At 71.6% G+C, this 57,671-nt stretch carries 47 protein-coding genes (1 of these 47 running past the window's edge); 17 read left to right on the top strand and 30 right to left on the bottom strand.

All coding sequences use genetic code 11. The annotated features are described in order from the left end of the window. Positions 1 to 526, top strand: partial view of a LacI family DNA-binding transcriptional regulator gene (locus tag JK364_RS24590; protein ID WP_201853364.1) — the 3' portion only. The gene continues 500 nt to the left of window position 1, outside the view; 526 of the gene's 1,026 nt are visible here — the last part of the coding sequence; its start codon lies beyond the left edge, outside the window; the stop codon is at positions 524 to 526. A gap of 129 nt (positions 527 to 655) precedes the next feature. Here the strand turns inward: JK364_RS24590 and JK364_RS24585 are convergent, their stop codons facing one another. From JK364_RS24585 to JK364_RS24570, 4 genes are all read right to left on the bottom strand, one after another. Beyond that, on the bottom strand, positions 656 to 1,423 hold the full coding sequence (locus tag JK364_RS24585; protein WP_307841378.1) for an SLC41A family transporter: 768 nt from the start codon (positions 1,421 to 1,423) through the stop codon (positions 656 to 658). 59 nt (positions 1,424 to 1,482) lie between these two features. Continuing rightward, entirely contained in the window at positions 1,483 to 2,241 is a 759-nt protein-coding gene (locus JK364_RS24580) for an ABC transporter permease (protein WP_201853677.1), read from the bottom strand. Positions 2,242 to 2,532: 291 nt separating this feature from the next. Further along, entirely contained in the window at positions 2,533 to 3,573 is a 1,041-nt protein-coding gene (locus JK364_RS24575; protein WP_201853363.1) for an ABC transporter ATP-binding protein, read from the bottom strand. Positions 3,574 to 4,528: 955 nt separating this feature from the next. After that, positions 4,529 to 5,851: an NYN domain-containing protein gene (locus JK364_RS24570; protein ID WP_201853362.1), complete on the bottom strand. Its 1,323-nt coding sequence runs from the start codon at positions 5,849 to 5,851 to the stop codon at positions 4,529 to 4,531. Positions 5,852 to 6,140: 289 nt separating this feature from the next. On the opposite strand from JK364_RS24570, the gene JK364_RS24565 reads away from it, so the two are divergent. After that, complete coding sequence (locus JK364_RS24565) at positions 6,141 to 6,320, top strand: hypothetical protein (RefSeq protein WP_201853361.1); 180 nt, start codon at positions 6,141 to 6,143, stop codon at positions 6,318 to 6,320. Positions 6,321 to 6,520: 200 nt separating this feature from the next. Here JK364_RS24565 and dnaE read toward each other — a convergent pair whose 3' ends face one another. Then, positions 6,521 to 10,066: a DNA polymerase III subunit alpha gene (dnaE, locus tag JK364_RS24560; RefSeq protein WP_201853360.1), complete on the bottom strand. Its 3,546-nt coding sequence runs from the start codon at positions 10,064 to 10,066 to the stop codon at positions 6,521 to 6,523. A 214-nt stretch (positions 10,067 to 10,280) separates the two neighbouring features. On the opposite strand from dnaE, the gene JK364_RS24555 reads away from it, so the two are divergent. The 5 genes from JK364_RS24555 to JK364_RS24535 all read left to right on the top strand — a co-directional run bounded on the left by JK364_RS24555 (position 10,281) and on the right by JK364_RS24535 (position 16,175). Continuing rightward, positions 10,281 to 11,606, top strand: a complete 1,326-nt coding sequence (locus tag JK364_RS24555; RefSeq protein ID WP_201853359.1) for a DUF2252 domain-containing protein — start codon at positions 10,281 to 10,283, stop codon at positions 11,604 to 11,606. Between the two features lie 91 nt (positions 11,607 to 11,697). After that, entirely contained in the window at positions 11,698 to 12,699 is a 1,002-nt protein-coding gene (locus JK364_RS24550; protein WP_201853358.1) for a thioredoxin domain-containing protein, read from the top strand. An 85-nt stretch (positions 12,700 to 12,784) separates the two neighbouring features. After that, positions 12,785 to 13,462, top strand: coding sequence for a hypothetical protein (locus JK364_RS24545; RefSeq protein WP_201853676.1), 678 nt, complete (start codon positions 12,785 to 12,787; stop codon positions 13,460 to 13,462). Positions 13,463 to 13,547: 85 nt separating this feature from the next. Continuing rightward, positions 13,548 to 14,375: a thioredoxin domain-containing protein gene (locus JK364_RS24540; protein ID WP_201853357.1), complete on the top strand. Its 828-nt coding sequence runs from the start codon at positions 13,548 to 13,550 to the stop codon at positions 14,373 to 14,375. Positions 14,376 to 14,543: 168 nt separating this feature from the next. Further along, positions 14,544 to 16,175, top strand: coding sequence for an alkaline phosphatase D family protein (locus tag JK364_RS24535; RefSeq protein ID WP_201853356.1), 1,632 nt, complete (start codon positions 14,544 to 14,546; stop codon positions 16,173 to 16,175). Between the two features lie 58 nt (positions 16,176 to 16,233). On the opposite strand, the gene JK364_RS24530 is transcribed toward JK364_RS24535, so the two are convergent. Next, a complete protein-coding gene (locus JK364_RS24530; RefSeq protein WP_201853355.1) occupies positions 16,234 to 16,824 on the bottom strand; it encodes a dienelactone hydrolase family protein in 591 nt (196 codons plus the stop codon). 131 nt (positions 16,825 to 16,955) lie between these two features. Here JK364_RS24530 and JK364_RS24525 point away from each other — a divergent pair, with 131 nt between their 5' ends. Beyond that, entirely contained in the window at positions 16,956 to 18,095 is a 1,140-nt protein-coding gene (locus JK364_RS24525; RefSeq protein WP_201853675.1) for a mechanosensitive ion channel family protein, read from the top strand. Positions 18,096 to 18,111: 16 nt separating this feature from the next. On the opposite strand, the gene JK364_RS24520 is transcribed toward JK364_RS24525, so the two are convergent. The 4 genes from JK364_RS24520 to JK364_RS24505 all read right to left on the bottom strand — a co-directional run bounded on the left by JK364_RS24520 (position 18,112) and on the right by JK364_RS24505 (position 21,007). Continuing rightward, positions 18,112 to 18,576, bottom strand: coding sequence for a GNAT family N-acetyltransferase (locus tag JK364_RS24520; RefSeq protein ID WP_201853354.1), 465 nt, complete (start codon positions 18,574 to 18,576; stop codon positions 18,112 to 18,114). Further along, on the bottom strand, positions 18,573 to 19,514 hold the full coding sequence (locus JK364_RS24515; protein WP_201853353.1) for an RluA family pseudouridine synthase: 942 nt from the start codon (positions 19,512 to 19,514) through the stop codon (positions 18,573 to 18,575). Before JK364_RS24515 ends, JK364_RS24520 begins: the two co-directional genes overlap by 4 nt. 94 nt (positions 19,515 to 19,608) lie before the next feature. Next, positions 19,609 to 20,196: a signal peptidase II gene (gene lspA, locus JK364_RS24510; RefSeq protein ID WP_201853352.1), complete on the bottom strand. Its 588-nt coding sequence runs from the start codon at positions 20,194 to 20,196 to the stop codon at positions 19,609 to 19,611. Between the two features lie 70 nt (positions 20,197 to 20,266). Next, positions 20,267 to 21,007 (bottom strand): TraR/DksA family transcriptional regulator, encoded by a 741-nt coding sequence (locus JK364_RS24505; RefSeq protein WP_201853351.1) that lies wholly within the window; start codon positions 21,005 to 21,007, stop codon positions 20,267 to 20,269. Between the two features lie 641 nt (positions 21,008 to 21,648). Between JK364_RS24505 and ileS the strand changes: the two genes are divergently transcribed. Beyond that, a complete protein-coding gene (gene ileS, locus JK364_RS24500) occupies positions 21,649 to 24,786 on the top strand; it encodes an isoleucine--tRNA ligase (protein ID WP_201853350.1) in 3,138 nt (1,045 codons plus the stop codon). A gap of 345 nt (positions 24,787 to 25,131) precedes the next feature. On the opposite strand, the gene JK364_RS24495 is transcribed toward ileS, so the two are convergent. The 17 genes from JK364_RS24495 to rsmH all read right to left on the bottom strand — a co-directional run bounded on the left by JK364_RS24495 (position 25,132) and on the right by rsmH (position 43,441). Then, positions 25,132 to 26,325 carry a DivIVA domain-containing protein gene (locus tag JK364_RS24495; RefSeq protein WP_201853349.1) on the bottom strand — a complete coding sequence of 398 codons (1,194 nt, stop codon included), beginning with the start codon at positions 26,323 to 26,325 and terminating at the stop codon, positions 25,132 to 25,134. A 49-nt stretch (positions 26,326 to 26,374) separates the two neighbouring features. Further along, positions 26,375 to 26,671 (bottom strand): YggT family protein, encoded by a 297-nt coding sequence (locus tag JK364_RS24490; protein ID WP_014060001.1) that lies wholly within the window; start codon positions 26,669 to 26,671, stop codon positions 26,375 to 26,377. 82 nt (positions 26,672 to 26,753) lie between these two features. Beyond that, positions 26,754 to 27,368, bottom strand: coding sequence for a cell division protein SepF (locus JK364_RS24485; protein ID WP_020872079.1), 615 nt, complete (start codon positions 27,366 to 27,368; stop codon positions 26,754 to 26,756). A 123-nt stretch (positions 27,369 to 27,491) separates the two neighbouring features. Continuing rightward, on the bottom strand, positions 27,492 to 28,211 hold the full coding sequence (locus JK364_RS24480) for a YggS family pyridoxal phosphate-dependent enzyme (RefSeq protein WP_201853348.1): 720 nt from the start codon (positions 28,209 to 28,211) through the stop codon (positions 27,492 to 27,494). Positions 28,212 to 28,216: 5 nt separating this feature from the next. Further along, a complete protein-coding gene (gene pgeF / locus JK364_RS24475) occupies positions 28,217 to 28,957 on the bottom strand; it encodes a peptidoglycan editing factor PgeF (protein WP_201853347.1) in 741 nt (246 codons plus the stop codon). A 43-nt stretch (positions 28,958 to 29,000) separates the two neighbouring features. Continuing rightward, positions 29,001 to 30,245 (bottom strand): cell division protein FtsZ, encoded by a 1,245-nt coding sequence (gene ftsZ, locus JK364_RS24470; RefSeq protein ID WP_201853346.1) that lies wholly within the window; start codon positions 30,243 to 30,245, stop codon positions 29,001 to 29,003. Between the two features lie 277 nt (positions 30,246 to 30,522). Then, on the bottom strand, positions 30,523 to 31,320 hold the full coding sequence (locus JK364_RS24465; RefSeq protein WP_201853345.1) for a cell division protein FtsQ/DivIB: 798 nt from the start codon (positions 31,318 to 31,320) through the stop codon (positions 30,523 to 30,525). A 13-nt stretch (positions 31,321 to 31,333) separates the two neighbouring features. Next, the gene (murG, locus tag JK364_RS24460; protein WP_201853344.1) at positions 31,334 to 32,428 is read right to left on the bottom strand and encodes an undecaprenyldiphospho-muramoylpentapeptide beta-N-acetylglucosaminyltransferase; all 1,095 of its coding nucleotides are present in this window, start codon (positions 32,426 to 32,428) and stop codon (positions 31,334 to 31,336) included. Between the two features lie 6 nt (positions 32,429 to 32,434). Then, complete coding sequence (ftsW, locus tag JK364_RS24455) at positions 32,435 to 33,886, bottom strand: putative lipid II flippase FtsW (RefSeq protein ID WP_201853343.1); 1,452 nt, start codon at positions 33,884 to 33,886, stop codon at positions 32,435 to 32,437. A 54-nt stretch (positions 33,887 to 33,940) separates the two neighbouring features. Continuing rightward, positions 33,941 to 35,404 carry a UDP-N-acetylmuramoyl-L-alanine--D-glutamate ligase gene (gene murD / locus JK364_RS24450; protein ID WP_307841377.1) on the bottom strand — a complete coding sequence of 488 codons (1,464 nt, stop codon included), beginning with the start codon at positions 35,402 to 35,404 and terminating at the stop codon, positions 33,941 to 33,943. Then, on the bottom strand, positions 35,389 to 36,456 hold the full coding sequence (mraY, locus tag JK364_RS24445) for a phospho-N-acetylmuramoyl-pentapeptide-transferase (protein ID WP_201853342.1): 1,068 nt from the start codon (positions 36,454 to 36,456) through the stop codon (positions 35,389 to 35,391). Before mraY ends, murD begins: the two co-directional genes overlap by 16 nt. Then, positions 36,453 to 37,892: a UDP-N-acetylmuramoyl-tripeptide--D-alanyl-D-alanine ligase gene (locus JK364_RS24440; RefSeq protein ID WP_201853341.1), complete on the bottom strand. Its 1,440-nt coding sequence runs from the start codon at positions 37,890 to 37,892 to the stop codon at positions 36,453 to 36,455. Before JK364_RS24440 ends, mraY begins: the two co-directional genes overlap by 4 nt. Positions 37,893 to 37,954: 62 nt before the next feature. After that, positions 37,955 to 39,715, bottom strand: a complete 1,761-nt coding sequence (locus JK364_RS24435; RefSeq protein WP_372461980.1) for a UDP-N-acetylmuramoyl-L-alanyl-D-glutamate--2,6-diaminopimelate ligase — start codon at positions 39,713 to 39,715, stop codon at positions 37,955 to 37,957. A gap of 12 nt (positions 39,716 to 39,727) precedes the next feature. Next, positions 39,728 to 41,716 carry a peptidoglycan D,D-transpeptidase FtsI family protein gene (locus JK364_RS24430; protein ID WP_201853339.1) on the bottom strand — a complete coding sequence of 663 codons (1,989 nt, stop codon included), beginning with the start codon at positions 41,714 to 41,716 and terminating at the stop codon, positions 39,728 to 39,730. After that, on the bottom strand, positions 41,713 to 41,910 hold the full coding sequence (locus JK364_RS24425) for a hypothetical protein (protein WP_201853338.1): 198 nt from the start codon (positions 41,908 to 41,910) through the stop codon (positions 41,713 to 41,715). Before JK364_RS24425 ends, JK364_RS24430 begins: the two co-directional genes overlap by 4 nt. Positions 41,911 to 41,918: 8 nt before the next feature. Further along, positions 41,919 to 42,482, bottom strand: a complete 564-nt coding sequence (gene ftsL, locus JK364_RS24420) for a cell division protein FtsL (RefSeq protein ID WP_201853337.1) — start codon at positions 42,480 to 42,482, stop codon at positions 41,919 to 41,921. Beyond that, positions 42,479 to 43,441, bottom strand: coding sequence for a 16S rRNA (cytosine(1402)-N(4))-methyltransferase RsmH (rsmH, locus tag JK364_RS24415; RefSeq protein WP_201853336.1), 963 nt, complete (start codon positions 43,439 to 43,441; stop codon positions 42,479 to 42,481). Before rsmH ends, ftsL begins: the two co-directional genes overlap by 4 nt. Positions 43,442 to 43,850: 409 nt before the next feature. Here rsmH and JK364_RS24410 point away from each other — a divergent pair, with 409 nt between their 5' ends. The 4 genes from JK364_RS24410 to JK364_RS24395 all read left to right on the top strand — a co-directional run bounded on the left by JK364_RS24410 (position 43,851) and on the right by JK364_RS24395 (position 49,510). Continuing rightward, a complete protein-coding gene (locus tag JK364_RS24410) occupies positions 43,851 to 44,405 on the top strand; it encodes a beta-class carbonic anhydrase (RefSeq protein WP_201853335.1) in 555 nt (184 codons plus the stop codon). A gap of 235 nt (positions 44,406 to 44,640) precedes the next feature. Next, positions 44,641 to 45,693: an AAA family ATPase gene (locus tag JK364_RS24405; RefSeq protein WP_201853334.1), complete on the top strand. Its 1,053-nt coding sequence runs from the start codon at positions 44,641 to 44,643 to the stop codon at positions 45,691 to 45,693. Beyond that, positions 45,693 to 47,081 (top strand): DUF58 domain-containing protein, encoded by a 1,389-nt coding sequence (locus JK364_RS24400; RefSeq protein ID WP_201853333.1) that lies wholly within the window; start codon positions 45,693 to 45,695, stop codon positions 47,079 to 47,081. The genes JK364_RS24405 and JK364_RS24400 overlap by 1 nt, the downstream gene beginning before the upstream one ends. Then, complete coding sequence (locus tag JK364_RS24395) at positions 47,078 to 49,510, top strand: transglutaminase TgpA family protein (RefSeq protein ID WP_201853332.1); 2,433 nt, start codon at positions 47,078 to 47,080, stop codon at positions 49,508 to 49,510. Before JK364_RS24400 ends, JK364_RS24395 begins: the two co-directional genes overlap by 4 nt. Before the next feature lie 177 nt (positions 49,511 to 49,687). Here the strand turns inward: JK364_RS24395 and JK364_RS24390 are convergent, their stop codons facing one another. The 3 genes from JK364_RS24390 to JK364_RS24380 all read right to left on the bottom strand — a co-directional run bounded on the left by JK364_RS24390 (position 49,688) and on the right by JK364_RS24380 (position 51,996). Further along, complete coding sequence (locus JK364_RS24390) at positions 49,688 to 50,080, bottom strand: SCO2097 family morphological protein (protein ID WP_201853331.1); 393 nt, start codon at positions 50,078 to 50,080, stop codon at positions 49,688 to 49,690. A gap of 271 nt (positions 50,081 to 50,351) precedes the next feature. Next, positions 50,352 to 51,134, bottom strand: a complete 783-nt coding sequence (locus tag JK364_RS24385) for a methyltransferase (RefSeq protein ID WP_201853330.1) — start codon at positions 51,132 to 51,134, stop codon at positions 50,352 to 50,354. Positions 51,135 to 51,465: 331 nt separating this feature from the next. Further along, complete coding sequence (locus JK364_RS24380) at positions 51,466 to 51,996, bottom strand: SAV_6107 family HEPN domain-containing protein (RefSeq protein WP_201853329.1); 531 nt, start codon at positions 51,994 to 51,996, stop codon at positions 51,466 to 51,468. 192 nt (positions 51,997 to 52,188) lie between these two features. Here JK364_RS24380 and JK364_RS24375 point away from each other — a divergent pair, with 192 nt between their 5' ends. From JK364_RS24375 to JK364_RS24360, 4 genes are all read left to right on the top strand, one after another. After that, complete coding sequence (locus JK364_RS24375) at positions 52,189 to 53,034, top strand: ATP-binding cassette domain-containing protein (protein WP_307841376.1); 846 nt, start codon at positions 52,189 to 52,191, stop codon at positions 53,032 to 53,034. After that, positions 53,006 to 55,090, top strand: coding sequence for a YhgE/Pip family protein (locus JK364_RS24370; protein WP_201853327.1), 2,085 nt, complete (start codon positions 53,006 to 53,008; stop codon positions 55,088 to 55,090). The genes JK364_RS24375 and JK364_RS24370 overlap by 29 nt, the downstream gene beginning before the upstream one ends. Before the next feature lie 35 nt (positions 55,091 to 55,125). Further along, positions 55,126 to 55,746 (top strand): TetR/AcrR family transcriptional regulator, encoded by a 621-nt coding sequence (locus JK364_RS24365; RefSeq protein WP_201853326.1) that lies wholly within the window; start codon positions 55,126 to 55,128, stop codon positions 55,744 to 55,746. A gap of 332 nt (positions 55,747 to 56,078) precedes the next feature. Further along, positions 56,079 to 57,635, top strand: a complete 1,557-nt coding sequence (locus JK364_RS24360) for a phytoene desaturase family protein (RefSeq protein WP_201853325.1) — start codon at positions 56,079 to 56,081, stop codon at positions 57,633 to 57,635. Positions 57,636 to 57,671 lie beyond the last annotated feature (36 nt).

Raw genomic sequence — 57,671 nt, 5'->3', positions numbered from 1 at the left:
CTGCGACGACTATCTCGGCGGGCGGCTGGTGGCCGAGCATCTGCTGGAGCTGGGCCACCGCGATGTCGCCGTCGTCGCGGGCGAGCCGTACGCCAGCACCGGTATCGACCGCACCGCGGGCCTGGTGGACCGCTATCGGGAGGCGGGGCTGTCCGTTCCGGCGGACCGCATAGCCCAGTCCCGCTTCGACGTCTCCGGCGGCCACGCCGCGACGGCGCGGCTGCTGGACACCCCGAACCCGCCGACGGCCATCTTCGCGGTCAACGACTTCGCGGCCATCGGCGCGATAGGCGCGCTGCGCCACCAGGGGCTGCGGGCGGGGGATGACGTGGCCGTCGTGGGCTTCAACGACACGCCGCTGGCGGCGGAGTTGCCGGTGCCGCTGACGACGGTGCGGTCACCCATGCTCGACATGGGGCGCGAGGGGCTGCGGACGCTGCTGCGGCTGCTGGAGGGCGAGGCCGCAGAGTCCAAGCGGCTGCGCCCCGAACTCATCGTCCGCGCCTCCAGCGTCCCCTCTCCCTGAGCTGGGAGGGGCGGCCTCCCTGAGCTGGGAGGGGCGGCCTCCCTGAGCTGGGAGTGGCGGCCTCCCTGAGTTGGGAGGGGCGGCGGACCGGGCCCGCGAACACCGGGCCCGGCAGGAGACGCGCTCCGTTCAGCGCGCTCCCGGCGTCGCCGTAGGCGGCAGCGCGGGCTCCGGGTCCCGGGGGCCGAAGAGCCCGGTCAGCGCCAAGTGGATCACCATCGCCGCCACCGACCACGCCAGCAGCGCACCCTTGGCGCCCAGCTTGAGCGGCCCGTCGAAGGTGACGCCCTTACCGGCCGCCTTGGCATGCGCCACGACGTCCGAGGTGGGCCCCAGCCATACGCCCAGCCGCCAGGCGATCACCGAGGCGAGCACCCCGCCGATCGCCAGCCCGACGACCAGCGCGATACCGCCGTGGCGGAAGAGCAGAAAGACGATGATCGCCGAGACGGCCCCGAAGGCGAGCCCGAGCAGCGTGAACATCCCGTCCGCGCCGACCGCGTCCTCCCCTTCCGAGTTCTTCAGATAGACGGCGGAACCGTCCGAGACCAGGGGAACCTTCGGCGCCAACCACAGCCACAGCAGCCCGAGAAGCACCCCGGCGACCGCCACCGCGATGGCGACCAGCGACGCCTGCACCAGTTCGGCACGCAATTCGGGCCCGGGCTCGGAGTGCTCAGCATGCTCGGAGTGCTCAGCGTGCTCGGAGTGCTCAGCGTGCTCATCGGAGTGCTCGGCGTCCTCCGGATGCCCCGAAGCCTGCCCCGGATGCGCGGGATACCCAGTGGGGTACGGCACAGCGGAGTCCCCGGCAGGTTGCTCGTGGGACGGCGGCCGGCCCTCGGCGGGCTCGTCGTGCGGCGAGTGCTGATCATGCGGCGTCAACGGTGCGGTCACCCCGTCATCGTGCCAGGCGGATGGCGTACTTCGGTCGGCGGGACGTTCGCTGCGGCGCGTCACCGCACCGCCGCCCGCCGATAGGCCCAGGTCGCGGCGGCGAGGGACACCACGGCCACCCCGGCGCACACCCCGAGATCGGCGCAGACCACCCACCAGTCGGGCTGCCCGTCGAAGGACCGGGCCAGGGCCTCCACACCGTACGTCGACGGCAGCAGATCGCGCGCGTACGACACCACCTGCGGCATCCGGGCCGCGGGCAGCACACCGAGCAGCAACGCGGCGGACATCCCCAACTGCCCGCACAGCGTGGCAAGTTCCTGGCGCGGGGCGAGCAGCCCCAGTGCGGCGCCGAGTCCGGCGAGGGCGGCGCCGGACAGGGGGATCACGGCGAGGAGGATCCACAGGTTGGTCATGGGCAGTTGGAAAAGCACACTGCCCATCACCGCGGTGACGGCGGTCCCGGGCACGGTGAAGGAGGCGTACGCGGCGGCCGCCCCGAGCACCACGGCCGAGGGCGGCACCGGCAGGGTCGCGTAGTGGTCAAGACCGCCGCTGGCCCGCAGCTGGCCGAAGTACTGCGCGAGCAGGTTGAGCGCCACGAAGGCGACCACCAGCACGCTCGACCCGGCCACCACCGACCGCGCCTCGCTTCCGCCGTCCACCACCCCGCGCATCAGGATCATGATCCCGACGGACTGGAAGGTGGCCACGAAGAGCAGCGGGATCCGGGCCACCCGGGCCCGTGAGAGCTGGGCGCGGTAGACCGCGACGAGCGCGGGGAAGAGCCGCGCACGGGCAGCCAGCGGCGCGGGCATGTCACCGACGTCACCGGCGTCACCGGACGCCCCCGAGGTACCCGAAACACCCGAGGCACCGGGCAGCCCAGCAGACGCACCGGACACACCGGACGCACCGGGCAGCCCAGCAGACGTACCGGACACACCAGGCACACCAGTGGCCCCGGGCACACCGGATACACCGGACACGGCGGGCATGACACTCACGTTGTGCTGCTCCTCTTCGCCTCTTACGGCTCGAATACGGTCACGGTCACCGACACGTTCACCGACGCGTTCACCGACATGTTCACCGGCTCGCCCCGGCGGTCACGCCTTCACCAGCCCCTCCGCACCCTCCGCACGGCCTCCCAGGGCGATGTACACATCCTCCAGGCTCGGCGTGGCAAGGGTGAAATCGTCCAGCGCGGCGAAGGCCGGGCCGCCGGTCACGGTGGCGATGGCGGCGCGCGCGTCGTCCGGCGGCAGCCGGAGCGTCCAGCGCCGCCCGGAGGCGCCGCCGACGGCCCGGGCCGCCTCGGCGGACTTCCACAGGGCGGCGACCTCGGGCACCTCCAGCGGCGGCTCGGTGCGCCACACCAGCTCCAGCCGCACCTCGTCGGCCACCAGCGCCTTGAGTCCGGCGGGCGTATCGCAGGCGATGACCCGGCCGCGGTCCAGCACCGCGACCCGGTCCAGGACCGTCTCCGCCTCGATCACATTGTGAGTGACCAGCACCACCGTCACCCCCCGCTCGGCCCGCCGCCGGTCCACGGCCGCCCATACGGCGCGCCGGGCGACGGGGTCCATCCCGCTGGTGGGCTCGTCCAGCACCAGCAGCGGCCGCTCCCCCACCAGCGCGGCGGCGACGCAGGCCAGCCGCCGCTGGCCCCCGGAAAGCTTCCTCAGCGGGCGCCCGGCGACCTCCCCGAGCCCAAGCTCCTCGATCACCGCGTCGCGCTCGGCGCGGGCCGCCCGGGTCTCCAGGCCGCGCAGCCGCGCGGTGGTCTCGGCGGCGAGGGCGACGGTCAGCTCGTCCAGCGCGGTGGAGTCCTGGCCGAGATAGCCGAGCAGCCGGGCGGCGCGCTCGGGGTGGCGTACGAGATCGTGGCCGAGCACCCGCACCTGGCCCTCGTCGGGCCGCAGCAGGCCGGTGAGCTGCCGTACGAGGGTGGACTTGCCGGCGCCGTTGGGCCCGAGCAGCCCGAAGACCTCACCGCGCACCACATCGAGGTCGATGCCGTCGCTGGCCCGGACGGCGGGCGTGGCGGGCGCCCCGCGTCGGCCGCGCGCCGCGGGATAGGTCTTGACCAGGCCGCGCACGGTGCACACCACATCGCCACTCGTCGCCTGTTTCGCGCCCGTCCTCACGAGCTATGAGGGTACGCGCCCAAACACCCGCTCCCGCCCTCGGGGCCCTAGGGGCCCTCGGGGCGCGGTTCGCGGGGACAGGGCCGGACTGCGGCCTACGGGGCGCCGGGCGGATCTTTCCCCTCCCCGCCCCTTCCCACTACCAGGGGCTCCGCCCCCGGACCCCGGCACCCGGCCCCGGGACGCGCCCCGCCACGCGGCGGAGCGACATATCGATACCGCGGGAAGGGGCGGATCCCCGGTCCGGGGGCCTGGGGCCCTTACCCCGGCCCGAGGTAAGGGGATCCCGGGTCCTGGGCCAGGGGCGGATCCCCAGCCCGGGATCAGGGGCGCAGCCCGGGTCCGGGGCCAGGGGCGAATCCCCGACCCAAGGCCTGAGCCGGAGCCCCGGCCCGAGGTCTGAGGCGAAATCCCGGTCGGGGGTCAGCGGCGGAGCCCCGGTCCGGGGCCAGGCGCGGAGCCCCGGCCCGGAATCAGGGGCACAGCCCGGGGCCGAGGCCGGGCGCGGATCCCCGACCCAAGGCCAGGGCCAGAGCCCGGGTCCGGAGCCAGGCGCGGAGCCCCGACCCCAGGCCAGGGCCGGAGCCCCGGCCCAAGGCCAAGGCCAAGGCCGGAGCCCGGGGCGAAGGCCAGGCGCGGAGCCCCGACCCAAGGCCTGAGCCGAAGCCCCGACCCAAGGCCAGAGGCGGAGCCCCGGCCCGAGGCCAGAGGCGGAGCCCCGGCCCGAGGCCTGAGGCGAAGCCCCAGCTTCGGGGCCAGGGGCGAAGCCCCAGCTTCGGGGTCTGGGGCGGAGCCCCGGTCGGGGTCTGGGGCGGAGCCCCGGTCGGGGTCTGGGGCGGAGCCCCGGTCGGGGTCTGGGGCGGAGCCCCGGTCGGGGTCTGGGGCGGAGCCCCAGTTTCGGGAAGGGGCGGGGAGGGGCAGCCCGCCGCAGGCGGCACGATCCGCCGGATACCGCCTAGCCGCCCGTCTGGGCGTGCTCCGCCGCCGAGCGGAGGTCGATCTCGCGCCAGAAGCCCGCCCGGATCGCATAGCGGTCGTGCTCGTCGATCTGGTCGTCCTTGTGGGCCAGCAGCCCGAAGCGGGCCGCGTAGCGCAGCAGTTCACCGTCGATGCGGTGCGGGATGCGGGGGTACTCCGTGGAGAGTTGCTGGAGAGGGCCCGTATCGGCGAGCCGGTCGGTCCAGCGACGGGCGAAGACCTGGCCGACCTCGAACGGGTCGCCGCTGACCGCGGTGATGTCCTCCTCGCGGTCGGCCCAGCGCTGCTCGGCGCTGGTGAGCTGGGCCAGCATGGGGAGGTTGGCGGTCTCCGGCGGCTCCCCCATCCCGGAGCCGGGGCCCCGGTCGATCCAGCCCTTGTCGGAGGACCAGCGCAGCGTGGCGCCGGCCGGCTGCCGGTCCGCCTGGCCGCCGGGCCCGGCGGGGCCGCGGCCCAGGTCGGCGAGGTCCTTGGGGGTGGGCACGCCCTTGGCCGCGGCCCCTGCCGCGGCGTCCGTGCCCGCCTCGGCGGCCGCGGCGGCGGGACGGCCGGGGGCGGCGGCCGGTCCGGTCACGTCGGTGCCGGGCCGGGCGGCGCCGTTGCGGCCGGGGGCCGCCTCCGCCGCGCCGGGCGCCGCCGCCGCGGCAGCGGCGGCGGCAGCGGCGGCCGTGGCGGTCTCCGGCAGCGGGGCGGAGAGAATGGCCGCGATCTCCGGGCGCGGCTCGGAGACGGGCGCACAGGGCCCGGGAAGCTCCTTGGCGCGTACCGCCCGGGTGATCCAGGCGCGGTCCAGGACGCGCCGCTCATCGGCCTCGGCCACGAGGTCCTCGGACTGGTTGTAGTCGCCGTCGGCGGCCTGCACCGCCCAGAGGTGGACGGCGACTCCGTGCTCCTTGGCCGACATCAGCCCGGGCAGCAGATCCCCGTCGCCCGTGACGAGGACGATGTCGGAGCAGGCCCGGTTGCGGGCGAGCTCGGTGAGCTCGGCGTGCATGGCGGCGTCCACGCCTTTCTGGGCCCAGCGGCCGTCGCTGCGGGTGAGCGCGCCGAGCCGTACGGTCACCCGGGGCATCACGCGCAGCCGCCGGTGCTCGGGCTGGGGTACGCGGTCGGGGGCGCCGTCGAACCAGTAGATCCGCAGCAGCGGGCGTTCGGTATCGGCCTCGGCCCGCTCCCGCAGGCCCTGGATGAGGGTCGCGTGGTCGACGGAAATACGCGATCGGGCGGGCTCCCCGGCCAGCAGGCTCGCGGCGGCGCCCAGCAGGTACCCGGCGTCCACCAGGACGACGCAGCGGTCCACGTTCCACCCTCTTCCCTGACGAATCCAGTCCTCGGTCGCCCCCCGCGCACAGCCGCCCCGGATGTGGTCTTTCCGCTTTCCTTCGAGTCTGCCCGACCGTGCGGGGGTTATCAGTCCGAACTGGATCACCGGCGTGGCGGATACGGCTTACCCGCCAAGACCCCCCTTCTCACTCACCGTAATTGCCCGAAATGCACGGGTCACCTCGGCATGTCACTGTTCTTCCCGAAGGGCTTCTCCCAGCGGGGCCCTTCGCCGGGGGGCTGATCCCAACTGGAGGAACACCACCATGGGCAAGAACAAGAACCGCGATCGCAAGCAGCAGCAGGAGCGGCGTCAGGAGCGCGGCATGGCCGACCGCCCCGCCGACCAGCAGTCCTCGGTGGACGCGCAGTCGCAGGCGATGCGGTCGGAGGGCAGCCCCTCGACGCCGCGCAAGGACCGGCAGAAGAGCTTCGGCCACAACTGACGCACCGCGCACCGGCGCTGGGCCACCGCGGTGGCAGGCCGCGTGAAATGGCCCCAGGGGCGCGCCCGACACGGGCGCGCCCCTTGTGCGTTCCCCGCCACCGCGCCCCGCCGGAACCGCTGCTTTCGTCTTTCGTCAGGGCCGGGCGGTCACTGCTTCGTCAGGGCCGGGCGGTCACTGCTTTCGTCAGGGCCGGGCGGTCACCCGGCCAGGCAGGACGCCCCCAACAGCACCTTGAGATCGCCGAAGAGGGCCGGGTCGGCGGTGACGCGGTGCCGGTCGAGCCGCAGCACAGTGGTCTTCCGCGCCCCCTGGAGCTTGATCCGCACCTCGGTGGAGCCGCGGTGGTGGGTGAGCACCTCGCTCAGCTTCTCGACCAGCGGCGGGGTGACCTTGACCGTGGGAATGGTGATCGTCACGGGCGCGTTGGCGCCCGCCTCGGACAGATCGGGAACCATCAGCTCCATGGCGACCAGCCGGGGCACGTCCTCGCGCTTGTCCAGCCGTCCCTTGACGAAGACGACCACGTCCTCGATCAGCTGGGTGGAGACCAGCTGATAGGTGGCCGGGAAGAACATGCACTCGATGGAGCCGGCCAGGTCCTCCACGGTGGCGATCGCCCAGGCGTTGCCCTGTTTGGTCATCTTGCGCTGGAGACCGGAGATGATGCCGCCGATGGTGACGATCGCGCCGTCCGCGTGCTCACCGCCGGTGAGCGCGGAGATCGCGGCATCCGCCTTCTCGTTCAGCACATGCTCGATGCCGAACAGCGGATGGTCGGAGACATACAGGCCCAGCATCTCCCGCTCCTGGGCCAGCAGATAGCTCTTGTCCCATTCGACGTCCGCGAACTCGACGTCGAGCCCGAAGCCCGGCCCGTCGCCGTCCCCGCTGTCGCCGCCCATGCCGCCGAAGAGGTCGAACTGCCCCTCGGCCTCCTTGCGCTTGACGGCGACCACATTGTCGATCAGGGCCTCGTAGTGCGCCGTGAGCCCCTTACGGGTGTGGCCCATCTCGTCGAAGGCGCCCGCCTTGATCAGCGATTCGGTGGTGCGCTTGTTGCAGACGACCGCCTCGACCTTGTCCAGGTAGTCCGGGAACGAGGCGTACTTCCCCTTGGCCTTACGGCCGCGGATGATCGCCTCCACCACGTTCTGGCCGACGTTCCGGACCGCCGTGAGACCGAAGAGGATCACATCATCACCCTGGGCGGTGAAGTTGGCCTCGGACTCATTGACGTTCGGCGGCAGCACCTTGATGCCCATGCGGCGGCATTCGTTCAGATAGACCGCCGACTTGTCCTTGTCGTCGCGGACCGAGGTGAGCAGCGCCGCCATGTACTCGGCGGGGTAGTTGGCCTTGAGGTACGCGGTCCAGTAGGTGACCAGGCCGTACGCGGAGGAGTGGGCCTTGTTGAACGCGTATCCGGCGAACGGGACCAGGACGTCCCACACCGACTGGATGGCCTCGTCGGAGTAGCCGCGCTCGCGGCAGCCCTTCTGGAAGGGCACGAACTCCTTGTCGAGGACCTCCTGCTTCTTCTTGCCCATCGCGCGGCGCAGCAGGTCGGCCTGTCCGAGCGAGTAGCCCGCGAGCACCTGGGCGGCCTTCTGCACCTGCTCCTGGTACACGATGAGGCCGTAGGTGATGCCCAGGACCTCCTTGAGCGGCTCCTCCAGCTCGGGGTGGATCGGGGTGATCTCCTGCTGGCCGTTCTTCCGCAGCGCGTAGTTGATGTGCGAGTTCATGCCCATCGGGCCCGGCCGGTAGAGGGCCGAGACGGCGGAAATGTCCTCGAAGTGGTCGGGCTTCATCATGCGCAGCAGGGAGCGCATCGGACCACCGTCGAACTGGAAGACACCCAGGGTGTCACCGCGGCAGAGCAGTTCGAAGGTCTTGGGGTCGTCCAGGGACAGATCGAGCATCTTCAGGTCGACGCCCTTGTTGGCGCGCACCATCTTGACGGCGTCGTCCATGATGGTGAGGTTGCGCAGCCCCAGGAAGTCCATCTTCAGCAGGCCGAGCGACTCACAGGTGGGGTAGTCCCACTGGGTCACGACCTGGCCGTCGTTCTTCGGCGAGAAGACGGGCACGTGGTCGGTGACCGTCTCGCTGGACATGATCACGCCGGCCGCGTGCACGCCCATCTGCCGGACCAGGCCCTCGATTCCGCGCGCGGTGTCGATGACCTTCTTCACATCCGGCTCGTTCTCATACATCCCGCGCACCTCGCCCGCCTCGCTGTAGCGGGGGTGCTTCTCGTCGGTGATGCCGGAGAGCGGGATGCCCTTACCGAGGACGTCGGCGGGCATGGCCTTGGTGATGCGGTCGCCCATCGCGTACGGATAGCCGAGCACCCGGGCGGAGTCCTTGATGGCGTTCTTGGCCTTGATGGTGCCGTAGGTGCCGATCTGGGCGACCTTGTCGGCACCGTATTTCTCGGTCACGTACCGGATGACCTCGCCGCGCCTGCGCTCGTCGAAGTCGATGTCGACATCGGGCATGGACACGCGCTCGGGGTTGAGGAACCGCTCGAAGATCAGCCCGTGCTCGACCGGATCGAGGTCGGTGATGCCCAGGGCGTACGAGACGATCGAACCGGCCGCGGAGCCTCGGCCGGGGCCCACCGCGATGCCGTTGTTCTTGGCCCACATGATGAAGTCGGCGACCACGAGGAAGTAGCCCGGGAACCCCATCTGGATGATGACGTCCATCTCGTACTCGGCGAGCTTCTGCCGGTCCTCGGGGACGCCGCCGGGGAAGCGCTGGGCCATCCCCTTGCGGACCTCCTCCTGGAACCAGGTGACCTCGGTGTACCCCTCGGGCACATCGAACCGCGGCATCAGGTCGCGCTTTTCGAACCAGCCGTTGTTGTCGATCTGCTCGGCCACCAGGAGGGTGTTGCGGCACCCCTCCTGCCAGGCGTCCGAGGAGTCGATGGCGTACATCTCGTCGGTCGACTTGAGGTAATAGCCGGTGCCGTCGAAGCGGAAGCGGTCCGGGTCGGACAGGTTCTTGCCGGTCTGGACGCACAGCAGCGCGTCGTGCGCCACGGACTCGCGGGAGTAGGTGTAGTGCGAGTCATTGGTGACCAGCGGCGGGATGTCCAGCTTCTTGCCGATCTCCAGCAGCCCGTCCCGGACCCGGCGCTCGATCTCGATGCCGTGGTCCATCAGCTCCAGGAAGTACCGCTCCTTGCCGAAGATGTCCTGGTACTCGGAGGCGGCCTTGAGGGCCTCGTCGAACTGGCCGAGCCGCAGCCGGGTCTGGAGCTCGCCCGAGGGGCAGCCGGTGGAGGCGATCAGGCCCTCGGACCACTGGGCGATGGTCTCCTTGTCCATCCGCGGCCACTTGACGAAGTAGCCCTCCATATAGGCGTCCGAGGAGAGCCGGAAGAGGTTGTGCAGACCGGTTTTGTTCGACGCCCAGATGGTCTTGTGGGTGTAACCACCGGAACCGGAGACGTCATCGCGCTTCTGGTGCGGCTGGCCCCACTGCACCCGCCGCTTGTAGCGCCGCGACTCGGGGGCCACATACGCCTCGATGCCGATGATCGGGGTGATCCCCGCACCCGTCGCCTGCTGGTAGAAGTCGTACGCGCCGTGGAGGTTGCCATGGTCGGTCATGGCGATGTGGGTCATGCCCATCTCATTGCACGCGTTGAACATGTCCTTGAGCCGCGCCGCACCGTCCAGCAGCGAGTACTGGGTATGGACATGCAGGTGCGTGAAGGGCGGCTTGGTCACGGTGGAAGACCTCCGGCGAACAATCGATGACGGCACGGCGAGACAGCTCCGAAGGTTACCCCTCCGCACTGACAAGAGCCGGGCACTCGCGGGTAGCCTCAGGCGTTGATCCCGACGGGTCATCCGGTCTTCCCGCGCACCCGGCGAGACGGAACATACCCTGTCGTATCTGCCCCACCGATCATCTCTCCCATGCCCCAGGAGGCGTTCCGCGATGTCGACCCAGCAGACCCAGGCGGAACAGCGCGGCGAGCACATCCTCGCCGTATTCGACACCGCCTTCGGCGAGCTGCTCGCCGCCGACCCGGCCGCCTTCCGCGTCAAGTTCCGGAAGATGGCCGCCTCGGCGTTCGCGTTCTACCGCGGCACCGCCTGCCTGTTCTATTCCGATGTGGAGCGGGAGCGCTCCGGCGGACCGTACCTGGACGACCGCACCAGCCGGGTGTGGATCCACGGCGACCTCCACGCCGAGAACTTCGGCACCTACATGGACGCCAACGGCCGGCTGATCTTCAATGTGAACGACTTCGACGAGGCGTACGTCGGCCCCTTCACCTGGGACCTCAAGCGCTTCGCCGCCTCCGTGGCGCTCATCGGCTACACCAAGGCGCTCAGCGACGAGAAGATCACCGAGCTGGTGCGGACGTACGCCGGCGCCTACCGCGAGCGCGTTCACGCCCTGGCCACCGGCGCCAAGAACGACGAGGTGCCGCCCTTCACCCTGGAGACCGCGGAGGGCCCGCTGCTGGACGCGCTGCGTGACGCCCGCTCGCTGACCCGCTTCGGGCTGCTGGACTCGATGACCGAGATCCGCGACTTCGAGCGCCGCTTCGCGGCCGGCGGCGGGGCCATCGAGCTGGACGCGGCCACCCGCTACAAGGTGCTGGCCGCCTTCGACGGCTATCTGGAGACGCTCCCGGAGTCCAGTCTCTCGCGCCCGGACTCCTACCGCGTCAAGGACGTGGTGGGCCGCCGGGGCATCGGCATCGGCAGCGCCGGGCTCCCCTCGTACAACATCCTTCTGGAGGGCAACAGCGACGCCCTGGAGAACGATGTGGTGATCTACATGAAGCAGGCGCAGACCCCGGCGGTCTCCCGGCACATCACCGATGAGCAGGTGCGCGCCTACTTCCACCACGAGGGCCACCGCACGGTGATCTCCCAGCGCGCGCTCCAGGCCCACGCCGACCCGTGGCTGGGCTGGACCGAGCTGGACGGGGCGGGGCAGCTGGTCGCCGAGGTGTCGCCGTACGCGGTGGACCTGGACTGGTCCGACATCGACGACCCCGCCGAGATCGCCGCCGTCGTCGCGGACCTCGGCCGGGCCACGGCCACCATGCACGCGGCCGCGGACGACCAGAGCGGCCACTCGCTGGTGCCGTTCTCCACCGAGCGCGCCATCGACGCGGTGATCGTCGCCGACGAGGACGGCTTCGCCGAGCTCCTGGTGGACTTCGCGCACTCTTACGGTGCCCGCGCCCGCGCCGACCACCAGATCTTCGTGGACCTCTTCCGCAACGGCCGCATCCCCGGCCTCTGATCGCCTCCCTGGGGGACGCCCGTCCCCCGGGACTGTTGATCGTCACCCCGGCCATGGCCGGGGTGCGCTCGCCCCTCTATCGTTGTCGGCCATGTGGCCTGGACAGCAGCCGCCGGGGGGCGAGCGAGACCCGCAGCAGAATCCGTACCAGCAGCCGGGTCATCCGCCGCCCCCGGATCAGCCTCCGGGCTTCCCGCCCGCTCCCCCGCCGCCTCAGGGTCCACCGCCCCAGGGCCCGCCGCCCGGGCCGGGCGGCGGGCCCTGGGGCGGCGCTCCCGCACCGGCGGACCGGCAGCGCAACGCCGGCCTTACGGCCGTCATCGCGGTGGCGGCCGCCGCCGCGGTGATCGCGGGCGTTCTCGTGTTCACGGATGACGACAAGGGCTCCCGGGGCGGCTCGTCGGACGATGTCGTCCAGGGCCCGCCGGGAGGGCCGAGTCCGGGCGGTTCCGGGGACCCGGACGGCTCCGGTGGCTCACAGGGCCCGGGAAATCTCGTCACGCCCGCCCACAGCTCCGGGCCGAGCGGCACCACCGTGGTGATCGGCGAGGCCGGTGCCGGGCACACCCTCGACGTCTACGAGGACCTGCGCTGCCCGCCGTGCGCCTCCTTCGACCAGGCGGTCGGGCCGACCATCGCCAAGGACATCAAGGCCGGCAAGTACAAGGTCTCGTTCCACTTCGCCGCCATCCTCGACAAGAGCATGGGCGGCAGCGGCTCCGCGAACGCCCTGAGCGCCCTCGGGGCGGCGCTGGACGTGAGCACCGACGCCTTCCTCGACTACAAGGCCGCCCTGATGTCGGCGAAGAACCACCCCGAGGAGAGCAAGGACTCCTACGCCGACGACAACCAGCTGCTGACCGTCTCCCAGGAGGTGTACGCGCTCAAGACGAACGCCTCCTTCCGGGAGGCTCTGCGCGTGGGCACCTACGACCCCTGGGCGAAGAAGATGATCGCCGACTTCGACGCCTCCGGGGTGAGCGGCACCCCCACCGTCAAGCTCGACGGCTCCCAGCTGACCGGCAGCGGCGGCTCCGCCCCCGCGACCGCGACGGAGTTCACGGACGCGGTGAACAAGCAGCTCAAGGGGTGAAACATCCAGGTCAAGGGCGGGTAGCCGACCGCCCGGCCGATTCTTCACATGGTCCCTACAGCCGTTCATGGCAGAATTCGAAGTCATGGACGGCACCGGACCGCAGCTGAGGGCAGTGCGCGCGGCGCTCTTCACAGCGCTGTGCGTCACGCTGTCCTCGGCTTCGCATGTCCTGCTGTCGCGGGCCCCGCTGCCGCTGGGCACCGTCGCCGCGCTCGCGGTGGCCGTCTTCGCCGTCGCGTACGCCCTCGCGGGCCGGGAGCGGGGCTTCTGGTCCATAGCGGCCCTGCTGATCCCGCTGGAGCTGGCCGCCGACACGATCTTCACCACCGGCCAGCAGGCGTGTTACGGACAGTCCGGCGGCCCGGTGGCGGGCTCCCTGCGCTCGATGGGGGTCACCGTGCTGTGCGGGGGCGACTTCGGCGGTTCGCTGTCCGGGGTCTCCCAGAACGGCGTCGCCGGCCCGCTGGCGGCCGCCGTGAGCTCCGCCACCCCCTGGCTGCTGCTCGCCGCGCATATCGCGGTGGGTCTGATCGCCTCGGCCTGGCTGCGGCGCGGCGAGGCCGCCCTGAGCCGTCTGCTGGCCTCCCTGGCCGCCTTCGCCTTCCGGCCGCTGCTGCTGGCCGTCGCGGTCCACGCGGCGGCCCCGCTGCCCCACCGCCGGGCCCCGCGGCCCGTACGGCCGGTGCGCCCGGCACCGGCCCTCCCTCTCCTCGTGCACTCCGTGGTGCGTCGTGGACCGCCCTGCTCGGCCGCTGCCTGAGCACAGCTCGGCCGCTGCCTGAGCACAGCGCTCCACACCCCCGTACGCATCACTGACGACGCACACCCACGGAGATCGAACCATCATGAGCAATCGCAACAGCCAGCAGAACAAGCAGGCCGCGCGCGAACGGCTGCGTGTCGAGCGCGAGCGCCAGGCCAAGAAGGACCGGATGCGGCGCCAGCTGTTCGTCGGCGGCGCGGTCGTCGCGGTCCTCGCGATAGCCGGCGGCATCGGCTACGCCGTCACCAACATGAGCTCGGACGACGCCAACCAGAAGTGGCGGGCGGCGGCCGAGAAGAAGGCGTTCACCAAGCCCGCCAACGCCACCGGACCCCAGGGCACGACGGTCGTCATCGGCGACAAGAAGTCCAAGAACACCCTGCACGTCTACGAGGACATGCGCTGCCCGGTCTGTGCCCAGTTCGAGAAGTTCACCGGCCCGACGGTGCTCAAGGACATCAAGGACGGCACCTACAAGGCGCAGTTCACCATGGGCACCTTCCTTGACGACAACAAGCAGCAGCCCGGCGCCGGCTCCAAGAACGCGCTGAGCGCGCTCGGCGCGGCCCTCAACGTCAGCCCGCAGGCGTTCCTGGACTACAAGGAGGCGCTGTACGCGCCGAAGAACCACCCGCAGGAGACCGATGACGCCTTCGCGAACGACCAGAAGCTGATCGACGTCGCCCAGCAGGTCAAGGAGCTGAAGGGCAACACGGCCTTCGAGAAGGCCGTGAAGAACGGCACCTACGACCGGTGGGCGCTGGCCATGTCCAAGTCGTTCAACGACACCAAGGACGTCGACGCCACCCCGACCTTCAAGATGAACGGGAAGAAGCTGATGGTGGGCCAGAACCCGCCGATGACCCCGGACCAGTTCACCCCGCTCGTCAAGCAGAACCTCAAGAAGTAGCGTCCGGCCCTTCTCGGGCCGAGTCGGCGGGCGTGCCCTCGAGGGCGCGCCCGCCGACGGCGTTCCGCCCCGGCGGCCCACGGCCGTGGTGACCTGGCGGCGACGGGTGGGCGAACATCCCCCAAGCCCCCTGTCCTCGGGGGCTACTTGTCAGTAATCTCCTCGGCCGTGACCGACCTCCACATATCGCGCCGAAGCGCCGTCACGGCCGCGGCGGCCGCCGCCGCCCTGCTGCCCCTCGTCCCGGGCCCCACCGCCACCGCCGCCTCCGGGCCCGCCTTCCTGCACGGCGTCGCCTCGGGCGACCCGCTGCCCGACGGGATCCTGCTGTGGACCCGTATCACGCCCGCCCCCGACGCCGTGCCGGGCTCGGGGCTCGGCCCCGCCACCGAGGTGACCTGGGAGGTCGCCGAGGACCGGGACTTCCGCTCGGTCGTCGCCCACGGCACCGTCAAGGCCGCCGCCGACACCGACCACACCGTCAAGGCCGATGTGCGCGGGCTGCGGCCCGCCACCGGCTACTTCTACCGCTTCGGCGCGGACGGCGGCGTCCGCTCCCCCGTGGGCCGCACCCGCACCGCCCCCGCACACGACGCCGCGACCGAGGGGTTGCGCTTCGGCGTGGTCTCCTGCGCCAACTGGGAGGCGGGCTGGTTCTCCCCGTACCGCCATCTGGCCGCCCGCACCGACCTGGACGCGGTGCTCCATCTGGGCGACTACATCTACGAGTACAAGAGCGGCGAGTACCCGGAGACGAAGGACGTCCTCCGCCCGCACGCCCCCACCCACGAGATCGTCACGCTCGCCGACTACCGCGTCCGGCACGGGAACTACAAGACCGACCCCGACGCCCAGGCGCTGCACGCCGCGCTCCCCCTGATCGCGATCTGGGACGACCACGAGTTCGCCAACGACGCCTGGTCCGGCGGGGCGGAGAACCACACGCCCGGCACCGAGGGGGCGTGGGCCCAGCGGGTGGCCGCCGCCAAGCAGGCGTACTTCGAGTGGATGCCGGTGCGCCCCTCCACCCAGGGCACCGCCTACCGGCGGCTGCGCTACGGCAACCTCGCCGATCTCCACCTGCTCGATCTGCGCTCGTTCCGCTCCCAGCAGGCGGCCACCGGCAGCGGGGACGTGGACGACCCGGAGCGCACCCTGACCGGGCGCGCCCAGCTCGACTGGCTGAAGTCGGGCCTGACCGCCTCGGACACCACCTGGCGGCTGGTGGGCAACTCGGTGATGATCTCACCGGTCGCCTTCGGGGCGCTCCCCGCCGAGCTGCTGGGCCCGCTCGCCGAGCTGCTGGGGCTGCCCAAGGGCGGGCTGGCCATCAACACCGACCAGTGGGACGGCTATACGGACGACCGGCGCGAGCTGCTCGCCCACCTCACCGACCACGGAATCGGCAACACGGTCTTCCTCACCGGTGACATCCATATGGCGTGGGCCAACGACGTACCGGTGAAGGCCGCCACCTATCCGCTCTCCCGGTCGGCCGCGACCGAGTTCGTGGTCACCTCGGTGACCTCCGACAACCTCGACGATCTGCTCCATGTGGCACCGCAGACGGTGTCCCTGGCGGCGGCCGCCGCGATCAGGGCCGCCAACCGCCATGTGAAGTGGGTGGACATGGACTCGCACGGCTACGGCGTGCTCGATGTCACCCCGCGGCGGGCCCAGATGGACTACTACATCGTCTCGGACCGGACCGATCCGCACGCCACGAGCGCCTGGACGCGGTCGTACCGCACCCAGGCGGGCAGCCAGAAGGTCGAGCGCGCCGACGCGCCCGTGCGATAGGGCTCGCCCGTACGTTAGGACCCACCCGTACGTTAGGGCCCACCCGTGCGTCGAAGGCTCAGAGGCTCGCCAGGAAGCCGAGCGCCACCCGCCAGGTGGCCTCGGCGGCCTCCTTGTCGTAGTCCGGCAGCTCGGGGTCGGTGAAGATGTGCCCGGCCCCGCCGTAGCGGAAGACCTCCACATCGGCACCGGCCCGCCGCATCCGCAGATACCAGGCGTTGAGCCAGTCGTGCGGCTCGAACGGGTCGGGGTCGGCCACATGCAGCTGCACCGGCAGGTCGTCGGCCGCGGCGTCGTCGGCGATGTCCGAGGTGCCGTGCAGCAGGAGCAGTCCGCGCGCCTTGTCGTCGGCCAGCGCCAGGTTCTGCGCCAGGGAGCCGCCGAGCGAGAAACCGGCGTAGACCAGCCCGCGGTCCGAGTACGGCGCGGCGGCGGTAATGGCCCGTTTCAGCAGCTCGTCCCGGCCGATCCGCTCCTTGATCACCATGCCGTCCTCGACGGTCTCGGCGGTCTCCCCCTCGTACAGGTCCGGCACGACCACCTCATGCCCGGCCGCGCGCAGCCGGTCCGCCGCCTCGTGCACGGCCGGCCGCAGCCCGTACGCGGAGTGGAACAGCACAATCGTCGAGGTATCGGCCACCGCCGTCACTTTCCTTCCCGTTTCACTTTCCGTGGATCGCCCCCTCCTATCGTGCCAGTCACAGTCTGAGGGCGCCCGATCCGGGGAAGGCGGGACAGGACACCCTGGAGTCTCCCCTGGGAAGGATGAGGTAGGTGTCCATGGAGGACGTGCTGCGTCCGCTCATTGTCATCGGCGGCTCACTGGCCATCACGCTGTTCATCGGCTGGGCCGTCGACTGGCTGCTGCGGAGGGTCGATGCCCGGCATCCCGAGACCCCCCTGTGGGGTCATCTGCGCCAATGCCGGCTCCCTCTTCAGGTGACCGTGTGCACGGCGCTGCTGAGCGGTTCGTACGACGAGACGCAGGCGAGGGTCGTCCGGGAGCACGGGTCGGCGATCGGCCAGTTGCTCGCGCTGGTGCTCATCGCGGCCACGGCGTGGCTCATGGTGCGGGTCTCCTCGGCCGTGGTGGAGTCCTCCTACTTCCGCTACGCCTCCTCCAGCGCGCACGACCCCGCGCGGGTGCGCCGGGTGCGCACCCAGGTGACGCTGATCCAGCGGGTGGTGGCCGCGATCGTCGGCGTGGTGGCGGCCTCGGCCATGCTGCTGACCTTCCCGACGATGCGCACGGTCGGCACCTCCATGCTGGCCTCCGCCGGGATCCTCGGGGTGGTCGCCGGTGTGGCCGCCCAGTCCACGCTGGGAAACCTCTTCGCGGGGCTGCAGATCGCCTTCGGCGACATGGTGCGGATCGGCGACACGGTGGTCGTGGACGGCGAGTGGGGCACGGTCGAGGAGATCACGCTGACCTTCCTGTCCGTACGGACCTGGGACGAGCGCCGCATCACCATGCCGGTGTCGTACTTCACCAACAAGCCGTTCGAGAACTGGTCGCGGGGCGGCACCCAGAAGGTGGCCACGGTCTACTTCCACCTGGACCACACCGCGCCCATCGAGGAGATGCGGGAGCACCTGCGCGAGATCGTGCAGAAGTCCCCGGCCTGGGACGGCCGGGACTGGAACCTGGTGGTGACGGACACCACCCCGAGCACCATCATGGTGCGGGCGCTCATCACGGCGCGGGACCCGGACGACGCGTGGACCGTGCGCTGTGAGGTGCGCGAGAAGATGATCACATGGCTGCGGGACACCCATCCGTACGCGCTGCCGCGCATCGCCACCGCCCCGGCCGCGCGGGCCCCGCAAACGCTGCCGGAGAGCGAGCGCCGCCGTGAGCGCCACGACCACTTCGCCCGCTTCGAGGACGGGCTGCGCAAGGACGCCCGGCACTCACCGTGAGCCCGGCCGCCCGCCGCTACAACGACCGTCGCATCGCGCGGTGCGGAATGCCGCCGCCCTCGTCGAACTCGGCGCCGAACGCCTCGTAGCCCAGCCGCTCGTAGAAGCCGAGCGCATGGGTCTGGGACTCCAGATAGACCTCGGCCAGACCGCGCCGGTGGGCCTCCGCCTCGACGGCCCGGACCAGGTCGGCCCCCAGCCCCGTGCCCCGCGCCGCCCGGGTCACCGCGAGGCGGCCGAGCACGGCGGTGGTGGCGCCGTCGACACCGGCGTGGCCGTACTTCTTGTCCGCGGCGGCGCCGTGCAGGAAGCGGACGGTGCCCACCGGGCGGCCCCCGTCGTCGGTGGCCAGGAGGTGGACGGCAGGCGCGTCGTACGCGTCCATCTCCTCCTCCTCGGGGATCCGCTGCTCCACCACGAAGACCTCGCGGCGGACCGCGAAGCAGCCGGACAGGTCCCCGTCGGCCACGACCTCGATCACGCGCTCTCCGCCTTCACGATGTCCAGCGCCCCGCGCAGATCGTCCGGGTAGGAGCTCTCGAACTCGACCCATCCGCCGTGCGCGGGGTGCTCGAAGCCGAGCCGCACGGCGTGCAGCCACTGCCGGGTCAGCTTCAGCCGCTTGGCGAGCGTCGGGTCCGCGCCGTAGGTGAGGTCGCCGACGCAGGGGTGGCGGTGGGCCGCCATATGCACCCGGATCTGGTGGGTGCGGCCGGTCTCCAGCTTGATGTCCAGCAGGCTCGCGGCCCGGAACGCCTCGATGAGGTCGTAGTGGGTGACGCTCGGCTTGCCGTCCGCGGTCACCGCCCACTTGTAGTCGTGCTGGGGATGGCGGCCGATCGGGGCGTCGATGGTGCCGCTCAGCGGGTCCGGGTGGCCCTGGACCAGCGCGTGGTAGCGCTTGTCCACGGTGCGCTCGCGGAATGCCTGCTTGAGCACGGAGTACGCGAGTTCGGACTTGGCGACGACCATCAGCCCGGAGGTGCCGACGTCCAGCCGGTGCACGATCCCCTGACGCTCGGCGGCGCCCGAGGTGGAGACGCGGAATCCGGCGGCGGCGAGCCCGCCGATCACGGTGGGGCCGGTCCAGCCGGGGCTGGGGTGGGCCGCGACGCCGACCGGCTTGGAGACGACCACGATGTCCTCGTCGTCGTGCACGATGTCCATGCCCTCGACGGGCTCGGCGACGATCCGCACCGGCGGCGCGGCCTGCGGCAGCTCGACCTCGAGCCAGGCGCCCCCGGAGACCCGGTCGGACTTCCCGGCGACGCTGCCGTCGAGCTGCACCTTTCCGGCGGCGGCCAGCTCGGCCGCCTTGGTCCGGGAGAAACCGAACATGCGGGCGATCGCGGCGTCGACGCGCTCGCCCTCCAGACCGTCCGGTACGGGCAGGGTGCGGATCTCGGGAATCGTACTCACCTGACGAGTATGCCGGACCGGGAGCACCGGTTCGTACGCCCGTCGGATACCGGCCGTAACGCCCCTCCCGGGACCGGACCGGTGCCGGCCCCGGTCAGTCCTTGTGGACCGTGCCGTCCGGGTCCAGACCGCGGAAGGACAGGATCACGATCAGGAAGCCGCCGCACACGATGGCCGAGTCGGCGAGGTTGAAGACCGCGAAGTGGGAGGGCGCGATGAAGTCGACGACCGCCCCCTGGAAATCCCCGGGCGCCCGGAAGACCCGGTCGGTGAGATTGCCGAAGGCGCCGCCGAGCAGCAGTCCGAGCGCGATGGCCCAGGGCAGGCTGTGGAGCTTGCGGGCCAGCCGCGCGATCACCACGATGACACCGACCGCGATCACCGTGAAGACGATGGTCATGGCCTCGCCGAAGCCGAACGCGGCCCCCCGGTTGCGGATCACCTCGAACTGCAGCCAGGTGCCGATCACCTCGACCGGAGCGTGATGCTCCAGCTTCGCGACCACGGCCAGCTTGCTGGTCAGATCGATCAGATAGGCCAGCGCAGCGACCGTGAGGAGCACCCCGACACGCCGCTTGCCCCTGCCCGCCGCGGCCTCACCGGATCCGGCGGCGCTGGTCCCGGCGCCCCCCTCTGCCTTCCCCGCGTCCGGCGTACCGATGGCCTGCTCCGCCTCTGTCACGTGAGTCCCTCAACCTCGTGAGCCTGTCTCCCCCTGTGAGGGACGAGGGTACGGCACACACGTACGGGCGTCAGCGCCGCTCCTGGCGCTGCTTGCACTCGACGCACAGCGTGGCGCGGGGGAACGCCTGCATCCGCGCCTTGCCGATCGGGTTGCCGCAGCTCTCGCACAGCCCGTACGTCGCGGTGTCCAGCCGGTCCAGGGCCCGCTCGGTCTGCAGCAGCATCTCGCGGGCGTTCCCGGCCAGGGCCATCTCATGCTCGCGGGTGATGTTCTTGGTACCGGTGTCGGCCTGGTCGTCACCCGCGCCGTCGCCGGAGTCGCGCATCAGCCCGGTGATCGCCTCCTCGGAGGCGAGGATCTCGGTGCGCAGCCGGCCGGCCTCGGTCAGCAGCCCGGCGCGCGCCTCGTCCACCTCCTCGGCCGACCAGGGGTCCTCGCCGGGGCGGACCGCGAGCTCGCTGGGGTCGACGGGGGCGCCCGCCGCACGGGCCTTGGGCAGGGGCGGCGCGGTCGTCGTGGCCTTCTTGCCGGTCGGCGCACCACCCGAGGTCTTCTTCGCAACCACTTTCCTGGCTCCCGTCTTCTTCGCGGGCACCGCCTTGTCGGCGGGCGCGGCCTTCTTGGCGGGCGTCTCCGACTTCTTCTTCGGTGCGCTCTTCTTCGCCGCCTTGGCGGCGCCTTGCGCGGCGGCCCTGCCGGGTGCCGCGGTCTTGTCGACGGCCTTCTTGCCCGAGGCGCTCTCCTTGCCGGGCGCGGCCTTCGTCGCCTTCGCCGTGCTCTTCTGCACGGTGGTCTTTCTCGCCACCATGGCCGCGGCCCCTTCACATATTGTGATCTTGCGCGCGAATCGTTCCGGAACGATAAATCGACTCCGGGCGGGCGGCAACGGGGCACGCCGCCCGATTCGCCCGGCTTGCCCGTACGACAACCCGGTCTCCACCGTTGTGCCCCACTCCACGTCCGGTAATCCGTCCGGGATCCGGTACCCAGAGGTGACCCAGCGTGACTGTCCTGATCGCGGCCCCCGGCGTCCGGCCATTCGGGTCGGTCCGCGGACCCGGCCGTCCCCCACTCGGCGCAGTGCCCCAGCAGTGCCCCAGCGGTGACCGAGCAGTGCCCCAGCCGTGCCATATTCGGTCGGCCCCGGTCGCCTCGGCCCCGTACACTGGGGCGCAGCGAAAGGCATGGATGGGGACGAGTAGCGTCGTAGGCGGCCCAGAGCGACCCGGGGACGGTGTGAGCCCGGGGGCGAGCGCGATGTGAAGGATCACCCCGGAGCCGCCGGAAGAACGCCCGCCCTGGGTCAGTAGAACCGGCATCGCGATCCCAATGAGGGGGCCGGGAGCCAGCCGCTGCCGGTCAAGGAGGGTGGTACCGCGGGAGCGCACGGCTCTCGTCCCTCCGACGGAAACGGAAGAGCACGTGTCCGCCGGAGGAAGAAGAGCCCCGATGACGCCGCAGTACCGCCAGGTGCCCGCCCAGGTCGACCTGCCCGCCCTCGAGCACGCCGTGCTCGACTTCTGGCGGGAGAACAAGATCTTCGCCCGTAGCCTCGAGCAGTCCGAGGGACGGCCCGAGTGGGTCTTCTACGAGGGCCCCCCGACCGCGAACGGCATGCCGGGCGCCCACCACATCGAGGCCCGCGTCTTCAAGGACGTCTTCCCCCGCTTCCGCACCATGCGGGGCTACCACGTCGACCGTAAGGCGGGCTGGGACTGCCACGGCCTGCCGGTCGAGCTGGCGGTCGAGAAGGAACTGGGCTTCAACGGTAAGAAGGACATCGAGGCGTACGGCATCGCCGAGTTCAACGCCAAGTGCCGGGAGTCCGTCACCCGGCACACCGACGCCTTCGCCGAGCTCACCACCCGGATGGGGTTCTGGACCGACCTCGACGGCGCGTACTGGACCATGAACCCCGGGTACATCGAGTCGGTGTGGTGGTCCCTCAAGGAGATCTTCGACAAGGGGCTGCTGGTCCAGGACCACCGCGTCGCCCCCTGGTGCCCGCGCTGCGGCACCGGGCTGTCCGACCACGAGCTGGCCCAGGGCTATGAGACGGTCGTCGACCCCTCCGTCTTCGTGCGCTTCCCGCTGACCTCCGGCCCGCTGGCGGGCGAGGCGGCGCTGCTGGTGTGGACGACCACGCCGTGGACCCTGGTCTCCAACACCGCCGTGGCCGCGCACCCGGAGGTGCCCTATGTGGTCGCCACCAACGGCGAGGAGAAGCTGGTCGTCGCCGAGCCGCTGGTCGAGAAGGCGCTCGGCGAGGGCTGGACGGTCACCGGCGAGTCCTTCACCGGGGCCGAGATGGAGCGCTGGAACTATCGGCGCCCCTTCGAGCTGGTGGAGATCCCGGACGCCCACTACGTCGTCAACGCCGACTACGTGACGACCGAGGACGGCACCGGTCTGGTCCACCAGTCCCCCGCCTTCGGTGAGGACGACCTGCTGACCTGCCGGGCCTACGGGCTGCCGGTGGTCAACCCGGTCCGCCCGGACGGCACCTTCGAGGAGGGCCTGGACCTGGTCGGCGGCCAGTTCTTCAAGAAGGCCGACGAGGCGCTGACGGCGGACCTCAAGGAGCGCGGGCTGCTGTTCCGGCATGTGCCGTACGAGCACAGCTACCCGCACTGCTGGCGCTGCCACACGGCGCTGCTCTACTACGCCCAGCCGTCCTGGTACATCCGCACCACAGCGATCAAGGACGCGCTGCTGCGGGAGAACGAGAAGACCAACTGGTATCCCGAGTCGGTCAAGACCGGTCGCTATGGCGACTGGCTCAATAACAACATCGACTGGGCGCTGTCGCGGAATCGCTACTGGGGCACCCCGCTGCCCATCTGGCGCTGTGCCGAGTCCCATCTCACCTGCGTCGGTTCCCTTGCCGAGCTCTCCGAGCTGACCGGCACCGACCAGAGCGGTCTGGACCCGCACCGGCCGTACATCGACGCGGTCACCTTCACCTGCACCGCCGACGGCTGCTCGCTGACGGCCGAGCGGGTGCCCGAGGTCATCGACGCCTGGTACGACTCGGGCTCGATGCCGTTCGCGCAGTACGGCTACCCGTACCGCAACAAGGAGCTCTTCGAGCGGCGCTACCCGGCGCAGTTCATCTCCGAGGCCATCGACCAGACCCGGGGCTGGTTCTACACGCTGATGGCGATCGGCACGCTCGTCTTCGATAAGTCCTCGTACGAGAACGTGGTCTGCCTCGGTCACATCCTGGCCGAGGACGGCCGGAAGATGTCCAAGCACCTGGGCAACATCCTTCAGCCCATCCCGCTGATGGATCAGCACGGCGCGGACGCGGTGCGCTGGTTCATGGCCGCGGGCGGCTCGCCGTGGGCGGCCCGCCGGGTGGGCCACGGCACCATCCAGGAGGTCGTGCGCAAGACGCTGCTCACCTACTGGAACACGGTGGCCTTCCAGGCGCTGTACGCCCGCACCTCGGGCTGGGCGCCGTCCGCGGCCGACCCGGCCCCGGCCGAGCGGCCGCTGCTGGACCGCTGGCTGCTGGGCGAGCTGGGCACGCTCACCGAGCAGGTCACCGAGTCCCTGGAGGCGTACGACACCCAGCGCGCCGGAAAGCTGCTGTCGGCCTTCGTCGACGACCTGTCCAACTGGTACGTGCGCCGCTCCCGCCGCCGCTTCTGGCAGGGCGACGCCGCCGCGATGCGCACCCTGCATGACGTCATCGAGACGGTCACCCGGCTGATGGCGCCCCTGGTGCCCTTCATCACCGAGCGGGTCTGGCAGGACCTGGTCGTCCCGGTGAGCCCGGAGGCCCCGGCCTCCGTGCACCTGACCACCTGGCCGGAGCCCGACCGGACGATGATCGACCCGGCCCTCTCGGAGCGGATGGCGCTCGTGCGGCGCCTGGTGGAGCTGGGGCGCGCGACCCGTGCGGAGTCCGGTGTGAAGACGCGCCAGCCGCTGTCGCGCGCGCTGGTCGCCGCCGCCGGCTTCGAAGCCCTCGGCGCCGAACTGCGCGCCCAGATCGAGGAGGAGCTGAACGTCTCCTCGCTCGCGTCGCTGAGCGAGGTCGGCGGCTCGCTGGTCGACACCACCGCGAAGGCCAACTTCCGCGCCCTGGGCAAGCGCTTCGGCAAGGGCACCCAGCCGGTCGCCAAGGCGATCGCGGAGGCCGACGCGGCCGCGCTGTCGGTCGCGCTGCGCGAGGGAAACGCGTCGGTCGTGGTGGCCGGCGAGACGGTCGCCCTCTCCCCCGACGAGGTCATCATCACCGAGACCCCGCGCGAGGGCTGGTCGGTCGCCTCCGACGCGGGCGCCACGGTCGCCCTCGATCTGGAGATCACCCCGGAGCTGCGGCGCGCGGGTCTCGCCCGGGACGCGATCCGGCTGATCCAGGAGGCCCGTAAGAACAGCGGGCTGGATGTGGCCGACCGGATCGCGCTGCGGTGGCAGTCGGCCGACGAAGAGCTCCGTCAGGCCCTTGGCGACCACGCCGAGCTGATCGCGGACGAGGTCCTCGCGACCGACTTCGCGGCGGGCGACGGGGAAGAGGGCTACGGCGACGAATTCACCGACACCCCCCTGGGCCTGACCTTCCGCCTCCGCAAGGCGTAAGCCCCGACCGGGGGTTCGTTCCCCACCCCGCCCCTTCCCGAACCGGGGCTCCGCCCCGGACCCCGGTCCTCAATCGCCGGACGGGCTGGATAGCCGCAACCCGGGGCGCGGCATCGGGATCCTGGATAGGGACGCCGGACGGGCTGAATTTCAGCCCGTCCGGCGATTGAGGACACGCCCGAAGGGCGTCCGGGGTCAGGGGCGGAACCCCTGGTTCGGGAAGGGGCGGGTAGGGGAAAGCCCCCAGGCACCCCGCCCGCACGGCAAAGGGCCGGGCCCGGAAGCTCATCGCTCCCGGGCCCGGCCCTTGTGATTGCCGAACGCTCCGCGCTTACGCGCCCCGCGTCAGTTGTCGTCCTCGTCGATGAGGAAGCCCCGCATCGGGCTGGGCGCCTGCTGCATCGGCTGCGGACTCTGCGGCCGCACCGGTGCCATCGGCTGGGTCATCGCGGGAGACATCTGCTGCTGGCCACCGTAGGACGGCGCGCCGCCGTTCTGGTTGTGGCCGCCCATGGACTGGTTGCCGCCCATCGTGTGGCCACCCATCGTGCCGGCGCCGGCCGAGGCCATGGAGCCGCTCATCGAGGGGGACGGCGGCAGCGAGGCGGCGGCCGGGGTGCGCGGCGGGGCGAGCGAGTCGTCGGCCTGGTTCTCCAGCTGGCGCAGCTGGCTCTCCAGGTACGACTTCAGCCGCGTGCGGTACTCGCGCTCGAAGCCGCGCAGGTCCTCGACCTTGCGCTCGAGCGTGGCACGAGCGGACTCCAGGGAGCCCATCGCGACACGGTGCTTCTCCTGCGCGTCCCGCTCCAGCGCGTCGGCCTTGGCGCGGGCGTCCCGCTCCAGGCCCTCGGCGCGGCTACGGGCCTCGCCGACGATCTTGTTGGCCTCGGAACGGGCCTCCGCGATCGCCTGGTCGGCGGTCTGCTGCGCGAGCGAGAGCACGCGCGCGGCGCTGTCGCCGCCCGGGCCCTGCCCCGGCTGCGGCAGCTGCGGGCCACCGGGGCCGCCAGGACCGCCGGGGCCACCCGGGCCACCGGGACCGCCCATCGGGCCACCCATGGGGCCGCCGGGACCCATGGGTCCACCCTGCTGCATCGGACCGGGGCCACCCTGCTGCATCGGGCCGGGACCGCCCTGCTGCATCGGACCGGGGCCACCTTGCTGCATCGGACCGGGGCCGTTCTGGCCCATCGGGCCGGCCGGCAGCTGCGGGGCTCCGCCCGGGAGTTGGGGCGGGCCACCCATCTGCTGCTGGCCGGGGGGCACCGGCTGCGGCGGTCCAGATATGGCGGCGGGCACAGGTGCCCCTGGCCGCTCCTGCTGTTCGGGAGGCTTGCGCATGCCTTGTTGCTGGCTCTGGGCGGCGGCACGCGTCGCGGCTGCCAGCTTGGCGCGCAGGTCCTCGTTCTCCCGCAACAGCCGGGTCAGTTCGGCTTCGACCTCGTCGAGGAAGGCATCGACCTCGTCCTCGTCATAGCCTTCTCGGAGGCGGACGGTCGTGAACTGCTTGTTCCGCACGTCCTCGGGGGTCAACGGCATCTCTACTTCACCTCAACGTAGTCGTCGGCAATCGGCAAGACCGTATCGTTCACACCCTGCTCGCAAAATTGCTCACGACGGTGATCAGGATCCAGACGATGATCATCAGCACGAAGAAGGACAGGTCGAGCGCCACACCCCCGAGACGCAACGGCGGAATGAACCGCCGGAGCAGCTTGAGTGGCGGATCGGTCACAGTGTAGGTGGCCTCGAGGATGACCACCATCGCCCTACCGGGTTGCCACGAGCGCGCGAACTGGAAGACGTAGTCCATCACGAGCCTGAAGATCAGCACGATCAGGTAGCAGTAGAGCGCGATGTAGATCACCTGTAGTGCGATGCCCATCCCGCGCGTCCCTCTCCCCTGGTTCGTACTCGGCCTTTCGGCCTCGGATGACTCGGTGTTGCCGGTTTGCCGTTTTTGCGTCTCAGCTCTGGTTGAAGAACCCGCCCTCTGCGATACGGGCCTTGTCCTCCGCCGTGACATCGACGTTAGCAGGAGACAACAGGAACACCTTCTGCGTCACCCGCTCAATGCTCCCATGGAGACCGAACACCAGACCGGCCGCAAAGTCGACAAGTCGCTTCGCATCCGTGTCGTCCATCTCCGTCAGATTCATGATCACGGGAGTGCCCTCACGGAAGTGTTCCCCGATAGTACGGGCCTCGTTGTAGGTCCGGGGGTGCAGTGTGGTGATGCGGTACGGCTCCCGCTCGGACACGACCTTGGGCATGATCACTGGCGCGTTCTTCTCCAAGTTCTGACGTTCAGGTGTGATGGACGCCACGGGGGCAATTCGCGCGGGTCGCCCGGTTTCCACCGCAAGTGGAGCCGGTTCGCGTTGTGCGGGAGGGTGGACGACTCGCACAGATTCGCCCCTTTCCGGCCGCGGTTCGGTCTCCACCACCTGATGCCGCCGACGGTCCCGCTCGGGCTCCGGCTCGGGCTCGAACTCGTCGTCGGGGTCGAATCCCCGGCCGTCGTACCCATCGTCCTCCACGAGGCCGAGGTAGACCGCCATCTTGCGCATCGCGCCGGCCATTTTCTGCGTCCTCCGCTCTGTGGTGGATCGGCTCCGCCACCGGATGCCATGGATCCACGTGGCCCGCCCGCCTTTTGACGGGAATGACCATATTTTCTGCTGTGGTCCGACTTCTTCGCGACGTTACCGGAGCCTGGGTCGGACTCCGAGTACCGCAGTGCCGACGCGCACATGTGTCGCCCCCGCCGCCACCGCTTCCTCCAGGTCCGAGCTCATCCCCGCCGAGACCATGTTCGCAGCCGGATGGGCCACGCGCAGGCGGGATGAGATTTCCGTCAGCCGGTCGAACGCCGCCCGCGGCCGCCCCTCGTAGGGACCCGTCAGCGGGGCGACGGTCATCAGACCGTCGAGCCGGAGCCCTTCGGCCTCGGCCACGGACTCGGCGAGCCGTTCCACTCCGTCCGGTCCCACTCCTCCGCGTTCTCCCCGGTCACCGGAGTCCACGTCGAGCGCGACCTGAATCAGGACACCCAGCTCCCGCGCGGCCCCCACAGCCGCACGGGAGAGCGCGTCGACCAATCGCTTGCGATCGACAGATTGCACCACATCGGCATAACTCGATACGGAACGCACCTTATTGGTCTGCAATTGCCCGACAAAGTGCCAGATCAATGGCAGATCCGCGCATTCCGCGGCTTTGGGGGCGGCCTCCTGGTCGCGGTTCTCGGCGACATGCCGTACGCCGAGTTCCGCGAGCAAACGGACATCGCTCGCCGGATAGGTCTTGGTGACCACGATCAGGGTCACCTCTTCGCGCTTGCGGCCGGCCCCGGCGCAGGCGGCAGAGATACGTTCCTCCACCCGGGCCAGATTCGCGGCCAGTTCCGCCTTGCGATCCGTCACAGCTCTCAGCCGCCCAACCAGACATAGCTCGCGAGCCGCCCGGTGGTGCGCTCGCGCCGGTACGAGAAGTGGTCCGCCGACTCCAGGGTGCAGATGTGAGATTTTCCATCCATCTCGTCCATCCGCACACCCGCGCGTGCCAGTTGGGCCCGCACACCGGCCGCCACATCCACGGCGGGGGTACCCCAGCTGGTCTCGGCCCACGCCTCCGGCACCGTCTCGGCGACATCGGCGCGCATGTCCGCGGGGACCTCGTAGCAGCGGCCGCAGACCGCGGGACCGGTACGCGCGACGATCCGGGCGGGCTCGGCGCCCTGTTCGGTCATCGCCTTCACCACCGCCGGGACCACTCCGGCGACCAGTCCCGGCCGCCCCGCGTGGGCGGCGCCGACAACCCCGGCCACCGGATCGGCCAGCAGCACCGGGGTGCAGTCGGCGGTGAGGACGGCCAGGGCGAGGCCCCGACGCCGCGTCACCACCGCGTCCACCGCCGGGATCTCGCCGTCCGACCACGGTCCGTCGACCACCGCGACGTCCCGGCCGTGCACCTGGTTCATCCAGACGACCGCCGCCGGGTCCAGGCCCATCGCCTTGGCGGCCAGCTCACGGTTGGTCCGTACGGCCTGGGGGTCGTCGCCGACCGCCCCGCCGAGATTGAGCTCCTCATACGGAGCGGCGCTCACCCCGCCCCACCGGTCGGTGAAGGCGAAGTGCGCGCCGCTCGCGTCGTGCTGTTGCGCTATCACGTCTGGTTCACTTCAAAGTCGCCGTCGAGCCATACCGGACGGCTCACTTCAGGAAGTCCGGGACGTCCAGCTCCTCGGCCTGGCTGTCCTGGTAGGGGCGAGCCGGCGGGACCTGGGGGTGCGGGGTGGGCACCGGGGGCGGCGGCACCTCGGCGACCGGGGCGGGGTCCGCCGGGGCGGGCTCGTCCTCGCGCGGGGTGACGCTGCCGAGCCCGCCGAAGGACGGGCGGCTGCCGCTGTCCTGGCCGGCCGGGCGGTTCGAGGAGCTGCCGGATCCCTCTTCACGGCTGCCACCGCTGTAGGAGGAGCCGAGCACCTTGTCGCGGTTCTTCGCGGGCGGCTGACCGCCGTCGAAGCCCGCCGCGATCACGGTGACCCGGACCTCGTCGCCGAGCGCGTCGTCGATCACCGCGCCGAAGATGATGTTGGCCTCGGGGTGGGCGGCCTCGCTCACCAGCTGAGCGGCCTCGTTGATCTCGAACAGCCCGAGGTCCGAGCCGCCGGAGATGGAGAGCAGCACGCCCCGGGCGCCGTCGATGGACGCCTCCAGCAGCGGCGAGGAGATCGCCATCTCGGCCGCGGCCACCGCGCGGTCGTCACCGCGGGCCGAGCCGATGCCCATGAGCGCCGATCCGGCCTCCGACATCACGGACTTGACGTCCGCGAAGTCGAGGTTGATCAGACCCGGGGTGGTGATCAGGTCGGTGATGCCCTGAACACCCGACAGCAGCACCTGGTCGGCCGACTTGAACGCGTCGAGCACGCTCACCTGACGGTCCGAAATGGACAGCAGCCGGTCGTTCGGGATCACGATGAGGGTGTCGACCTCGTCCCGGAGACCCGCGATGCCGTCCTCCGCCTGATTGGCGCGGCGGCGGCCCTCGAAAGTGAACGGCCGGGTGACCACACCGATCGTCAGTGCGCCCAGCGAGCGGGCGATGTTCGCGACCACCGGGGCACCGCCGGTGCCCGTGCCGCCGCCCTCACCCGCCGTCACGAAGACCATGTCGGCCCCCTTGAGGACCTCCTCGATCTCCTCGCGGTGGTCCTCGGCGGCCTTACGGCCGACGTCGGGGTTGGCGCCGGCTCCCAGGCCCCGGGTGAGCTCGCGACCGACGTCCAGCTTGACGTCCGCGTCACTCATCAGCAGGGCCTGCGCATCGGTGTTGATCGCGATGAACTCGACGCCCTTGAGCCCGACCTCGATCATCCGGTTGATGGCATTCACGCCACCGCCGCCGATGCCGACGACCTTGATGACTGCGAGGTAGTTCTGCGGTGCTGCCACGTCGAAGGCCTCTCGCCTCGAGTTACGTGTCGCCACCCCGCTGTTGCCGCGGTGCGCCGACTGATGCCGAATGGGACGGTTCCGATTGCCGACCCCAACCCTAACGCTGAAGTTTAGGGTTACCAGTGCCTCTGTTTCCCGGACTCTTCGGAACAGGACACTAAGTCGACAAGTGTCGCGCGTTCAATGAACACGCCGAACCTCCCGCTTTTCTTTTCACCCTATGTGATCACCCAGCGGGCTAGCCAACCAGGGTGCTGGCCTGCCGCTATCCACGTCAACTGCGAGACACCGCGGGGGCACTCGGCGCTTGGACATCGAAGTGGTCGGCGTCCGGCCGCGCTTTCATCAGGGCGGTGAGCGCCTTCGCCTTCGCCTCGCCGCGCTCTCCGCTCCCCCAGGCGATGGTACGTCCCCCGGTCAGCTCCAGGGTGATCGAATCGTACGAGCGGACCCGGAGGGAACGGGTGTCCTGGCGGACCTTCTCGGGGAGTTGGGTGACCACCCGGACCGCCTCGCGGCGCAGTCCAGTGGGGCCGAAATGGCGCGAACTCGGCGACCGATCCGGCTCCATTTCCAGCAGCGGAACCCCCTTCCGACGCTCGCTCAGCGTGGAGAACCGGACTCCTGTGGCGTCCACTTCGTGGAACTTCCCGCCCTCTTCGACAATGGCTTCGGGCCTGCGTTCCGTCACCACCAGACTGATGGTGTGCGGCCACGACCGGGATACGTCCACTTTCGCAATCCGCTTCAGCCGCTCGCGTACCCGATGTTCGATCGCTCCCGTGTCCACCGCCACCAGCGGGGTGTTCAGGGATACATCGGCGGCGTCGCGCACCTCGTCGGCGGTGAGGACGGTGGTGCCGGCGACCCGCACCCGCTCGGCCCGCAGCCAGCTCGAGCCGTAGAGCAGCCAGACGGCCCCGGCGCCGAGCAGGGTCACCGCCACCGCCGTCACCAGCAGGGTGCGGCGGCCGGGCGGCCGGAGCCCCCGACGGACCCGGAGGAGGCGTGGGGGCGGGCCGGACCGAGTCGTCCCTCGTGCGCCGCGCTCGGCGGTCGACGGTCCGGCCACGCTCCCTGCCTCCTCACGCCTGGCGGCGTGCGCTGATCGCCTCGTACACCATGCCGACCAGCAGCTCGTCGGCGTCCCTGCGGCCGAATTCGGCGGCGCGCCGGGACATCTCGTACAGCCGGTGCGGGTCGCCGAGCACCGGCAGCACATTGCCCTGCACCCACTCGGGGCTCAGCTCGGCGTCGTCGACCAGCAGCCCGCCGCCCGCCTTGACCAGCGGCTGGGCGTTGAGCCGCTGCTCACCGTTGCCGATCGGCAGCGGGACGTAGGCGGCGGGGAGCCCGACGGCGGACAGTTCGGCGACGGTCATCGCGCCCGCGCGGCAGAGCATCATGTCGGCCGCGGCGTACGCGAGGTCCATCCGGTCCACATACGGTACCGGGATATAGGGCGGCATTCCCGGCATGTTGTCCACATGCGGCATTTCGTTTTTCGGTCCGACCGCGTGGAGCACCTGGATCCCGGCGCGCTGGAGGTACGGCGCCACCGTCTGGACCACCTCGTTCAACCGCCGCGCGCCCTGCGAGCCGCCGGAGACCAGCAGCGTCGGCAGGTTCTGGTCGAGCCCGAAGGCCGCGCGGGCCTCGGGGCGGACCGCGGCCCGGTCGAGGGTGGCGATGGAGCGGCGCAGCGGGATGCCCACATAGCGGGAGTTGCGGAGCTTGCTGTCCGGGGTGGAGACCGCGACGAAGTGGGCGTAGCGGGAGCCAATCTTGTTGGCGAGGCCGGGGCGGGCGTTGGCCTCGTGGACGACGATCGGCACGCCGCGCCGCTTGGCCGCCAGATAGCCGGGCAGGGCCACATAGCCGCCGAAGCCGACGACGCAGTCGGCCTTGGTGCGCTCCAGGATCTGCTCGGCGGCCTTGATGGTGCCCCGCAGCCGCCCGGGGACGGTGATCAGTTCAGGGGTGGGCTTGCGCGGCAGCGGTACGGCCGGGATGAGCCCGAGCTCATAGCCGCGCTCCGGTACGAGCCGGGTCTCGAGTCCTCGCTCCGTGCCGAGTGCCGTGATCCCCACGGTCGGGTCCTGCCTGCGCAGGGCGTCCGCGAGGGCGAGCGCGGGCTCGATGTGGCCGGCGGTCCCCCCACCGGCGAGTACGACATGCACCGAAATTCACCGCTCTCCGGACGGCCGCCTCTTGACGGGCCGTCTCATCGTCTTCCGTCTCACCCGAGCCAGCTTCTTCCGCAAAGCAGGCTGCCGCATGGCCAGCGCCGCCCGCGCACCGGGCTCTGCCCGGGCGAAGGCGATCAGCAGGCCGACGGCGAACATGGTCGGCAGCAGGGCGGACCCTCCGTAGGAGAACAGCGGGAGCGGAACACCAGCGATCGGCAGCAGACCCAGCACCGCACCGATGTTGACCACGGCCTGGGCCGTGATCCAGGTGGTCACACCTCCCGCGGCGTACCTCACGAAGGGGTCCTCCGTGCGTCCGGCCACGCGGATACCCGCATAGCCTAGAGCCGCGAAGAGAACGAGAACCGACAGCGTCCCCGCCAGACCGAGTTCCTCCCCGGTAATGGCGAAGATGAAGTCAGTATGCGGTTCGGGCAGTTCGCCCCATTTCTCCATACTTGCCCCGAGTCCTGAGCCGAACCATCCGCCGTTGGCGAGCGCGTAGATCCCGTGCACCGCCTGCCAGCACTGATCGTTGGCACCCGGCTCGGTGGCGCCGATGCAGGCGAGCCGGGACATCCGGTTGGCGCTGGTCTTGATGAGCAGCAGGCCGATGACCCCGGCGAAGGCGAGGACGCCCGCGAAGAGCCGGGTGGGGGCGCCGGCCAGCCACAGCAGGCCGAAAAGGATCGCCGTGAGAATGATCGCGGTGCCCATGTCCCCGCCCAGCATGATCAGGCCGAGCAGCATGCCGGTCGCGGGCACCAGCGGGACCAGCAGGTGCTTCCACTGGGCCAGCAGCCGCTTGTCCTGTTTGCGGGCGAGAAGATCGGCGCCCCACAGAACCAGCGCGAGCTTGCCGAACTCACTGGGCTGGAGCAGGAAGGGACCGCCGAAGGAGATCCAGTTCTGGTTGCCGTTGACCGCGATGCCCATGCCCGGGACCTGCACCAGACACATCAGGAAGACCGAGACCGCGAGCAGCGGATAGGCGAAGGCGCGGTGCAGTTTGATGGGCATCCGCACGGCGAGCAGCATCAGCGCGCCGCCGAGCGCGGCGGCGAAGAGCTGTTTGCGGAAGAAGTACGACGGTGAGAGCCCGGACTGCAGCGCCTTGATCTGGGAGGCGGAGTAGACCATGACCAGCCCGAGCACCAGGATCAGCAGCGAGCCGCCGAGCAGCAGGTAGTACGCGGTCAGCGGCCGGTCCCAGGCCCGCCTGACACGCTGCTGAAGCCCGCGCAGGGCGTCCAGCACGTTCACCCTCGGCGGGCGGCGCGGAGGCCGGGAGGCGCCCGCCGTGGAGCGCGGGCGGGCCGGTGACGCCGCCCGGCCCTTGCCCCGTACGGCCTCCCGCAGCCGCGGGGCGCCGCCCGAGCGCGGCACCTGGCGGCCGGTGCCGGGGCGGGCCGTCCGGGAGCGCGGGGCGGCGGGCTGGTCGGGCGTCATGTCGTATCCCCTCCGGTTTCCCCGCGCGGGCGGTCCTCGCGGGGGACCGGCGGGCTACTGGTCGTCCGGGACCCGGCCGGAGGCCAGGTCATGAACCGCCGCGGCGAAGGCGTCGCCCCGCTCGTTGTAGTTGGTGAACATGTCCATCGAGGCACAGGCCGGGGCCATCAGGACGGTATCGCCCGGCCGGGCGAGCCGCGCCGCTTCGCGCACAGCCGCAGCCATCGCCCCAGTGTCGGTCCGGTCGAGGTCCACGACCGGGACATCCGCTGCGTGTCGCGTGAGCGCTTCCCGGATCAGGGCGCGGTCGGCGCCGATCAGCACCACGCCGCGCAGCCGCTTGGCCGCCGTAAGGACGAGCTCGTCGAAGGTGGCCCCCTTGGCGAGGCCGCCCGCGATCCACACGATGTGCTCATAGGCGCCCAACGACGCCTCCGCGGCATGGGTGTTGGTCGCCTTGGAGTCGTCGACGTAGGCCACGCCGTCGACGTCCGCCACGTGCTCCACCCGGTGCGGGTCGGGCCGGAAGGCGCGCAGGCCGTCCCGTACGGCCGTCGGCGGGACGCCGTAGGCGCGGGCCAGGGCGGCCGCCGCGAGGGCGTTGGCGATGTTGTGCGGGGCCGGCGGGTTCACGTCGGAGACCTCGGCGAGCTCCTGCGCCTGCTTCTGCCGGTCCGCCACGAAGGCCCGGTCGACGAGGATGTCCTCCACGACGCCGAACTGGGAGGGACCGGGGGTGCCGAGGGTGAAGCCGATCGCCCGGCAGCCCTCCTCGACGTCGGCCGCGCGCACCAGGTCCTCGGTGGCGGGGTCGGCCACGTTGTAGACGCAGGCCACCTGGTTGCCCTCGTAGATCCGGCCCTTGTCGGCCGCGTAGGCCGCCATGGAGCCGTGCCAGTCGAGGTGGTCGGGGGCGAGGTTGAGCACCGCCCCGGAGTGGGCGCGCAGCGAGGGCGCCCAGTGCAGCTGGTAGCTGGAGAGCTCGACGGCCAGCACGTCGTACGGCTCGTCGCCCAGCACGATGTCCAGGAGCGAGACGCCGATGTTGCCGACGGCCGCCGTGCGCAGCCCGGCCGCTTCCAGGATGGCCGCCAGCATCCTTACGGTGGTCGTCTTGCCGTTGGTGCCGGTGACCGCGAGCCAGGGCGGGGCGTCCTTCCCGCGGAGCCGCCACGCCAGCTCGACATCGCCCCAGATGGGCACGCCCGCCTCGGCGGCGGCCAGGAAGAGCGGGCTGGTGGGCTTCCAGCCGGGGGTGGTCACGATCAGCTCGGTGCCGTCGGGAAGCGTCTCGCCGTCGCCGAGGCGGACCGTGATGCCCAGCGGCTCCAGCTCGGCCGCCTGGGCGCGCTGCGCTTCGCCGTCGCTGCCGTTGACCACGGTCACCGAGGCCCCGAGGCCCCGCAGCGCACGCGCTGCGGGGACCCCGGAGACGCCGAGTCCGGCGACGGTGACCTGCCGTCCGGCGAGGTCGGACACGTCGGGGGAAGCGGCGCCGGACGTCACGAGGCTCGCCACCCCGCGTAGAAGAGGCCGAGGCCGACGATCACGCACATGCCCTGGATGATCCAGAACCGGACCACCACAAGGACTTCGCTCCACCCCTTGAGTTCGAAGTGGTGCTGGAGCGGTGCCATCCGGAAGACCCGTCGCCCGGTCGTCCGGAAGGAGCCGACCTGGATGACCACGGACATGGTGATCAGGACGAACAGACCGCCGAGGAGGGCCAGCAGCAGCTCCGTACGGGAGCAGATGGCGAGGCCGGCGAGCGCGCCGCCGAGCGCGAGCGAACCGGTGTCCCCCATGAAGATCTTGGCGGGTGAGGTGTTCCACCACAGGAAGCCGAAGCAGGCGCCCATCAGGGCGGAGGCGACGACGGCCAGATCGAGCGGGTCGCGGACCTCGAAACAGGACGCCGGATTGGTGAGGGTCTGCGCGTTGGCGCAGGACTCCTGGTACTGCCAGACGCCGATGAAGGTGTAGGCGCCGAAGACCATGACGGAGGCGCCGGTGGCCAGACCGTCGAGACCGTCGGTGAGGTTCACGCCGTTCGACATCGCCAGGATCATGAACAGCGCCCAGATCGCGAAGATCACCGGGCCGAAGGACCAGCCGAAGTCCTGGACGAAGGAGAGCCGGTCGGAGGCGGGGGTCTGCTGGCGCGCGTCGGCGAAGTTCAGTGCGAGGATCGCGAAGGCGATACCGACGATCAGCTGCCCGGCCATCTTGGCCTTGGCCCGCAGACCCAGGCTGCGCTGCTTGACGATCTTGATGTAGTCGTCGAGGAAGCCGACCAGGCCCATGCCCGCGAACAGGAAGAGCACCAGCACGCCCGAGAAGGTCGGCTGGCTGCCCGTGATCACCTTCGTCAGGGCGTAGGCGATCAACGTGGCCAGGATGAAGGAGATACCGCCCATCGTGGGCGTGCCCTTCTTGCTGCCGTGCGTCCGCGGACCGTCGTCCCGGATGAACTGGCCATAGCCCTTGCGGGCCAGCAGCTTGATCAGCACCGGCGTGCCGATCAGGGTCAGAAAGAGCCCGATGGCTCCCGAGAAGAGAACCTGCCTCATGCCCATCGGCCGGAGACCTCACCCTCACCGTCGAGCAATGCCTGCGCAAGCCGCTCCAGGCCGACCGACCTGGATGCCTTCACCAACACGACGTCCCCCGGTCGCAGCTCGCTGCGCAGCAGATCGACCGCTGCCCGCACGTCGGACACGTGCACCGACTCCTCACCCCACGAACCCTCGTTCTTGGCGCCCATGTCCAGCCAGGCGGCCTCCTGGCCGCCGACCGCCACGAGCTTGCTGACGTTGAGCCGGACGGCCAGCCGCCCGACCGCGTCGTGCTCGGCCAGTGAATCCTCGCCCAGCTCGGCCATCGGGCCGAGCACCGCCCACGTGCGACGCCCCGGTGTGGCAGCGCCCATGGCGACCAGCGCGCGCAGCGCTGCTCGCATGGACTCGGGGTTCGCGTTGTAGGCGTCGTTGACGACCGTCACGCCGTCCGAGCGCTCGGTGACCTCCATCCGCCAGCGGGAGAGCTGCCCCGCCTCGGAGAGCGCCACGGCGATCTCGTCGACGGACATGCCCAACTCATGGGCGACGGCGGCCGCGGCGAGCGCGTTCGACACGTGGTGCTCACCGTACAGGCGCATGGTCACTTCGCCGCACCCGGTAGGGGTGTGAAGCGTGAAGGCGGGGCGCCCGCCGTCGGCGAGCCGGACATTCCCGGCGCGCACATCGGCGTCCTCGGCCTCGCCGAACAGGACGGTACGGGCCTTGGTGCGCGACGCCATGGCGCGCACCAAGGGGTCGTCGGCGTTGAGCACCGCCACCCCGCCCTCCGCTGCGGACGGCAGGGACTCCACGAGCTCGCCCTTGGCCTCGGCGATCTGCTCCCGGCCGCCGAACTCCCCGATATGGGCGGTGCCGACGTTGAGCACGAGTCCGATACGGGGCGGGGTGAGAGTGGCCAGATACCGGATGTGGCCCTTACCGCGGGCGCCCATCTCCAGCACCAGGTGCTGGGTGGCCTCGTCGGCGCTCATCGCGGTGAGCGGCAGGCCGATCTCGTTGTTGAGCGAGCCCGGCGTCCATACGGTGGGGCCGCGGCGCTGGAGCAGTTGGGCGATGAGGTCCTTGGTGCTCGTCTTGCCGGCGGAGCCGGTGAGGGCGACCACGGTGGTGCCCAGGCGCTCCACGACGGCGCGCGCGAGCGCTCCCATGGCGGCGATGACGTCGGGGACGACGATCGCCGGTACGGGGGCGTCCGGGGTGCCGACGGGACGGGCGGCCAGAACCGCCGCGGCGCCCGCCTCGACCGCGCCCCTGGCGAAGTCGTGGCCGTCCACGCGCTCCCCGGGGAGCGCGGCGAAGAGGCTGCCGGGCCGCACCTCACGGGAGTCGATCACGACGGGGCCCGTGACCTTCAGGTCCGGGTCCGGTATGTCGTGCGGCTGTCCACCGACTAGGCCGGCGATCTCGGTGAGGGACAGTGCGATCACTGATCACCTCCGGCCGTGCGGGAGAGCTGCCTGGAGGGGGCTGGTGCGCGCATGGCGGTCTGTCATCCCTGGTCGTCTAGGTGTTTGTCCCGGTGCTGTGGGCTCGCCTCGGGGCGCGTGGCATCGCGCCTGTGGGCTCGCTCACTGAGCTCGATGGCTTCGCGGAGTACCTGGCGGTCGTCGAAGGCCCGGATCACGCCCGCGATGTCCTGGCCCAGCTCGTGGCCCTTGCCCGCCACGATGACGGTGTCACCCGGCTCGGCGCGGGCCACGGCGGCCGCGATGGCGTTGGCCCGGTCCTCCTCGACCAGCACATCACCGCGCTCGTGGGCGGGCACCTCGGCGGCGCCCGCGAGCATGGCGGCGAGGATCGCGAGCGGATCCTCGGAGCGGGGGTTGTCGGAGGTGAGGACGGCCGTGTCGGAGTACCGGGCCACGGCGGCGCCCATGGGGCCGCGCTTGAGCCGGTCCCGGTCCCCGCCGCAGCCGAGGACGGCGTGCAGCTTGCCGTCGGTCACCTTACGGAGGGCACGCAGCACCGACTCCACGGCGTCGGTCTTGTGGGCGTAGTCGACGACCGCGAGGTAGGGCTGGCCCACGTCCACCCGCTCCAGCCGGCCCGGTACACCGGGGACGGCGGCGACGCCGTCGGCGGCCGTCTGCGGGTCGATCCCGGCGACGGCGAGCGCGACGACGGCGGCGAGCGCGTTGGCCACGTTGAAGGGGCCCGGGAGGGGCGCGGCGGCCCGTACGGACTCACCGTTCGGGCCGACGGCGGTGAAGGTCGAGCCGAGCGGGCCGACCTCGACGTCCGCGGCGCGCCAGTGGGCGTCGGGGTGACCCTCGGCGGAGAAGGTGGTGACGGGCACCTCGGACTGCTCGATGAGGCGGCGGCCGTACTCGTCGTCGTAGTTGATCACTCCGAGGCGGCTGCGGGCCTTGGTGAACAGCTGGGCCTTGGCCTGGAAGTAGTCCTCCATGCCGGAGTGGAACTCCATGTGCTCCGGGCTGAGGTTGTTGAAGACCGCGACGTCGAAGACGCAGCCGTCGACGCGGCCGAGGACCAGGGCGTGGCTGGAGACCTCCATGACGACCGAGCGGACCTCGCGCTCGCGCATCACCGCGAACAGGGCCTGAAGGTCGGTGGCCTCGGGGGTGGTGCGCTCGGACTTGATGCGCTCGTCGCCGATCCGCATCTCCACGGTGCCGATGAGACCCGTAAGGCCGCCGTCGTGCTTCGCGGCGGCCTTGAGGCCGCCCTCGATGAGATACGCGGTCGTGGTCTTGCCGGAGGTACCGGTGATGCCGATCTGGAGCAGGTCGTGGCCCGGCTCGCCGTAGATCGTGGCGGCCAGCGCGCCCATCCGGCCGCGCGGGTTGTCCACCGCGAGGACCGGCAGGCCGGTGGCGGCGGCGCGCTCGGCACCGGCCGGGTCGGTCAGCACCGCGACCGCGCCGAGGTCGGCGGCCTGGGCGGCGAAGTCCGCGCCGTGGAGGCGGGCACCGGCCAGCGCGGCGTACACATCGCCGGGGCGCACGGCCCGCGAGTCATGGGTGATCCCGGTGACCGCGGCCCCTTCCGAGGCTTCGGGGGCTTCGACGCCCAGCTGATCCGCCAGCTCCGCCAGCGGGATCGGGCGGACCTGGAGAGGACGGGGCGCTCCCGGGTATTCCACAGAAACGTCCTTCTGAGGGGTTTCGGACTGATCAGCGTGGGGCACGGCGGTGAGCGTACCCGGGACACCCGCTCCCCCGCGAAATGAGGCGGCGGTGCGAGGCCGTACCGGACCGTGGTTCCCGGGGTCCGGCGTGATCGTCGTCACTGCTGAGTCCGCTCACTGGCCCGGGCTGTAGCTCACCGGGAGCCGTTTGGGCTGCTTCCCGGAGGGCGGGACCTGAAGGGCCTTGAGGCCGAACTCCATGACCTTCTTGTAGACCGGTCCGCAGACCTGCCCGCCGAAGTAGCTGCCCTTGGTCGGGTTCTGAACGGCACAGTAGACGGTCAGCCGAGGTTTGTCGGCCGGGGCGAAGCCGGCGAAGGACGCGGTGTAGCCGCGGTAGCGGCCGGTCTTGGGGTCCACCCGGTTGGAGGTGCCGGTCTTGCCCGCGACAAGATAGCCCGGGATCTTCGCCTTGGTGCCGGTGCCCTGCTCATCGTCGACGACCGACTCGAGCATCTCGGCGAGCGTCTTCGCGGTCTCCTTACTGACGACACGGGTCTTCTTGGGGGCGGGCGCGGCGGTGAAGTCGCCGCCGGGCCCCCTGGCGCCGCGGACGAGGGTGGGCGCGATGCGCTCGCCCCCGTTGGCGATGGTGGAGTACACCGAGGCCGCCTGGATGGCGTTGAGCGACAGCCCCTGGCCGAAGGGGATGGTGTACTGCTGGGAGGCGCTCCAGTCCTGCGGCTTGGCCAGGATGCCCGGGGTCTCACCGGGGAAGCCGAGCCCGGAGGGCTGGCCGATCCCGAACTTGCGCAGGTAGGAGTAGAGGATCTGGTTCTTCTGCCGCTTGGTCTTGGCCAGCTGCTCGGTGGCGAGGATCGTGCCGATGTTGCTGGACTTGGCGAGCACGCCGTTGAGCGTGAGGTACCAGGTCGAATGGTCGATGTCGTCGGCGAAGGCCCGGTCGGCGCGGGGCAGCCGGTTGGGGACCACCACATGGGTGTCCCAGCGCGCCACGCCCTCCTGGAGGACGGCGGCCATGGACATCAGCTTGCTGACGCTGCCGGGCTCGTAGGCGTCGGAGACCGCGGCGTTGCCCAGGGCGTCGGCGTCCGTAGTGGTGATGTCGTTGGGGTCGAAGCCGGGGGCGTTGGCCATGGCCAGGAGCTGCCCCGTGCGGGTGTCCTGGACGATGACGTAGCCGCGGTCGGCCCCGGACTTGCGCACCTGGTCGGCGATGGCGCTCTGGGCGGCCCACTGGATGTCCCGGTCGATGGTCAGCTCGTAGTCGCTGCCGGGGACCGCGGGCTGCTCCCTGACGTCGCCGGTGGGCACCTGGTGGCCGCCGGACTGGGCGTAGACGCGCTTGCCGTCCTTGCCCGCGAGCTTCTTGTTGAGCTGCTGCTCGAGCCCGGCGGAGCCGCGTCCGTCGGCGTCCACGAATCCCAGAATCCCGGCGGCGAGGTCCCCGTTCGGATAGACCCGCTTGCTGTGCGCCTCGCGGTTGACCCCGGCCAGGACATTGGTGCCCTTGCCCTTGGCCGCCGCGTCGTCCAGGGCGCTCTTCAGGTCCTTGATCTGGTTCCAGACCTGCGGGGACTGCTGCCGGGCGAGCACGACGTACTGCGACCTGGGGTTGTCGGTGAGCTTCTGCTCCAGGTCCGCCTGGTCCTTGCCGAGGATCGGCGCGAGCAGGGCCGCGGCCTGGCGGGGCGCGTCGTGGGTCCTGGCCGTCTTGGGCGTGAGGAGGTCGGGGGCGGCGGTGATGTCGTAGGCGTCCACCGTGGTCGCCAGGTCGACGCCGTCGCGGTCGGTGATGGAGCCGCGCTCGGCGGACAGTTTCACCGGGATGTAGCGGTTGATGTTGGCCTTGGCCGCGTAGGCGCTGGCGTCGACGGCCTGCACCTGCAGCAGCCGTACGACGAAGATCAGCATGACGAGGGTGAGGCCGAGGCTGATCAGCCGCAGCCGGGGGCGCGGGCTGCCCAGCCGCAGCTGCTGGGCAGCACCGGGGCGGGGGCGCGGGGCCGGACGGCCGGACGGTCCGCCCTGGCGCCGGCGCTCGTCGGGGCGCCGTCCTGAGTCCTGGCGGGGGCGGCGGTCGCCACGGGGTCCGGCCGGGCCGGGCACCCCGCGGCGGCGGGGGTCCTGGGGGGCGCTCACGCGAGGGCCGCCTTCGGGTCGGTGGCCGCCGCCGTCGGCTCAGTGGCCGCCTTCAGCTTGGCGACCGTCCTCGGCTCGATGGCCGTCCACCGGGCGCGGGCGGGCGTCCACCGGGCGCGGGCGGGCGTCCACCGGGCCCAGGTGGGCGTCCGCGCGGGCGGGCTGGGCTGGGCGCAGGCTGGGGATCGCGTCACCGTGTCACCTACTGAGGGGCCGGGGTGGAGTTCGCGGAGGTGGATGCGGAGTGGCCGGCGGGCAGCCCCCACGGGGTCACCGAGGCCGCGGCGGACGGCGGCGTCGGCGGCGCGAGGGCGGATGGAGTGGGCGACGCCTCGGACCGGACGGGCGACGCCTCGGACGGCGTGGTGCCGAGCGAGGGCGGCAGCACCCGGCCGGGGCCGCCGAGCACCGAGGGCTGCCCCGTGGCGGGCGCGGGCACCCCGCTGACCGAGCCGTCCGGGTTGAGGAAGGCGGGGGTGCCGCCGGGCACCATCCCCAGCTCCCGGGCGCGCCGCTCCAGCTCGCCGGGCGCGGAGAGCTGGTCCACGTCCTGCTGGAGGGCCTGGCGCTCGTCGGTGAGCTCCTTGGTCTGCTTCTCCAGCCTGGTGAGCTCGAACGACCCTTGATTGAGGGAGGAGTTCAGCAGCAGCAGCGCGATCAGGCCGGAGCCGAGCAGGACCACGACGAGCAGCACGAAGGGCGCGCGTCTGGCCGTGGTGGCGCCCGGCGCCGGCCGTCCTTTCGGGCCCGTCCCCCGCGCGCTCATGGGGTGACTTCTTCCCGGATGCGCTCCGCCCCCCGGAACCGCGCCGGGGCGGCCCGGCGGTTCTCGGCGATCTCCTCCTCGGTGGGCAGCTCCGCGCCACGGGTGAGCAGCTTCAGCCGGGGCTGGTACTGCTCGGGGATGACCGGCAGCCCCGGGGGCGCCGTATTGCCGGCACCGGCCGCGAGCACCTGCTTGACCAGGCGGTCCTCCAGCGAGTGATACGACAGCACGGCGATCCGACCGCCGACCGCGAGCGCCCTTACGGCCGCCGGGATGGCCCGCTCCAGGACCGCGAGCTCGCCGTTGACCTCGATCCGCAGCGCCTGGAAGGTGCGCTTGGCCGGATTGCCGCCGGTGCGCTTGGCGGCCTGCGGCAGTGCGTCGCGGATCAGCTCGACGAGTCGGGCGCTGTTGGTGAACGGCTCCTTGGCGCGCTCGCGCACCACCGCGTCCACGATCTTCTTGGCGAACTTCTCCTCGCCGTACGTCCGCAGGATGCGCACCAGATCGCCCGGCGGATACGTGTTGAGCACCTCGGCCGCGCTGACTCCGGTGGTCTGGTCCATCCGCATGTCCAGCGGGGCGTCCTGGGCGTAGGCGAAACCACGCCCGGCCTCGTCCAGCTGCATGGACGACACGCCGAGGTCGAAGAGGATCCCCTGGACGCGCGGGACACCGAGCCGGTCGAGGACCTCGGGCAGCTCGTCGTAGACCGCGTGGACCAGCGTCGCCCGATCGCCGTAAGGGGCGAGCCGCTCCCCGGCGAGCCGCAGTGCGGACGGGTCGCGGTCGAGGGCGATGAGCCGGGCCTCGGGGAAGTCGCGCAGCAGCGCCTCGCTGTGGCCGCCGAGGCCCAGGGTGCAGTCGACCACGACCGCGCCGGGCTGGGCGAGAGCGGGGGCCAGCATGTCCAGACAGCGCTGGAGCATGACGGGAACATGGAGAGCGTTACTGCTCATTGCGCTGCTCGTGCGCCCTTCTGAGGATCGGGCGAGGATGATACGCACCGCCGGGTCCCCGCCCGCTCTGAAGGGGAAGTGGCCTACTGGCGCCGGGGAAGTGACGTCAGGCGACCGGAGCGGGAGGAGGCCGAGGGGTACGTACGCACCGCGCTCACGCGAAATTCCGGGATCCGAGGGGAGCGTCACGCCTCCCACTTCGCGCCACTTTAGTCCACTCGTCCCTTCGGTCAACCAACCGGCCTGCGCGTCCCGCCCGAGGGGTGGTATCCCCTCCCCCGGGCATCGGACACCGGGGCGCGGGGGGTTGTGGATTGCCTCACATCACCCCTTCGGCCCACCCCGTTGCCCTCGTTTGCCCTACCTAAAGAGAAGACAAAATTCCCTGGTGAGAGGTAGCGTCGTCATCATGTCGATATCAGCGCCGCAGCCGAACCCGTCCACCGACCGCGACGCCCGCACGGGAGACACGGTCACCGACAGCCTCGTGGAGGCCAACCGCAGTTACGCCGAGAAGTTCAGCGACCCGGGAATGGACGCGCGGCCGGTGCGGCGCGTCGCCATCGTCGCCTGCATGGACGCCCGTCTGGACCTGCACGAGGCACTCGGTCTGGAGCTGGGCGACTGCCACACCATTCGCAACGCAGGCGGTGTGGTCACCGACGACATCATCCGGTCCCTGACCATCAGCCAGCGGGCCCTCGGGACCCGCAGCGTCGTGCTCATCCACCACACCGGCTGCGGTCTGCTGAGCCTCACCGAGGACTTCCGGCACGAGCTGGAGGAGGAGGTGGGACAGCGCCCTTCGTGGGCGGTCGAGGCGTTCAAGGACCTCGACGCCGACGTTCGCCAGTCGATGGAGCGGGTGCGCACCTCGCCGTTCCTGGTGCACACCGACGACGTCCGCGGCTTCGTCTTCGATGTGACGACGGGTCTGCTGCGGGAGGTCACGCCGCGGACGTGAGAGCCGCGGACGTGAGAGATGCTGAAGATACGGAAGGGATTCAGCACTCGAACTCGTACAAGCGTGACAAATAACCCCGGGTTATCCACAGCCGAGTGACGCGAGGCCGCGGAGACCGCAAGAATGCATAGGTGACATCGTCCCCCGCAACCACGCGGGGGTCCGATGTCAGCGTTTGCGGTGGGCCGGTCCGTTCCGAGGGCAACGGCCCTGAGAACGGGCCGAGGAGGGCCGGGTGACGACCTATGACGAGCGAGCGAGCCTCAGCGATCTGACCACCACAGCGGATCGGATCCGCAGGTCGGTGGAGGGTGTGATCGAGGGCAAGCCCGAGGTCGTACGGCTTTCGCTGACCGTGCTTCTCGCCGAGGGACATCTGCTGATCGAGGACGTCCCGGGCGTGGGCAAGACGATGCTGGCCAAGGCGCTCGCCCGGTCCATCGACTGCTCCGTGCGGCGGATCCAGTTCACCCCGGACCTGCTGCCGTCCGACATCACCGGCGTGAGCATCTTCGACCAGCAGCGCAAGGAGTTCGAGTTCAAACCGGGCGCCATCTTCGCCCAGATCGTGATCGGCGACGAGATCAACCGCGCCTCGCCCAAGACCCAGTCCGCGCTGCTGGAGTCGATGGAGGAGCGCCAGGTCACCATCGACGGGGAAAGCTATGAGCTGCCCAACCCCTTCATGGTGGTGGCCACGCAGAACCCGGTCGAGATGGAGGGCACCTATCCGCTGCCCGAGGCGCAGCGCGACCGCTTCATGGCCCGCGTCTCCATCGGCTACCCCAGCCCGCAGGCCGAGCTCCAGATGCTGGACGTGCACGGCGGGGTCTCCCCGCTGGACGACCTGCAGCCCGTCGCGCACGCCCATGAGATCGTCAAGCTGATCGAGGCGGTGCGCTCGGTGCACGTCGCCGAGGCCGTCCGGCGTTACGCGGTGGACCTGGTGTCCGCCACCCGCAACCACCCCGATCTGCGGCTGGGCGCCTCGCCGCGCGCCACGCTGCATCTGCTGCGGGCCGCCAAGGCGTCGGCCGCGCTGGCCGGGCGGGACTTCGCGCTGCCGGACGATGTGCAGACCCTCGCCGTCGCGGTGCTGGCCCACCGGCTGCTGCCCACCGCGCAGGCCCAGCTGAACCGGCGCAGCTCCGAGCAGGTCGTCGCGGACATCGTGCAGCGCACCCCGGTGCCCACCTCCGCCCAGCGCGGCGCGGGCGGGATGCCGCCCATGCCGCCCATGCCCCCGGCCGACTTCGGCCGGCAGCAGCCGGGCGCGCGGAGGCTGTGATGGCCGCAGGGGGGACGGACATGGGCCCCGAGGGGCCCGGCGCCGGCGAGCAGCCGGGCGGGTTGCGGTCCGCCCTCGCCGGTCTGACCACCCGCGGCCGTTCCTTCCTGGCCGCCGGGGTGGCCGCCGCGGTGTGCAGCTACGTGCTGGGCCAGGCGGATCTGCTGCGGGTCGGGCTGCTGCTGGCCGCGCTGCCGCTGGTCTGTGTGGCCGTGGTCTACCGCACCCGGTACCGGGTGGCGGGCAGCCGACGGCTCGCGCCCGCGCGGGTGCCGGCGGGCTCCGAGGCCCGGGTGCACCTGCGGATGGACAATGTCTCGCGGCTGCCCACCGGGCTGCTGATGCTCCAGGACCGGGTGCCCTATGTGCTGGGGCCGCGCCCGAGGTTCGTGCTGGACCGGGTGGAGCCGGGCGGCCGCCGCGAGGTGTCCTACCGGGTCCGCTCGGATCTGCGCGGCCGCTATCCGCTGGGCCCGCTCCAGCTGCGGCTGAGCGATCCGTTCGGGATGTGCGAGCTCACCCGCGCCTTCAGCGCCTACGACACGCTCACGGTGGTGCCCCGGGTCGAGCCGCTGCCCCCGGTGCGCCTGACCGGCGAGGCCGCGGGGTACGGGGACGGGCGGCACCGCTCGCTGGCCCTGGCCGGTGAGGACGATGTCATCCCGCGCGGCTATCGCATAGGCGACGATCTGCGCCGGGTGCACTGGCGCTCCACCGCGCGCTACGGGGAGCTCATGGTCCGCCGGGAGGAGCAGCCGCAGCGGGCCCACTGCACGGTGCTGCTGGACACCCGGCGCACCGCCCACTACGGCTCCGGGCCGGACTCGGCCTTCGAATGGGCGGTCTCCGGGGCGGCCTCGGCCGCGGTCCACCTGCTGGAGCGGGGCTATGCGGTCCGGCTGCTGACCGACACCGGAAGCTCGGTGCCGGGCCCGGACGGCGGAGGCGGCTTCACCGGTTCCACCCATGACTCGGCGGAGACGGCCGGGCTGATGCTGGACACCCTCGCCGTGGTGGACCACTCCGACGGCGGAGGGCTCTCGCCCGCCTTCGAGGTGCTGCGCGGCGGCGGTGAGGGGCTGCTGGTGGCCTTCCTGGGCGATCTGGACGAGGAGCAGGCGGTGATGGCCGCCCGGATGCGGCACCGCACCACGGCCGCGGTGGCCTTTGTGCTGGACGGCGCCGCCTGGTCGCGCGGGGCGGAGTTCGGGGCCACACAGGAACTGGAGGACCGGCTGCGGCGGCTGCGCGAGGCGGGGTGGACGGCGCTGCCGGTCGGCCCCGGGGCCTCGCTGACGCAGCTGTGGCGGCAGGCCGACGCCCAGGGCGCCACCCGGGCGGACGCCGGAAGCCGCGCGGCCGGCGGCATGACAGGGAGTTGGACATGAGTGGAAGCGTTCGGCTCGCGATATGCGCGGCGCTGGCCACGGTGGCGGCGGCCTGTGCGCTGCTGCCGCTGGTGGATCCGGCGAGCTGGCTGTTGCAGGCCGTCCTGTTGCTGACGGTCCAGAGCGCCGCGGGCGTGGCGGCCCGCCGGGTGCCGCTGGCCCGCCCCCTGACGGTGGCCGCGCAGGCCGTGGTGACGCTGCTGCTGCTCACCCTGGCCTTCGCACACGACCAGGCGCTGGGCGGGCTGCTGCCGAGCCCGCAGGCGCTCCACGAGTTCGCGCTGCTGCTGCGCGACGGCGCCGACGACGTGGGGCAGTACGCGATCCCCGCGCCGCTCACCGACGGCATCCGGCTGATGCTGGTGGGCGGGGTGCTGCTGATCGGCCTGGTGGTCGACGCGCTCGCGGTGACGTACCGCGGCGCGGCCCCCGCCGGGCTTCCGCTGCTCGCGCTCTACTCGGTCGCGGCCGGTCTGTCCGACGACGGGAGCGACTGGCTGTGGTTCCTGCTGGCGGCGGCCGGCTATCTGCTGCTGCTCCTGGCCGAGGGCCGGGACCGGCTGTCCCAGTGGGGCCGGGTGTTCAGCGGCGGTGCCCCGCATCCGGCGGGTATGCCGCCCTCGGGCCTGGCCGGAGCCGGAGGCAGCCCGGCGCTCGCCCCGGTGCGCACCGGCCGCCGGATCGGCGTGCTGGCGCTCGGCATCGCGCTCGCGGTGCCCGCGGTGCTGCCGTCCCTGGACGGCGGGCTGCTGGACCGGCAGGGCGGCAGCGGCGGGTCGGGCAGCGGCGGCGGCACGATCTCGGCGGTCAATCCGCTGGTGTCGCTCCAGGACAGCCTGAACCAGCCGGAGAACAAGGAGGTGCTGCGCTATCGCACCTCCTCGCAGACCACCCAGGACCTCTATCTGCGGATCGTGGCGCTGGACCGGTTCGACGGCACCTCGTGGAAGTCGTCCGAGCGGCATGTCACCGATGTGCCCAGTCAGCTTCCCTCGCCCGCCGGGCTCGGCCCCTCGGTCCGGGTCTCCTCGATCGACACCTCGATCTCGGCCGCCGACTGGTACGCGCAGAACTGGCTGCCCCTCCCCTACCCCGCGTCCAGGGTCGAGATCGACGGCCGCTGGCGCTATGAGCCGGAGGGCCGCACGCTGGTCGGCGACCGCGGCCAGACCACCCGGGGCGCGCGCTACCGGGTCACCAGCCTGCTGGTGGAGCCGACGGCCGACCAGCTGGCGGCCGCCCCGGCACCGCCCTCCCGGCTGCGGAACGAGTACACCGAGGTACCGGACTCGCTGCCGTCCGTGGTGGCCCGTACGGCGCGGGAGGTGACCGCCGGCGCGGCGAACGCGTACGAGAAGGCGGTCAAGCTCCAGGACTGGTTCGCGGTGAACGGAGGATTCCGTTACGACACCCAGGTGCAGTCCGGCAGCGGCTCGGCCGCCATCGTCCGGTTCCTGAAGCAGAAGGAGGGCTTCTGCGTCCACTTCTCCTTCTCGATGGCGGCGATGGCCCGGACGCTGGGCATTCCGGCCCGAGTCGCGGTCGGGTTCACGCCCGGCACCGCCCAGGCGGACGGTTCGGTGTCGGTCGGTCTGAAGGACGCGCACGCCTGGCCGGAGCTGTACTTCGAGGGCGTGGGCTGGACCCGTTTCGAGCCCACCCCGAGCCGGGGCACCCAGCCCGACTACACGATGGAGCAGACGCCCTCGGGCACCCCGACCGACGAGCCCACGACCGAGCCCACCGAGACCTCCGAGCCGACGGCCGCGCCGACCGCGTCCGACAGCTGCTCCCCGGACATGAAGAAGCTGGGCACCTGCGGCGGCGCCGCGGCCCAGCAGCCGGACAACGGCGCCTCGGGCGGGGGCTGGTCGGCCACCAAGGTCACCAGCTGGAGTTCGCTGGCGGTGCTGCTGGCCGTGGTGCCCCTGCTGCCCATGCTGTGGCGGCGGCGGATACGGACCCGCAGACTGAACGGCTCGGGCGGGCGCACCGAGCAGGACGCGGCCGACCGGGTGCTCGCCGCATGGCGTGAACTCACCGACTCGGCCTGGGACTTCGGCGTACTGCCGGACGACTCGCTGACCTCGCGCAGAGCGGTGGCCCGGATGGTGCGGATCGCCGGGCTCGACGACGAGCCGGCCCGGGCGGCGCAGCGGGTGGCCGAGGCGGTCGAGCAGGTGCTGTACGCGCCGCAGCCGCGCCCGGTCACGGGCGTCGCGGACGACGTCCGGCTGGTGCTGGCCGGATTCCGGGCCAAGGCGGGGCGGCGGGAGCGGCTGCGGGCGCTGCTGGCCCCGCGGTCCGCGGCCCAGCTGATGTGGGCGGCAGGACAGCGCTGGTCCACGCTGGTCGATCGGTGGGGAGCGCCCCGCTGGGCCCGTTGGGCCTCCCAGCTGCGGACCCCGCGCGGCCAGCAGGAGAACTGATCCCCGGGCGGCCCTGAGCGCCTGTGGCTGAGCCCTCGCGCATGGCGAGGGGGCTCAGCCGTGGGCGGAAACGCACCACGAAAACGCCCCGTAAAAGCACACCGCACGTTTGAGGGGCGGTCGCCAGTCGGCGACCGCCCCTCAACCGCTCATCCGTGAATTCTCAGTCGTGAATTCTCAGTGGCCCTGCTCATCACGGCGCCGCTGCCACCGCTCCTCGATGCGTGTCATCATCGAGCGGCGCTGACGGCCCTGACGGCGGGGAGCCGCCCCGCCGCCACCCTGTGCCTCGCCGGGTTTGGGAGCCTTGCGCCAACCGGTCACCGCGAGCACCGCGCATCCCAGCATGATCAGGAAGCCCACCACGCTGATCCAGATCTGGGGAACGATCACCCCGACCATGAGGAGTGCGATACCCACCAGAAAACCCGCGACCGCCTGGTAGACCCGTCGCCGGGTGTACGTTCGCAGGCCGCTTCCCTCAAGCGCTGTCGCGAACTTGGGATCTTCGGCGTACAGCGCTCGCTCCATTTGCTCGAGCATGCGCTGCTCGTGCTCCGAGAGCGGCACGGAGTCCTCCTACTCGTCGGTCGCGGGGGGCGACCGGGTGCGACCCTTTCAGGATAGGCAGGGAATCGCCCCCGTGAAACCCGCCCCTCAACGCCAATTCGCCCACCCCTTCGGGCGTGGCGAAAGTTGACGCTGAGACGTCCATTCCCCTCCCGCCGATTGGCCATGCCGGACGGTGTACCCCGATCATACGGCGCCGGGCGTCCGAGCGGGTCTCCTGTGGCCGACTCCACCTGCGCCGCCCGTCGTCGGGCGGGGCGGGAGCAGCGCTCTAGTCCCGCTCGGCGAGGACGTGCAGCTGAGTGGCGACGGAGCGGAAGGCGGGCAGCTCGGCGGCGGCCTCCTCCAGCTGCAACAGGGCGTCCAGCGCCCCGGGCTCGGTGTCCACGAGCACTCCGGGGACAAGATCGGCGAAGACCCGCACCCCGTGCACCGCGGCGATCTCCAGACCGGCCGCGCGCACCAGACCGGACAGCTGGTCCTCGGTGAAACGGCGCGGCACCGGGTCCCCGGAGCCCCAGCGGCCCTCGGGATCGGTAAGCGCTTGCCGAGCCTCGGTGAAGTGACCGGCCAGGGCGCGGGCCAGCACGGCGCCGCCCAGGCCTGCGGCGAGCACGCTGAGGGTCCCGGCGGGGCGGAGGGCCGCCGCCGCGTTCCGCAGGCCCTCGACGGGGTCGTCCACGTACTCCAGCACGCCGTGGCAGAGCACCACGTCGTAACCGCCCCGCTCGACCACCTCGAACAGCCCGTGGGCATCGCCCTGGACCCCGCGCACCCGCTCGGCGACCCCGGCCTCGGCGGCCCGCCGCTCCAGCGCGAACAGCGCGTTCGGACTCGGGTCGACCACGGTGACGCGATGGCCGAGGCGGGCCACGGGAACGGCGAAATTGCCGCTGCCGCCGCCGGTGTCAAGGACGTCCAGCGCGCCGTGCACGGCCTCGCCCGCGGCGGGCTCCCGGCCCGTGGCCTTGGCCCGCCGTTCCAGGGCGTCTTTCAGGACCTCCCAGACCACGGCGGTACGGAGGGACGCACGGGGGCGCTGCGGGTCTGACACGGCGGGTGGCTCCTCGGCGCGGTGCCGCCACGCCCGGAGGCGGTGACGACGGCTTGCTGAACGTCGGCGCTCCCAGCCTATTGCCTCCGTGGGGCGGCCCGCGCCGAGGCGGCCCGCCCCATGGAGGACCGGCGCCACGCGATATCGGACCACCCCGCGCGGACACCGGGCCACTCCCACGCGGACACGGGACGGCTGCCGCGCGGACACCGGCCACCCTCACACGGACCCCGGGCCACTCCCACGCGGACACCGGGCCGCCCTCACGCGGACACCGGACGGCCCCGCGCGGGTGCCGGGCCGCCCTCACGCCTCGTTACCGGGCCGCTCCTCAGGCCCCCGGCGGGCCCGGCTCGTCGTCCGGCCTCTGGTGGGGCAGGGCCGGCTGCAGCATCAGCATGCGCTCCACCAGGCGCAGGAACATCGCGGTGGCGCGCAGCAGATCGTCCGCGTCCCGCGGGCTCGCGGCGCCCTGTATCCCCGCCTCGGCGCGGGCCCGGCGCTCGGCGCCGGAGGCGAACAGGGCGCTCCACTCGGCCAGTTCGGGAGCGACCTCCGGCAGCACCTCCCAGGCGCTGCGGATCCGGGCGCGGCGGCGCGGGGTGGGCTCGGGGCGGCCGCGCACGGCGAGCACGGCGGCGGCCGTGCGCAGTGCGGCCAGATGCGCGGTCGCAAAGCGCTCGTTGGGGGTCTCGAGCGCGGCGGCCTCCTCCAGGCCCTCATGGGCCTGGGTGAGCAGGGCCGCGGCGGCGGGCGGGGCGGACGCGCGGCGCAGCACGGGGTGAACATCGCTCGCGGGACCGGTCAACGAGGGGGCAGGGGCGGCGGCACGGTGCCGGCGCGCTGCGGCGGTACTGGCCATGACGAACCTCCTGTCGTCGCGTGGCGACCGCTCGTGTGGTAGAGCGTCCGCCGTATGGGGCCATCGTGGGGCACACCACTGACAATCGGCCCTGACCAGCGCGAACACCCCCGACGCCGCGCCTCGCCCGGCCATGCCTCATACTGTTTTTGCACTGACCAGTCAGTTCAAAAACCCAAGGAAGTGATCTGTGTGGGGGGCACCCCAGAAGCGGGGACCGGGGCGGCGGTGACGGCCGAGGGGCTCGGCGTCAGGGGGTCGCACGGCTGGGCGTTCCGCGGTGCCGACATCGCCGCCGATCCGGGTGCGCTGATCGCCGTCGAAGGCCCGTCCGGCTCGGGCCGCACCTCCCTGCTGCTCACGCTCACCGGCCGGATGCGCCCCACCGAGGGCCACGGCGGTGTCGGTGGCTTCCGAGTGCCCCAACAGATGGCGCGCATACGCCGGATCAGCGCGCTCGCGCAGGTGCCGGGCGTCAACGAACTGGACCCGGTGCTCACGGTCGCCGAGCATCTGCGCGAGCGGGCCCTGCTGCGGCGCCGGTTCGCCGACTCCCCGCGCGGGCTGCTGCGCCCGCGCCGGGATCGGGCCGCCGCGTCCCGGGCCGCGATCGACGCCGCCCTTACGTCCGCCGGGCTGGACCTCGACACGCTGCCCAAGGGGCCGCGTACGGCCGTACGGGACCTGGAGCGGCTGGAGGCGCTGCGGCTGTCGATCGCGCTCGGGCTCATCGCCCGGCCACGGCTGCTGGCCGTCGACGACGCCGACCTGAAGCTCTCGGACGCCGACCGCGAGTGCGCCTGGGCGCTGCTGCGGGAGATCGCGGAGGACGGCACCACGGTCCTCGCGGTGTGCAGCCAGGCCCCGCCCGGCGCGGTCGTGGTCCGCACCGCGCGCACCAGCGCCGCCGGGAACGGCGAGAAGGCCCACGAGACGCGGAAGGCCCACGCGCCCGCCACCGACCGACACGGACACGACGAGAACGACGAGAACGAGGAAGGGGCGGCGGATGCGCTCGCCGAAACTCGCCGCACTTGAGCTGAAGCGGTTCGGAAGAGGCAAGCTGCCGCGCGCGGCGCTCGCCGCCCTGCTCCTGCTGCCGCTGCTCTACGGCGCGCTGTACCTGTGGTCCTTCTGGGACCCGTACGGCAAGCTGAACAAGATCCCGGTCGCCCTCGTCAACTCGGACACCGGCGCCACCGTGCGGGGCGAGCACCTCACCGCGGGCGACGACATCACCGGCAAGCTGCTCGACAGCGAGACCTTCGACTGGCACCCCACGAGCGCCGCCGAGGCCCGTAAGGGGGTCGCGAACGGCACGTACTACCTCTCGCTGACCGTCCCCCCGGACTTCAGCCGCCGGATCGCCTCCAGCTCCGGCAAGTCCCCGGAGACCGGCGCCCTCAAGGTGCGCACCAACGACGCCAACAACTACATCGTCGGCCAGATCTCCCGCTCGGTCTTCTCCGAGGTGCGCGCCGCGGCCTCCACCAAGGCGTCCCGCGGCTTCTACGACAACATCTTCATCTCCTTCGCCGACATCCACGGCGAGACGGAGAAGGCCGCCAAGAGCGCCGACAAGCTCGGTAAGGGCATCGGCAAGGCCAAGAAGGGCGCGGACGACCTCGCCAAGGGCCTGGCCAAGGCCAAGGAGGGCAGCCGCGATCTGAAGTCCGGGCTCGGCACGCTCTACAAGGGCTCCGGGACGCTCGAGACCGGCGCGGGCGGGGTCGCCGACGGCACCCAGTCCCTGTCCGACAAGGTCAACGGCGTGGCGGCCAAGGTCCGCCCGTTCCTCAAGGAGCACGGCAAGGAGATCGGGGACATCTCCCAACTGGTCGCCGACGCCTCCCAGAAGGCGTCCGACAACCTCGACACCCTGCCCGAGAAGACCTCCACGGCGGCCACCAAGGCCCGTAAGGCGTCCGACGACCTCGCCGCCGACTACCGGACCCGCTGCGGGGGCGCGGTGCCCACCGACCCGGACTGCCCCGCGCTGAAGAAGTCGGTGGCGGCGGCCGGCACCGCCGCCGATGTGGCCGAGGACGTCAACAAGCTGGTCCAGGACCACACCGGCCAACTCGACACCCTCGGCGGCCATCTGGACGATCTGCACGACCAGGCGCTCTGGCTCGCGCGCACCGCCCCGCACCTCGACACCGATCTCGACACCGCGGTACGGAAGATCAACGCCCTCAACTCCGGGGCGCAGAAGGTCGCCAAGGGCGCCGGAACCCTGCACACCGGGCTGAGCACCGCCAAGACCGGCGCGTCCGACCTCGACAGTGGCGTCGGTAAGGCGCGCGGCGGCGCGGACACCCTGGGCGGCGGGATGTACCGGCTCGTGGACGGCTCCGGGAAGCTCTCCGGCGGTCTGTACGACGGCGCGGCCAAGATCCCCGACTACGGCAAGCAGGACCGGGACGCCCGTACGGAGGTGATGTCGGATCCGGTGCGGCTGGTGAACCAGGCTCTGCACAAGGCGCCCAACTACGGCACGGGGTTCGCCCCGTACTTCATTCCGCTCTCCCTGTGGGTCGGCGCGATGGTGGCCTACATGCTGATCCAGCCGCTCAACGGGCGCGCGCTGGCGGCGGGCGCCTCCTCCTGGCGGATCGCGTTCGCGGGCTGGCTGCCGGTCGCCGCGATCGGTGTGCTCCAGACGCTGGCCCTGATGGCGGTGTTGCACTGGGCGATCGGCCTCGAGATGGTGCGGGCCGCGGGTACGCTCGGCTTCCTGATGCTGGTGACGGCCTGTTTCGCGGCGATCGTGCAGTGGCTGAACGCCCGCTTCGGACCGGCCGGCCGGATCCTGGTGCTGGCCCTGCTGATGCTCCAGCTGACCTCGGCGGGCGGCACCTATCCGGTGCAGACCAGTCCGCGCTTCTTCAACGCCATCCACCCCTTCCTGCCGATGACCTACGTGGTGGACGGGCTGCGCCGGCTCATCACCGGCGGCGGGCTCGGGCCGGTGTGGTCGGCCTGCGGAGTGCTCATCGGATTCACCGCGGCCGCCCTGGCGCTCACCGCGTGGTCGGCGCGGCGCCGGCAGGTGTGGACGGTGGACCGGCTGCACCCGGAGCTGAGCCTGTGAGCGGGATAACATCAACAACGGGCAGAATCGGCGCCATGGACAGCAGCAGCACGCGCCGCCAGGCCACCCGGCAGAAACTCTTCGAGGCAGCGGTCACCCTCATCGCCGAACAGGGCTTCTCCTCCACCACCGTGGACGAGATCGCCGAGCGGGCCGGGGTGGCCAAGGGCACGGTCTACTACAACTTCGCCAGCAAGACCGTGCTCTTCGAGGAGCTGCTGCAGCACGGCGTCGAGCTGCTGACCGCCTCGCTCCAGACCGCCGCCGACGAGAACGCCGAGCGCGGCGGCAGCCATGTGGACGCGCTGGACGCCATGGTCCGGGCCGGGCTGGACTTCATCTCCCGCTATCCGTCGCTGACCCAGCTGTACGTGGCCGAGCTCTGGCGCACCAACCGCGCCTGGCAGTCCACCTTGATGATGGTCCGGCAGCGGGCCATAGCGGTGATCGAGGCCGAGCTGCGGGCCGGGGTGACCGCGCATGAACTCAGCGAGGACATCGACATCCCGCTGACGGCCTCGGCGCTGTTCGGGATGGTGCTGGTGGCCGCGCTGGACTGGCAGTCCTATCAGCCGGAGCGGTCGCTGGAGGATGTGCACGCGGCGCTGTCACGGCTGTTGCAGGGCCGCGTGGGCGGGACCGTGGCCTCGGGGTGAAAGCAGAAGGCGCTGTTCCGGCAGATCGACTTTCATCGACCTGACCGGAACAGCGCCTCCCCCCGTAACTCCCCCGTACTTCCCCCGTTGGAGGCTCCTGGTCCGGAGACTCCCGGTGACTCCCACCTTTCGTCCGGGCCCGCGCCGTTCCGCCGCCCCGTGCCGGCGGTGCGGCGCGCGCCCTTCCGTGTGCTCCACTCTCTCGTCCGCGCAGGTGGCGGCCCATCCGCGCGGCTACTCATCTCCCCGGCTGAGTACGCGTACTCAGCTCTGCGCGTTCGTCCCCAGGCACGGTGACCCGGCTGTCGGCGGGGGCGGATAAAGTCACGGTCATGGCACGGATTGTGGTGATCGGCTCCGGGATGGGCGCCATGGCGGCGGCCGCCCGGCTGGCCGTGGCGGGCCACCGGGTGGTGGTGTACGAGCGCGGGCGCACCCATGGCGGCGGGGTCGGCCGCTTCGAGCGGGACGGCTTCCGCTTCGACACGGGCCCGGGGCTGCTGCGGCTGCCCGCCGTCCACCGGGATCTGTTCGTGAAGACCGGCAAGCAGACCCTGGAGCAGAGCGTCGAGCTCGTCCAGGTCGACCCGGCGAGCCGGCACCTCTTCGCCGACGGCACGGACGTCCGGCTGCCCAATGCCTCGCGGGCCGGGGTCCTCCAGGCGCTGGACGGCGCCTTCGGCGCGGGCGCGGGCGAGCGCTGGAGCGATCTGGTCAACCGGGCGCGCGAGGTGTGGGACGCCACCCGCAGACCGCTCCTGGAGGAGCCGCTGCGCGCCGACTGGCACGTCCTGGGCCGCGATCCCTATCCGGCCGCCCCCGTGCGGCGCGGCCGGTTCGGCGGCCTGTTCCGCCGGGGCGGCGCCGCGGGGCCGCCCACGCTCGCCGAGGTGGCCTGCCGTGAGCTGGGGGATCCGCGCGCCGTGGCCCTCCTGGAGAGCCATGCGCTGGCGCACGGCCTGGACCCGCGCTGCGCCCCCGCCTCGGCCACCGTGCTGCCCTACGTCGAGCAGACGTTCGGCGCCTGGTATGTGCGCGGGGGGATGCGGGCGCTCGCCGATGCCCTCCATGAGCGCTGCCGTCAGCGGAAAGTGGAGTTCCACTTCGAGGCCGAGGTCACCGGCATCGTGGAGAAGGACGGCCGTGCGGCGGGTGTGGAGCTGGCCGACGGCACCGTCGCGGAGGCCGACGCGGTGGTCTCCGGCATCGACCCCGCGCTGCTGCCCCCGCTGCTCGGCGGGCAGCGGCCCTGGCGGGAGGGGGATGTGCGGCCGGAGTCCGGCGCGGGCGGCGGCACACCGGGGCGGCTGACCGTCTTTCTGGCGCTGCGCGGCGCCCGCCCCGAGGGCACCGCGCACCGCACCGTGGTCCACGCCCCGGACCGCGACGCGGAGTTGGCCGCCGTCTTCGGCGACGGCCAGGGGCTCCGCGAGCCCTGCCCCCGCCCCACGGTGACCGTGCTGCGCCCGGACGACCCCGCGGTGCGCCCGGACGAGGAGCACGAGGCCGTCACCCTTACCGCCGTCGTCGCCCCGCACGGCCCGGTGGACTGGACGGACGGCGCGGCGGCGGAGCGGGACGCCCAGCGGCTGATCACGGCCGCCGAGGCCGCGATACCGGAGCTGCGGGAGCGGCTGCTGTGGCATGAGGTCCGCACCCCCGCCGACACCGCGGCGGAGACGGGCGCCCGGGGCGGTGGCGTTCCGGGACCGGCGCTCGCCGGGGCGGACGGCGCGTTTCTGCGGCCCGCCAATGTCACCCGGATACCGGGTCTGTATCTGGCGGGCGGCTGGGCCCATCCGGGCGGCGGGCTCGCCCACGCCGGGATGTCGGGCGCGCTGGTGGCCGGGCTGATCGTCGAGGGCGGGGACTGGCGCGGCTCCCAGTAGCGCGGGCGCGAGCGGCGCGCGGGCGCGAGCGGCGCG

Origin of the sequence: Streptomyces endocoffeicus (genome assembly GCF_016741935.1) — a bacterium.
GTDB lineage: Bacteria > Actinomycetota > Actinomycetes > Streptomycetales > Streptomycetaceae > Streptomyces > Streptomyces endocoffeicus.
Note: the sequence above shows the minus strand (reverse complement) of the source record. Positions and strands in the feature narration are given on the sequence as shown.

Bases quoted from the DNA above. Each gene is read 5' to 3' on its own strand.
- JK364_RS24580 (WP_201853677.1), bottom strand. From the start codon at position 2,241: ATGCCCGCGCCGCTGGCTGCCCGTGCGCGGCTCTTCCCCGCGCTCGTC.
- JK364_RS24565 (WP_201853361.1), top strand. From the start codon at position 6,141: ATGGGCAAGAACAAGAACCGCGATCGCAAGCAGCAGCAGGAGCGGCGT.
- JK364_RS24555 (WP_201853359.1), top strand. From the start codon at position 10,281: ATGTCGACCCAGCAGACCCAGGCGGAACAGCGCGGCGAGCACATCCTC.
- JK364_RS24550 (WP_201853358.1), top strand. From the start codon at position 11,698: ATGTGGCCTGGACAGCAGCCGCCGGGGGGCGAGCGAGACCCGCAGCAG.
- JK364_RS24545 (WP_201853676.1), top strand. From the start codon at position 12,785: ATGGACGGCACCGGACCGCAGCTGAGGGCAGTGCGCGCGGCGCTCTTC.
- JK364_RS24540 (WP_201853357.1), top strand. From the start codon at position 13,548: ATGAGCAATCGCAACAGCCAGCAGAACAAGCAGGCCGCGCGCGAACGG.
- JK364_RS24525 (WP_201853675.1), top strand. From the start codon at position 16,956: ATGGAGGACGTGCTGCGTCCGCTCATTGTCATCGGCGGCTCACTGGCC.
- JK364_RS24505 (WP_201853351.1), bottom strand. From the start codon at position 21,007: ATGGTGGCGAGAAAGACCACCGTGCAGAAGAGCACGGCGAAGGCGACG.
- ileS (WP_201853350.1), top strand. From the start codon at position 21,649: ATGACGCCGCAGTACCGCCAGGTGCCCGCCCAGGTCGACCTGCCCGCC.
- JK364_RS24495 (WP_201853349.1), bottom strand. From the start codon at position 26,325: ATGCCGTTGACCCCCGAGGACGTGCGGAACAAGCAGTTCACGACCGTC.
- JK364_RS24490 (WP_014060001.1), bottom strand. From the start codon at position 26,671: ATGGGCATCGCACTACAGGTGATCTACATCGCGCTCTACTGCTACCTG.
- JK364_RS24485 (WP_020872079.1), bottom strand. From the start codon at position 27,368: ATGGCCGGCGCGATGCGCAAGATGGCGGTCTACCTCGGCCTCGTGGAG.
- ftsW (WP_201853343.1), bottom strand. From the start codon at position 33,886: ATGACGCCCGACCAGCCCGCCGCCCCGCGCTCCCGGACGGCCCGCCCC.
- mraY (WP_201853342.1), bottom strand. From the start codon at position 36,456: ATGAGGCAGGTTCTCTTCTCGGGAGCCATCGGGCTCTTTCTGACCCTG.
- ftsL (WP_201853337.1), bottom strand. From the start codon at position 42,482: ATGAGCGCGCGGGGGACGGGCCCGAAAGGACGGCCGGCGCCGGGCGCC.
- rsmH (WP_201853336.1), bottom strand. From the start codon at position 43,441: ATGAGCAGTAACGCTCTCCATGTTCCCGTCATGCTCCAGCGCTGTCTG.
- JK364_RS24410 (WP_201853335.1), top strand. From the start codon at position 43,851: ATGTCGATATCAGCGCCGCAGCCGAACCCGTCCACCGACCGCGACGCC.
- JK364_RS24400 (WP_201853333.1), top strand. From the start codon at position 45,693: ATGGCCGCAGGGGGGACGGACATGGGCCCCGAGGGGCCCGGCGCCGGC.
- JK364_RS24395 (WP_201853332.1), top strand. From the start codon at position 47,078: ATGAGTGGAAGCGTTCGGCTCGCGATATGCGCGGCGCTGGCCACGGTG.
- JK364_RS24380 (WP_201853329.1), bottom strand. From the start codon at position 51,996: ATGGCCAGTACCGCCGCAGCGCGCCGGCACCGTGCCGCCGCCCCTGCC.
- JK364_RS24370 (WP_201853327.1), top strand. From the start codon at position 53,006: ATGCGCTCGCCGAAACTCGCCGCACTTGAGCTGAAGCGGTTCGGAAGA.
- JK364_RS24365 (WP_201853326.1), top strand. From the start codon at position 55,126: ATGGACAGCAGCAGCACGCGCCGCCAGGCCACCCGGCAGAAACTCTTC.
- JK364_RS24360 (WP_201853325.1), top strand. From the start codon at position 56,079: ATGGCACGGATTGTGGTGATCGGCTCCGGGATGGGCGCCATGGCGGCG.